Annotated in this window: 64 protein-coding genes and 1 pseudogene (2 of these 65 running past the window's edge); 40 read left to right on the forward strand and 25 right to left on the reverse strand. The window is 64.3% G+C overall.

Features of this window, described 5'->3' with window-relative positions; genetic code table 11:
- The 4 genes from purH to K1177_RS14760 form a co-directional block, all read left to right on the forward strand.
- Positions 1-1,381 carry the 3' portion of a bifunctional phosphoribosylaminoimidazolecarboxamide formyltransferase/IMP cyclohydrolase gene (purH, locus tag K1177_RS14745; protein WP_224704128.1) on the forward strand. 206 nt of this gene lie to the left of the window's left edge, so the window shows 1,381 of its 1,587 coding nt (coding positions 207-1,587); its start codon lies off the left edge, out of view; it ends in the stop codon at positions 1,379-1,381.
- Between the two features lie 58 nt (positions 1,382-1,439).
- Positions 1,440-2,507 (forward strand): hypothetical protein, encoded by a 1,068-nt coding sequence (locus K1177_RS14750; protein WP_224704129.1) that lies wholly within the window; start codon positions 1,440-1,442, stop codon positions 2,505-2,507.
- 2 nt (positions 2,508-2,509) lie between these two features.
- The gene (locus tag K1177_RS14755; RefSeq protein WP_224704130.1) at positions 2,510-3,550 is read left to right on the forward strand and encodes an endonuclease/exonuclease/phosphatase family protein; all 1,041 of its coding nucleotides are present in this window, start codon (positions 2,510-2,512) and stop codon (positions 3,548-3,550) included.
- A gap of 116 nt (positions 3,551-3,666) precedes the next feature.
- A complete protein-coding gene (locus K1177_RS14760; protein ID WP_224704131.1) occupies positions 3,667-5,013 on the forward strand; it encodes an oligosaccharide flippase family protein in 1,347 nt (448 codons plus the stop codon).
- 24 nt (positions 5,014-5,037) lie between these two features.
- Here the strand turns inward: K1177_RS14760 and K1177_RS14765 are convergent, their stop codons facing one another.
- Complete coding sequence (locus K1177_RS14765) at positions 5,038-6,063, reverse strand: GNAT family N-acetyltransferase (protein ID WP_224704132.1); 1,026 nt, start codon at positions 6,061-6,063, stop codon at positions 5,038-5,040.
- A 197-nt stretch (positions 6,064-6,260) separates the two neighbouring features.
- Here K1177_RS14765 and leuC point away from each other — a divergent pair, with 197 nt between their 5' ends.
- Positions 6,261-7,667 carry a 3-isopropylmalate dehydratase large subunit gene (gene leuC / locus K1177_RS14770; protein ID WP_224704133.1) on the forward strand — a complete coding sequence of 469 codons (1,407 nt, stop codon included), beginning with the start codon at positions 6,261-6,263 and terminating at the stop codon, positions 7,665-7,667.
- A complete protein-coding gene (locus K1177_RS14775; RefSeq protein ID WP_224704134.1) occupies positions 7,658-8,089 on the forward strand; it encodes a metallopeptidase family protein in 432 nt (143 codons plus the stop codon). Before leuC ends, K1177_RS14775 begins: the two co-directional genes overlap by 10 nt.
- A gap of 24 nt (positions 8,090-8,113) precedes the next feature.
- Here the strand turns inward: K1177_RS14775 and K1177_RS14780 are convergent, their stop codons facing one another.
- Entirely contained in the window at positions 8,114-8,413 is a 300-nt protein-coding gene (locus K1177_RS14780; protein WP_224704135.1) for a hypothetical protein, read from the reverse strand.
- 112 nt (positions 8,414-8,525) lie between these two features.
- Between K1177_RS14780 and rimM the strand changes: the two genes are divergently transcribed.
- The 5 genes from rimM (at position 8,526) to K1177_RS14805 (ending at position 12,105) form a co-directional block, all read left to right on the forward strand.
- The gene (gene rimM / locus K1177_RS14785) at positions 8,526-9,062 is read left to right on the forward strand and encodes a ribosome maturation factor RimM (protein WP_224704136.1); all 537 of its coding nucleotides are present in this window, start codon (positions 8,526-8,528) and stop codon (positions 9,060-9,062) included.
- The gene (trmD, locus tag K1177_RS14790; protein ID WP_224704137.1) at positions 9,059-9,751 is read left to right on the forward strand and encodes a tRNA (guanosine(37)-N1)-methyltransferase TrmD; all 693 of its coding nucleotides are present in this window, start codon (positions 9,059-9,061) and stop codon (positions 9,749-9,751) included. Before rimM ends, trmD begins: the two co-directional genes overlap by 4 nt.
- A gap of 189 nt (positions 9,752-9,940) precedes the next feature.
- A complete protein-coding gene (gene rplS, locus K1177_RS14795) occupies positions 9,941-10,492 on the forward strand; it encodes a 50S ribosomal protein L19 (RefSeq protein ID WP_224704138.1) in 552 nt (183 codons plus the stop codon).
- Positions 10,493-10,583: 91 nt separating this feature from the next.
- The gene (locus tag K1177_RS14800) at positions 10,584-11,171 is read left to right on the forward strand and encodes a type 2 periplasmic-binding domain-containing protein (protein ID WP_224704139.1); all 588 of its coding nucleotides are present in this window, start codon (positions 10,584-10,586) and stop codon (positions 11,169-11,171) included.
- Positions 11,172-11,292: 121 nt separating this feature from the next.
- Positions 11,293-12,105: an exodeoxyribonuclease III gene (locus K1177_RS14805; protein WP_224704140.1), complete on the forward strand. Its 813-nt coding sequence runs from the start codon at positions 11,293-11,295 to the stop codon at positions 12,103-12,105.
- On the opposite strand, the gene K1177_RS14810 is transcribed toward K1177_RS14805, so the two are convergent.
- The 4 genes from K1177_RS14810 to K1177_RS14825 form a co-directional block, all read right to left on the reverse strand.
- A complete protein-coding gene (locus K1177_RS14810; protein WP_224704141.1) occupies positions 12,102-12,818 on the reverse strand; it encodes a DUF930 domain-containing protein in 717 nt (238 codons plus the stop codon). The two genes, K1177_RS14805 and K1177_RS14810, sit on opposite strands and share 4 nt — an antisense overlap.
- A gap of 68 nt (positions 12,819-12,886) precedes the next feature.
- Positions 12,887-13,357, reverse strand: coding sequence for a Crp/Fnr family transcriptional regulator (locus K1177_RS14815; protein ID WP_224704142.1), 471 nt, complete (start codon positions 13,355-13,357; stop codon positions 12,887-12,889).
- A gap of 113 nt (positions 13,358-13,470) precedes the next feature.
- A complete protein-coding gene (locus tag K1177_RS14820; protein ID WP_224704143.1) occupies positions 13,471-14,154 on the reverse strand; it encodes a response regulator transcription factor in 684 nt (227 codons plus the stop codon).
- Positions 14,155-14,319: 165 nt separating this feature from the next.
- Positions 14,320-15,006 carry a YggS family pyridoxal phosphate-dependent enzyme gene (locus K1177_RS14825; protein ID WP_224704144.1) on the reverse strand — a complete coding sequence of 229 codons (687 nt, stop codon included), beginning with the start codon at positions 15,004-15,006 and terminating at the stop codon, positions 14,320-14,322.
- Between the two features lie 130 nt (positions 15,007-15,136).
- On the opposite strand from K1177_RS14825, the gene leuS reads away from it, so the two are divergent.
- The 3 genes from leuS to holA are packed head-to-tail and all read left to right on the forward strand — an operon-like array spanning position 15,137 to position 19,270.
- Entirely contained in the window at positions 15,137-17,755 is a 2,619-nt protein-coding gene (gene leuS / locus K1177_RS14830; RefSeq protein ID WP_224704145.1) for a leucine--tRNA ligase, read from the forward strand.
- Positions 17,742-18,251 (forward strand): LPS assembly lipoprotein LptE, encoded by a 510-nt coding sequence (lptE, locus tag K1177_RS14835; protein WP_224704146.1) that lies wholly within the window; start codon positions 17,742-17,744, stop codon positions 18,249-18,251. The genes leuS and lptE overlap by 14 nt, the downstream gene beginning before the upstream one ends.
- Positions 18,248-19,270 carry a DNA polymerase III subunit delta gene (holA, locus tag K1177_RS14840; protein WP_224704147.1) on the forward strand — a complete coding sequence of 341 codons (1,023 nt, stop codon included), beginning with the start codon at positions 18,248-18,250 and terminating at the stop codon, positions 19,268-19,270. The genes lptE and holA overlap by 4 nt, the downstream gene beginning before the upstream one ends.
- A gap of 82 nt (positions 19,271-19,352) precedes the next feature.
- On the opposite strand, the gene K1177_RS14845 is transcribed toward holA, so the two are convergent.
- The 8 genes from K1177_RS14845 to hemE all read right to left on the reverse strand — a co-directional run bounded on the left by K1177_RS14845 (position 19,353) and on the right by hemE (position 27,926).
- On the reverse strand, positions 19,353-20,228 hold the full coding sequence (locus tag K1177_RS14845) for a ParB/RepB/Spo0J family partition protein (protein WP_224704148.1): 876 nt from the start codon (positions 20,226-20,228) through the stop codon (positions 19,353-19,355).
- Between the two features lie 10 nt (positions 20,229-20,238).
- Positions 20,239-21,039 (reverse strand): ParA family protein, encoded by an 801-nt coding sequence (locus K1177_RS14850; RefSeq protein WP_224704149.1) that lies wholly within the window; start codon positions 21,037-21,039, stop codon positions 20,239-20,241.
- 24 nt (positions 21,040-21,063) lie between these two features.
- Entirely contained in the window at positions 21,064-21,711 is a 648-nt protein-coding gene (gene rsmG, locus K1177_RS14855) for a 16S rRNA (guanine(527)-N(7))-methyltransferase RsmG (RefSeq protein ID WP_224704150.1), read from the reverse strand.
- 1 nt (position 21,712) lies between these two features.
- Complete coding sequence (mnmG, locus tag K1177_RS14860) at positions 21,713-23,575, reverse strand: tRNA uridine-5-carboxymethylaminomethyl(34) synthesis enzyme MnmG (RefSeq protein WP_224704151.1); 1,863 nt, start codon at positions 23,573-23,575, stop codon at positions 21,713-21,715.
- Positions 23,576-23,657: 82 nt separating this feature from the next.
- The gene (mnmE, locus tag K1177_RS14865) at positions 23,658-24,950 is read right to left on the reverse strand and encodes a tRNA uridine-5-carboxymethylaminomethyl(34) synthesis GTPase MnmE (RefSeq protein WP_224704152.1); all 1,293 of its coding nucleotides are present in this window, start codon (positions 24,948-24,950) and stop codon (positions 23,658-23,660) included.
- A gap of 51 nt (positions 24,951-25,001) precedes the next feature.
- On the reverse strand, positions 25,002-26,267 hold the full coding sequence (gene rho, locus K1177_RS14870; RefSeq protein WP_224704153.1) for a transcription termination factor Rho: 1,266 nt from the start codon (positions 26,265-26,267) through the stop codon (positions 25,002-25,004).
- A 180-nt stretch (positions 26,268-26,447) separates the two neighbouring features.
- Positions 26,448-26,873: a protoporphyrinogen oxidase HemJ gene (gene hemJ, locus K1177_RS14875; RefSeq protein WP_224704154.1), complete on the reverse strand. Its 426-nt coding sequence runs from the start codon at positions 26,871-26,873 to the stop codon at positions 26,448-26,450.
- 27 nt (positions 26,874-26,900) lie between these two features.
- On the reverse strand, positions 26,901-27,926 hold the full coding sequence (gene hemE, locus K1177_RS14880) for a uroporphyrinogen decarboxylase (protein WP_224704155.1): 1,026 nt from the start codon (positions 27,924-27,926) through the stop codon (positions 26,901-26,903).
- Positions 27,927-28,368: 442 nt separating this feature from the next.
- Here hemE and K1177_RS14885 point away from each other — a divergent pair, with 442 nt between their 5' ends.
- The 4 genes from K1177_RS14885 to dnaQ are packed head-to-tail and all read left to right on the forward strand — an operon-like array spanning position 28,369 to position 31,077.
- On the forward strand, positions 28,369-28,962 hold the full coding sequence (locus K1177_RS14885; RefSeq protein ID WP_224704156.1) for a Maf family protein: 594 nt from the start codon (positions 28,369-28,371) through the stop codon (positions 28,960-28,962).
- On the forward strand, positions 28,959-29,786 hold the full coding sequence (locus K1177_RS14890; protein ID WP_224704157.1) for a shikimate dehydrogenase: 828 nt from the start codon (positions 28,959-28,961) through the stop codon (positions 29,784-29,786). Before K1177_RS14885 ends, K1177_RS14890 begins: the two co-directional genes overlap by 4 nt.
- A gap of 2 nt (positions 29,787-29,788) precedes the next feature.
- Positions 29,789-30,385 (forward strand): dephospho-CoA kinase, encoded by a 597-nt coding sequence (gene coaE / locus K1177_RS14895; protein WP_224704158.1) that lies wholly within the window; start codon positions 29,789-29,791, stop codon positions 30,383-30,385.
- Entirely contained in the window at positions 30,382-31,077 is a 696-nt protein-coding gene (gene dnaQ / locus K1177_RS14900) for a DNA polymerase III subunit epsilon (protein WP_224704159.1), read from the forward strand. Before coaE ends, dnaQ begins: the two co-directional genes overlap by 4 nt.
- A gap of 78 nt (positions 31,078-31,155) precedes the next feature.
- On the opposite strand, the gene secB is transcribed toward dnaQ, so the two are convergent.
- Together secB and K1177_RS14910 are read right to left on the reverse strand one after the other, a co-directional pair.
- A complete protein-coding gene (secB, locus tag K1177_RS14905) occupies positions 31,156-31,659 on the reverse strand; it encodes a protein-export chaperone SecB (RefSeq protein WP_224704160.1) in 504 nt (167 codons plus the stop codon).
- Positions 31,660-31,756: 97 nt separating this feature from the next.
- Positions 31,757-32,221, reverse strand: coding sequence for an FxsA family protein (locus tag K1177_RS14910; protein WP_224704161.1), 465 nt, complete (start codon positions 32,219-32,221; stop codon positions 31,757-31,759).
- Positions 32,222-32,379: 158 nt separating this feature from the next.
- On the opposite strand from K1177_RS14910, the gene K1177_RS14915 reads away from it, so the two are divergent.
- From K1177_RS14915 to K1177_RS14925, 3 genes are read left to right on the forward strand one after another with little or no spacing between them, the layout of a single operon-like run.
- The gene (locus tag K1177_RS14915; RefSeq protein WP_224704162.1) at positions 32,380-33,093 is read left to right on the forward strand and encodes a Tim44/TimA family putative adaptor protein; all 714 of its coding nucleotides are present in this window, start codon (positions 32,380-32,382) and stop codon (positions 33,091-33,093) included.
- A 31-nt stretch (positions 33,094-33,124) separates the two neighbouring features.
- A complete protein-coding gene (locus tag K1177_RS14920; RefSeq protein ID WP_224704163.1) occupies positions 33,125-33,718 on the forward strand; it encodes a Smr/MutS family protein in 594 nt (197 codons plus the stop codon).
- Positions 33,715-34,083 carry a helix-turn-helix domain-containing protein gene (locus K1177_RS14925; RefSeq protein WP_224704164.1) on the forward strand — a complete coding sequence of 123 codons (369 nt, stop codon included), beginning with the start codon at positions 33,715-33,717 and terminating at the stop codon, positions 34,081-34,083. Before K1177_RS14920 ends, K1177_RS14925 begins: the two co-directional genes overlap by 4 nt.
- A 74-nt stretch (positions 34,084-34,157) precedes the next feature.
- Here the strand turns inward: K1177_RS14925 and hslU are convergent, their stop codons facing one another.
- From hslU to hslV, 3 genes are read right to left on the reverse strand one after another with little or no spacing between them, the layout of a single operon-like run.
- Positions 34,158-35,468, reverse strand: a complete 1,311-nt coding sequence (gene hslU / locus K1177_RS14930; protein WP_224704165.1) for an ATP-dependent protease ATPase subunit HslU — start codon at positions 35,466-35,468, stop codon at positions 34,158-34,160.
- Positions 35,461-35,985: a GNAT family N-acetyltransferase gene (locus tag K1177_RS14935; RefSeq protein ID WP_224704166.1), complete on the reverse strand. Its 525-nt coding sequence runs from the start codon at positions 35,983-35,985 to the stop codon at positions 35,461-35,463. The genes hslU and K1177_RS14935 overlap by 8 nt, the downstream gene beginning before the upstream one ends.
- Positions 35,982-36,542, reverse strand: coding sequence for an ATP-dependent protease subunit HslV (gene hslV, locus K1177_RS14940; RefSeq protein WP_224704167.1), 561 nt, complete (start codon positions 36,540-36,542; stop codon positions 35,982-35,984). Before hslV ends, K1177_RS14935 begins: the two co-directional genes overlap by 4 nt.
- Positions 36,543-37,133: 591 nt before the next feature.
- On the opposite strand from hslV, the gene hisB reads away from it, so the two are divergent.
- The 9 genes from hisB to coaA all read left to right on the forward strand — a co-directional run bounded on the left by hisB (position 37,134) and on the right by coaA (position 42,407).
- Complete coding sequence (hisB, locus tag K1177_RS14945; RefSeq protein ID WP_224704168.1) at positions 37,134-37,721, forward strand: imidazoleglycerol-phosphate dehydratase HisB; 588 nt, start codon at positions 37,134-37,136, stop codon at positions 37,719-37,721.
- 189 nt (positions 37,722-37,910) lie between these two features.
- Positions 37,911-38,258 carry a DUF2628 domain-containing protein gene (locus K1177_RS14950; protein WP_224704169.1) on the forward strand — a complete coding sequence of 116 codons (348 nt, stop codon included), beginning with the start codon at positions 37,911-37,913 and terminating at the stop codon, positions 38,256-38,258.
- The gene (gene hisH, locus K1177_RS14955; RefSeq protein ID WP_224704170.1) at positions 38,255-38,905 is read left to right on the forward strand and encodes an imidazole glycerol phosphate synthase subunit HisH; all 651 of its coding nucleotides are present in this window, start codon (positions 38,255-38,257) and stop codon (positions 38,903-38,905) included. The genes K1177_RS14950 and hisH overlap by 4 nt, the downstream gene beginning before the upstream one ends.
- Positions 38,902-39,633 carry a 1-(5-phosphoribosyl)-5-[(5-phosphoribosylamino)methylideneamino]imidazole-4-carboxamide isomerase gene (gene hisA / locus K1177_RS14960; protein ID WP_224704171.1) on the forward strand — a complete coding sequence of 244 codons (732 nt, stop codon included), beginning with the start codon at positions 38,902-38,904 and terminating at the stop codon, positions 39,631-39,633. The genes hisH and hisA overlap by 4 nt, the downstream gene beginning before the upstream one ends.
- Positions 39,630-39,965 (forward strand): hypothetical protein, encoded by a 336-nt coding sequence (locus tag K1177_RS14965; RefSeq protein ID WP_224704172.1) that lies wholly within the window; start codon positions 39,630-39,632, stop codon positions 39,963-39,965. Before hisA ends, K1177_RS14965 begins: the two co-directional genes overlap by 4 nt.
- The gene (locus K1177_RS14970) at positions 39,965-40,195 is read left to right on the forward strand and encodes a hypothetical protein (RefSeq protein WP_224704173.1); all 231 of its coding nucleotides are present in this window, start codon (positions 39,965-39,967) and stop codon (positions 40,193-40,195) included. Before K1177_RS14965 ends, K1177_RS14970 begins: the two co-directional genes overlap by 1 nt.
- The gene (gene hisF / locus K1177_RS14975) at positions 40,192-40,989 is read left to right on the forward strand and encodes an imidazole glycerol phosphate synthase subunit HisF (protein WP_224704174.1); all 798 of its coding nucleotides are present in this window, start codon (positions 40,192-40,194) and stop codon (positions 40,987-40,989) included. The genes K1177_RS14970 and hisF overlap by 4 nt, the downstream gene beginning before the upstream one ends.
- A gap of 141 nt (positions 40,990-41,130) precedes the next feature.
- Positions 41,131-41,457 (forward strand): phosphoribosyl-ATP diphosphatase, encoded by a 327-nt coding sequence (locus K1177_RS14980; RefSeq protein WP_224704175.1) that lies wholly within the window; start codon positions 41,131-41,133, stop codon positions 41,455-41,457.
- The gene (gene coaA, locus K1177_RS14985; protein ID WP_224704176.1) at positions 41,457-42,407 is read left to right on the forward strand and encodes a type I pantothenate kinase; all 951 of its coding nucleotides are present in this window, start codon (positions 41,457-41,459) and stop codon (positions 42,405-42,407) included. The genes K1177_RS14980 and coaA overlap by 1 nt, the downstream gene beginning before the upstream one ends.
- A gap of 10 nt (positions 42,408-42,417) precedes the next feature.
- Here the strand turns inward: coaA and K1177_RS14990 are convergent, their stop codons facing one another.
- Complete coding sequence (locus K1177_RS14990; protein ID WP_224704177.1) at positions 42,418-42,768, reverse strand: VOC family protein; 351 nt, start codon at positions 42,766-42,768, stop codon at positions 42,418-42,420.
- A 119-nt stretch (positions 42,769-42,887) separates the two neighbouring features.
- Here K1177_RS14990 and dapB point away from each other — a divergent pair, with 119 nt between their 5' ends.
- Both dapB and K1177_RS15000 read left to right on the forward strand, forming a co-directional pair.
- Positions 42,888-43,742, forward strand: coding sequence for a 4-hydroxy-tetrahydrodipicolinate reductase (gene dapB / locus K1177_RS14995; RefSeq protein ID WP_224704180.1), 855 nt, complete (start codon positions 42,888-42,890; stop codon positions 43,740-43,742).
- Positions 43,743-43,745: 3 nt separating this feature from the next.
- Entirely contained in the window at positions 43,746-44,360 is a 615-nt protein-coding gene (locus K1177_RS15000; RefSeq protein WP_224704182.1) for a 2,3-bisphosphoglycerate-dependent phosphoglycerate mutase, read from the forward strand.
- Positions 44,361-44,642: 282 nt separating this feature from the next.
- Here the strand turns inward: K1177_RS15000 and K1177_RS15005 are convergent, their stop codons facing one another.
- Together K1177_RS15005 and K1177_RS15010 are read right to left on the reverse strand one after the other, a co-directional pair.
- Complete coding sequence (locus K1177_RS15005; protein WP_224704184.1) at positions 44,643-45,512, reverse strand: methylated-DNA--[protein]-cysteine S-methyltransferase; 870 nt, start codon at positions 45,510-45,512, stop codon at positions 44,643-44,645.
- 73 nt (positions 45,513-45,585) lie between these two features.
- Entirely contained in the window at positions 45,586-46,071 is a 486-nt protein-coding gene (locus tag K1177_RS15010) for a DUF2244 domain-containing protein (protein WP_224704185.1), read from the reverse strand.
- A 53-nt stretch (positions 46,072-46,124) separates the two neighbouring features.
- Between K1177_RS15010 and nth the strand changes: the two genes are divergently transcribed.
- A complete protein-coding gene (gene nth, locus K1177_RS15015; protein WP_224704187.1) occupies positions 46,125-46,814 on the forward strand; it encodes an endonuclease III in 690 nt (229 codons plus the stop codon).
- 15 nt (positions 46,815-46,829) lie between these two features.
- Here the strand turns inward: nth and K1177_RS15020 are convergent, their stop codons facing one another.
- Complete coding sequence (locus tag K1177_RS15020) at positions 46,830-47,285, reverse strand: DUF2214 family protein (protein WP_224704189.1); 456 nt, start codon at positions 47,283-47,285, stop codon at positions 46,830-46,832.
- A gap of 60 nt (positions 47,286-47,345) precedes the next feature.
- Between K1177_RS15020 and K1177_RS15025 the strand changes: the two genes are divergently transcribed.
- From K1177_RS15025 to K1177_RS15055, 7 genes and pseudogenes are all read left to right on the forward strand, one after another.
- Positions 47,346-47,906, forward strand: coding sequence for a TetR/AcrR family transcriptional regulator (locus K1177_RS15025; protein ID WP_224704191.1), 561 nt, complete (start codon positions 47,346-47,348; stop codon positions 47,904-47,906).
- Positions 47,907-47,976: 70 nt separating this feature from the next.
- On the forward strand, positions 47,977-48,981 hold the full coding sequence (locus K1177_RS15030; RefSeq protein ID WP_224704193.1) for an adenosine kinase: 1,005 nt from the start codon (positions 47,977-47,979) through the stop codon (positions 48,979-48,981).
- A 63-nt stretch (positions 48,982-49,044) separates the two neighbouring features.
- Positions 49,045-49,338, forward strand: a pseudogene (locus K1177_RS18560) (hypothetical protein); the annotation flags it as partial.
- Between the two features lie 155 nt (positions 49,339-49,493).
- Positions 49,494-50,390: a hypothetical protein gene (locus tag K1177_RS15040; RefSeq protein WP_224705870.1), complete on the forward strand. Its 897-nt coding sequence runs from the start codon at positions 49,494-49,496 to the stop codon at positions 50,388-50,390.
- Complete coding sequence (locus tag K1177_RS15045; RefSeq protein WP_224704195.1) at positions 50,387-51,136, forward strand: hypothetical protein; 750 nt, start codon at positions 50,387-50,389, stop codon at positions 51,134-51,136. Before K1177_RS15040 ends, K1177_RS15045 begins: the two co-directional genes overlap by 4 nt.
- Complete coding sequence (locus K1177_RS15050; protein WP_224704197.1) at positions 51,133-51,894, forward strand: hypothetical protein; 762 nt, start codon at positions 51,133-51,135, stop codon at positions 51,892-51,894. The genes K1177_RS15045 and K1177_RS15050 overlap by 4 nt, the downstream gene beginning before the upstream one ends.
- A 138-nt stretch (positions 51,895-52,032) precedes the next feature.
- Positions 52,033-52,782, forward strand: coding sequence for a hypothetical protein (locus K1177_RS15055; RefSeq protein ID WP_224704199.1), 750 nt, complete (start codon positions 52,033-52,035; stop codon positions 52,780-52,782).
- A 4-nt stretch (positions 52,783-52,786) separates the two neighbouring features.
- On the opposite strand, the gene K1177_RS15060 is transcribed toward K1177_RS15055, so the two are convergent.
- Positions 52,787-53,554: a TIM barrel protein gene (locus K1177_RS15060; protein ID WP_224704200.1), complete on the reverse strand. Its 768-nt coding sequence runs from the start codon at positions 53,552-53,554 to the stop codon at positions 52,787-52,789.
- A protein-coding gene (gene pyrF / locus K1177_RS15065; RefSeq protein WP_224704202.1) for an orotidine-5'-phosphate decarboxylase crosses the window boundary here: on the reverse strand, positions 53,551-53,933 show its 3' portion. 316 nt of this gene lie beyond the right edge of the window; only the last 383 of its 699 coding nucleotides appear in the window; the start codon falls outside the window, past its right edge; it ends in the stop codon at positions 53,551-53,553. Before pyrF ends, K1177_RS15060 begins: the two co-directional genes overlap by 4 nt.

A 53,933-nucleotide genomic window follows, 5' to 3' on the forward strand; every position in this document is an offset into this window, starting at 1 on the left:
GACGCTGCATCCCAAGGTGCATGGTGGCCTGCTGGCGGTGCGCGACAAGGCCGACCACGCTGCATCGATGGCCGAACACGAGATCGGCGCCATCGACCTGGTGGCCGTCAACCTCTACCCCTTCGAAAAGACTGTGGCCTCCGGTGCCGGCTATGACGACATCATCGAGAACATCGACATCGGCGGCCCGGCCATGGTGCGCTCCGCCGCCAAGAACCATGCCTATGTGACCGTGGTGGTCGACCCGGCCGATTACCCGGCCATTCTGGCCGCCATTGCCGAGACCGGCGGCGTGCCCTTTGCGATGCGCCAGAAGCTGGCCGCCAAGGCCTATGCCCGCACCGCCGCCTATGACAGCGCCATTTCGACCTGGTTCGCCAAGGCGATCGACTATCCCGAAATTCCCTATCGCAGCTTTGCCGGCACGCTGCGCGAAGTGATGCGCTATGGCGAGAACCCGCACCAGTGGGCGGGCTTTTATGCCAATGGTGACAGCCGCCCCGGCGTGGCCACCGCCACCCAGGTGCAGGGCAAGACGCTGAGCTACAACAATATCAACGACACCGACGCCGCCTTCGAGCTGGTGAGCGAATTCGACGCCGCCGAAGTGGCCGCCGTCGCCATCATCAAGCATGCCAATCCCTGCGGCGTCGCCGTCGCCGGCGACCTGCTGACCGCCTATCAGAACGCCCTGCGCACCGACCCCGTCTCGGCCTTTGGCGGCATTGTCGCCACCAATCGCGAGATCGACGCCGCCACCGCCACCGAGATCGTCAAGGTCTTCACCGAGGTGATCGTCGCCCCGTCGGCCACCCAGGAAGCCCAGGACATTATCGCCGCCAAGAAGAACCTGCGCCTGCTGCTCACCGGCGGCCTCGCCGATGCCAAGGCCGATGGCCTGATCGTCAAGTCGGTGGCGGGGGGCCTCTTGGTCCAGTCGCGCGACAACCGCAATATCGATGATTGCGACCTCAAGGTCGTGACCAAGCGCCAGCCCAGCGACGCCGAAATGGCAGATCTGCGTCTCGCCGCCAAGGTGGCCAAGCACGTCAAGTCCAACGCCATTGTCTACGTCAAGGGCGGCGCCACCGTGGGCATTGGCGCCGGACAGATGTCCAGGGTCGATTCCGCGCTGACCGCCCACCGCAAGTCGATCGACGCCGCCAAGGCGGCCGGCATCGAGGGCGCGCTGACCCAGGGTTCCGTCGCCGCGTCGGACGCCTTCTTCCCCTTTGCCGACGGGCTTGAGGCCCTGGTGGCCGCCGGCGCCACCGCCGTGGTGCAGCCGGGCGGCTCGATGCGCGACGACGAAGTCATCGCCGCCGCCGATGCCGCCGGCATCGCCATGGTGATGACCGGCATGCGCCACTTCCGCCATTGAGGTCTTGTGCACAGCGGCAAATGCGGGTGAACTGACGCCCTGAGCGGGGGAGACAGCATTGGCCAATTTTGGTTGGGACCTGGCCATCATCGCGGCCCTGGGCCTGTTTGGCATTGTATGCTTCAAGCTGGCCTATGGCCTGGGTGCACCCGTTTGGCCCAAGCAGTTTGCCACCCGGCTGCCGACATTGCCCTGGCTGAGCAGCGGCGAGGTTGGCGAATTGGCCAATCTCGGCCTGATCGCCGCCATCTTGCTGGTGCTCCTGGTGCTCACGCCAGACGCAAACCTGCTGGATCTGATCCGCCTGAACTGGGTGGACGCGCTTGCTGTGGTTCTCATCGTCACCGCGGGGGTCACGCTCTACAGCGTGATCGCCGTCCGCAAGGTGCGGCGTGCCAATTTCCGGCCCGGCATCAAGAAGACCGAGCACAATCTGCGTCTGTTGGCGCGCGGCTATCGCTTCTATATCGGCTACGGCGCGGCGATCTCCCTGCTGATCATGGCCATTTTCGGCATCACCGTGCATCAGATCTTCATCGACTACGATCGCTTCCAGCTTGTCAGCACCAAGGTTGATGCCATTCTGCAGGAACTGCGCGGCATGGATGATGCCGCCGGCTCGGCCCTGCAGACCCGCTTTGAGGTGCTGTTCGGCACCCAGCGCGTCGCAGAGGGCTACATTCTCGATCAGGTCAACAGCCTGCTGATGCTGCTGCTCTGCGTCATGCTGGCCTATTCCATCGTCTATGGCACCAGTATTCGCCAGGTCTTCGCCGAGGAGGCGCTGCATGTGCTCAGGATCATCGTGGCCATTCTGGTCGCCGTATGCCTGATCTATGGCTGCGCCATCTTTTTCACCCTGCATATCAACTTCGTCGACAACCTCCTCGGCCAGCTTGGACTCTATGAGTCGCGCATGAACCAGGGACCATGGGACGTGACCCAGCGCTATCATGAGCTCATTGCCGAACTGTCGCGCCAGCGCGGCATCTTCGGTTTCCTTGTGGCGCTGACCACCGGACGGGGTGGCCTGATCCTCGTCACGCCGGTCGCCGGCTACTTCCTGCAAAGCATGCTGTCCGGCAGGGGCAACCAGCAACCGTCGCCCAACACCGGAACCAAGTGACTTTGAAAAGACCAATTCGTAGCGTTCTGCTGGCCTCAGCAGCCGTTCTGGCGGCCTATCTCGTCGGAGTCTATGTGATCAATTCCACCCAAAAGCCCGTTGCCGAAAGCACTACGCCCCCCGCACTGGCGACCCTGCCCTCGGCCATTGGCGACCAGATCACCCTCACCACGTGGAATCTGGGCTATGCCGGCCTTGGCGCCCAGTCCAACTTCATAGCGGACGGGGGCAGCGCGCTGCTACCGCCATCGCGCGCGACAGTGGATGACAATCTGGCAGGCATCGTTCGCACCATCGGCGAGGACAGCTCCGACATTCGCCTGTTCCAGGAAGTCTCCAACAAGAGCCCTCTCAGCTATTGGGCGCCGGTACGCGACGCGGTGGCGGGCCAATTTGCCGACTGGCAGACATTCTATCGCCCCGATGTGGCGACGCGTTTCATTCCCTTCCCGCTGGCGCTCGACCATGGCACGTTCCTCGCAGCGCGCTACAATCCGCTGAGCGTGGAGACTCTTCCCCTACCCTCCGAGCCGGGCGCCATGCTGGGGTTTCTCAAGCGGCGCTATGCCATTCAGATCGCCCGTTTCGCCTTGCAGGATCGCCCGGGGCAGCTGGTCGTGGGCAATATTCACCTGTCAGCCTTCGACGATGGCGGCTCCACACGCCAGGCCCAGATCAGTGCCGTATTGGCCTTTGCCGAGGCGGAGTTCGCCAAGGGCAACCACGTCATTATCGGCGGCGACTGGAACATGGTGCTGGCCGATCCGGCATGGCCCGACAATACCGACCAGAAATACCTGTTCTGGATCTATCCTTTCCCGCGCGAGGCGCTGCCAGCGGGATGGACCATTGCTGCAGATGCCACCACGCCCAGCGTGCGTACGCTCTACAAGCCCTATGTCGCTGACGAGAACTACACCACCAGCATCGATGGCTTCCTTGTGTCGCCCAACGTCTCAGTGGTGTCGGTGTCCACACGCGACCTGGGGTTTGCACCCTCTGACCACCAGCCGGTCACCAGCGTGTTCAATCTGGCGCGGTAACCAATCGCTTTGAATTAACAAACCGTAATACTCCTCGCTCTGGAGCTTATGCGTTTTTGCAGGTAGCCATGGGATAGTGCATGTCGGGGCCAGTGCCCCGATTCCGAGACATATCCATGCGGCTTGGACTCCCTCCCGAAGTCACCCAATTGCTCAGCTCGGGCCTGGCGCGCTCCGCCGGGTCGCTGGGCATCAAGGTGGCAACGGCAGGCCTCACCTACATCACCTATGTGGTGCTCTCGCGCACCATGACGCAGAGCGAATACGGCCATTTCGCCTTTGGCCTGGCGCTTGCGACCGTGCTGGCTATCGCTGCCGCCGTCGGCCAGCCCACCGCCATTCTGCGCTTCTGGCCCGAGGCCCTGGTCGCCGGCCGACGCGACGCGGCCCTGCGCGCCATCCGTTCGGGCACGACGCTGATCATCATTGCCTCGCTGGCCATTATCGCGGTGCTGGCAGCGCTGGTCTTTGTCGTCACCAACACGGTGACGCTGGATGACACCACCAATCATTTCTATGGCGCCGCCTTTCTGGTGCTGCCCATGGCCCTGGCCGAATTCAACTCGGCGGCCCTGCGCGCACAAGGCTCGCTGTGGACCGCGCTTCTGCCGCGCGACATCATCTGGCGCCTGTCCCTGCCCATTGCCGTGATCGCGCTCTATGCCATGGGCATCGTGCTCAGCGGGCCCGATGCGCTGGTGCTGTCGGCGGCGCTGCTGATCGGCGCCCTGGGTGTGCAATACTGGTCCGCCATGCGGCAAAACCTGGAGCTGCGCCTGCAATGGGCCGGCACCCGCGACTATTGGGTGGAGAACGGCGCCGTCAGCCGCTGGCTGCTGCTTGGCGCGCTGATCGAAACGGCCGCGCTCAACATCGACATCATTCTGGTTGGCCTGATGGACAGCCTGGAAGACTCTGCCCTCTATTTCAACGCCTTCCGCACCGCCGGGCTGATGACGCTGATCAGCTATGCCATCGTCCTGGTCATCGCGCCCATGATTACCCGCGCCTTCTATGCCCGGGAAATGCGCAAGGCCCAGCTTCTGGCCACGGCCAGCGTCTGGGTCGGCTTCAGCTTCGCCCTGGTGGTCTTCCTGGCATTTCTGCTGTTTGGCGGTCCCATCCTGTCGCTGTTTGGCCCGGCCTATGATGATGGCCAGCTCGTGCTGGTGCTGCTGGCCATTGGCCTGTTGGCCGACGCCGCCACCGGCCCGTCGCGCACGCTGATGATGACCACCGGCCATGAGCGCACCTATGTCTATGGCCTAGGCGCCATCACCCTGATCGGCTTTGTCGTGCAGGTGCTGGTGCTGCCCTATTACGGCATGGTCGGCCTGGCGCTGGTCAACATGATCACCCGGCTGGTCTCGCAGGCCTTCATGGCCATCTGGTGCATCGTCCACATCAGGATCGATCCCACCATCTTTGGCGTGCTGCGGCTGCGCCGGCCACTGGCCGCCTGAGGTAATCCCGGCGAGCGCGCCGCCTCACGCGAAGTCGAAATCGACGCCCTGGTAGCGGCTGAAGACCACGCTGTCGTCCGGATTGACCAGATCGCGCAGATCCAGCGTCATCGGCGATGGCCGCAGCCGATCCGGCAGGGCAAAGCCCGGCAGCGCCGGCATGATCGAATCATGCCCGATATAGATGCCCAGCCGCGCCTTCTGCATGTCGCAGGCGGCGCGCATGGCATTGCGGACATCGCTGGCCACCGGCGCCGCGTCCCGGGCCGGAAACAATGCGCACAGCAGGGTGAAGTCCACGCCCTTGCGCTCGCGCCGCGTCGACACGGCCAGCAACCGGTCATTGTAGTGGATGGCGTAATCCTGCGTGCCGGTCAGGCGCGAGAACAGGCCCTGCGCCGTCCACGCCACGGCATTGTCGGGCGCCAGGTCAAAGCGCTCGAACAGGGCAATGGCGTCGCCATGATCGACATCCTTCATCTGGCGCGAGACCATGTCGCCCGTGCCCAGGAAGGGCAGGCGCCAGCTCGCCCGGATATCGAGCTTGAGATAGGGGATCATCTTGAGAAAGTGATCATTGATCGAGCGCGCCGAGGTATTGGGCATGCCCAGGATGAAGCGCACCCCGCGGGCCTGGCAGTTCTCGAGCACCTGGGCAAACAGATCCACCAGCACCTGCCGGGATCGATATTTTTCCAGGATGAACAGATCGGTCAGCAGCACGGCCTGCTCGGCCTTGCCCCGGACGTCGATGAACTGGTGGATCAAGGCGATCTGCCCGACCTTGCGGCCATCGGCATGAGCCGCCAGCACCGTGGTGCCATGCGAGAAGCTGTCATTGTAGAGCCAGCGCATCTGGTCGGCGGTGAACACCTTGCCGCGCGCCGAGAAAGCCTCGGTCGCGATCTGCGCCGTTTCCTCGAAATTGACCACCGATTCGCGGCGCACCGCCGGCAGGCTGGCTGCCATTGCCAGACCCAGGCCGAGCTTGAGCGCAGACCCGAGCATAAGCACGCCCTTGCCGACAACGGCCGCACCGACGACAAGCATGAAAGTTCAACCTCTTACGACTAACGGCATGATACTACTGCCGTTGACCTTTGGCGAAGCCGACACGTTGGTGTCGTTAACGCTTTGCCGCTGGCACGATCTGGCCGGATGAACCGTACCGGTGAGTACGGTATTGCTTGACCCCTGCGGCACTCCGGCTTAGAACCGATCCAAACTTTCCCCGCCGGAATACCGCCATGACCAAGGCTCGCACGCTTTACGACAAGATCTGGGACGACCATCTGGTCCAGAACAATGCAGATGGCACCTCGCTCATCTACATCGACCGCCACCTGGTGCATGAAGTGACCAGCCCGCAGGCCTTCGAAGGCCTGCGCATGAGCAAGCGCAGCGTGCGCCACCCCGAGCGGACCCTGGCCGTTGTCGACCACAACGTGCCCACCACCGACCGGTCCCTGCCCAATCCCGACCCCGAGAGCGCGATCCAGATCGCGGCCCTGGCCGAGAACACCAAGGACTTCGGCATCGAATATTTCGACCCCTTCGACAAGCGTCAGGGCATTGTGCACATCGTTGGCCCCGAGCAGGGCTTCACCCTGCCCGGCATGACCATTGTGTGCGGCGACAGCCATACCTCCACCCACGGCGCCTTCGGTGCCCTGGCCCATGGCATCGGTACCTCCGAAGTCGAGCATGTGCTGGCCACCCAGACGCTGATCCAGCAGAAGGCCAAGAACATGCTGGTGCGCGTGGACGGCAAGCTCCCGCCCCATGTCACCGCCAAGGATATCATCCTCGCCATCATCGGCGAGATCGGCACCGCTGGCGGCAATGGCCATGTGATCGAATTTGCCGGCGAAGCCATCCAGTCGCTGTCCATGGAAGGCCGCATGACGGTCTGCAACATGACCATCGAGGGCGGCGCCCGCGCCGGCCTGATCGCCCCCGATCAGACCACCTTTGACTACGTCAAGGGCCGCAACCGCGCCCCGACCGGCAAGGCCTGGGACATGGCGCTCGACTACTGGAAGACGCTCTACACCGATGAGGGCGCCGTCTATGACAAGGTTGTGATCCTGGACGCGGCCAATCTGCCGCCGATCGTCTCCTGGGGCTCTTCGCCCGAGGACGTCATCTCGGTGCAGGGCCAGGTGCCCAATCCCGACGACATCGCCGACGAGAACAAGCGCGCCTCCAAGTGGCGGGCGCTCGAATACATGGGCCTCGAGCCCGGCACGCCGATCACCGACATCGCCGTCGATCGCGTGTTCATCGGCTCGTGCACCAATGGCCGTATTGAGGATCTGCGCGCCGCTGCCGCCGTGATCCAGGGCCGTACGGTTGCCGCCACGGTCAACGCCATGGTCGTGCCTGGCTCGGGCCTAGTCAAGGATCAGGCAGAAGCCGAAGGCCTCGACAAAATCTTCAAGGATGCCGGCTTTGAGTGGCGCGAGCCCGGCTGCTCGATGTGCCTGGCCATGAACCCCGACAAGCTCAAGCCGCATGAGCGTTGCGCCTCGACCTCAAACCGCAATTTCGAGGGCCGCCAGGGCTTCAAGGGCCGCACCCATCTGGTATCGCCCGCCATGGCCGCTGCGGCCGCCATCGCCGGCCACTTCGTCGACATCCGGCAGTGGCAGTAAGCCAGGCCGACTGGGGGGCGCGCTACGCGCCCACCCTTGACGACATCGAGGCCCTGGCCAGCCAGGCCCTCAAGGAACTGCCCGAGCCTTTCCGCTCCTTGGCGGCCGACGTCACCTGTTCGGTGGCTGACTATGCCGAGGACGATGTGCTCGAAGGCTTCGGCATGGAGAGCCCCTTCGAGCTGATGGGGCTGTTCGTGGGCATCGGCATGACCGAGGACGGCGCCGTGCCCCAGACCGGGCAACTGCCCAATACGGTGTTTCTCTATCGCCGCGCCATTCTCGACTACTGGGCCGAGAATGACGACAACACCCTGGGCGAAGTGGTGACCCATGTGCTCATCCATGAGCTGGGCCACCATTTCGGTTTTTCCGACGAAGACATGGAAGCCATCGAGGCCGCCGCTGACAGCAGCGACTGACCCCGCACCGGCGGCACCCGTCCGTCAGTCGCGCTGCACGAACTCGAACTCGGCCTCATTGCCGCCCGATGGATCGTCCGACACGCGCACGGCCAGATTGTTGGCATCAAGCGCATCGAACCACTCGTCCCAGCTCACCAGCTGGAAGCCGCCGATGCGGTCGGGTCCTTCATTGCCATCGGTATTGAGTTCATACTGGCCAAAGGTCAGCTGCAGCAGCGTGCGCGAGCCGGCGCCATCGGGCGTTTCCATCAGCATCGGGTTGCCGGCGCGGGCCGCGGCCCACTGGCGAATGTCTTCTCGTTTGGTCAAAATCTTGGCCATGCTGTGCACTCCTGCTTTGGCAATCCCGAAACGGGCACCCTGCCCGTTCGGCCTGGCAATTCCCAATATGGGTATTGCCTGCTAAGAGCACCATAGACTCCCCGGAGCTGTCATGACCACCAAGACCAATTCCATCCTGCTTGGCCAGATCGGCGCCGCCCATGGCATCAAGGGCGCCGTGCGCATCACTGCCCACACCCAGGATCCCCTGGCCATCGGCGACTATGGCCCGCTGGCCACCGACCGACCGGGCCTGACCGTGACCATAACCAAATTGCGCCTGCACAAGAATGTTGTCGTTGCTCACATCAAGGGAATCGATGATCGCAACGCCGCCGAGGCGCTCAATGGCGTGAGCCTCTTCGTCGACCGCGATCGCCTGCCCGATCCCGAAGACGAGGACGATTTCTACCACACCGACCTGATCGGCCTTGAGGCGCGCATCACCTCGGGCGTGGTCATCGGCAAAGTCGTGGCCGTGCCCAATTTCGGCGCCGGTGACCTCATCGAAATCCGCGATGAGCAGAGCGGGGACACCTTCCTGTTCCCCTTCACCAAGGCCGTGGTCCCCTCCATCCACCTGGCCGAGGGCTATCTGGTGATCGAAGTGCCGCTCGATGCCGAAGAGGGCGAGGAAGAGCCCGATTGAGCTTTTCCGCTGACATCATCACCCTGTTTCCCGAGCTTTTTCCCGGGCCGCTGGGCGCCTCGGTGCTCGGACGGGGCCTGACCGACGGCCTGTGGTCGCTCAATGCCACCCAATTGCGCAGCTTTGCCACCGACCGCCACCACACCGTGGACGACACACCCTCGGGTGGCGGCGCCGGCATGGTGCTCAAGCCCGATATCCTGGCCGGCGCCATCGACGCCGTCGCGCCGGCGGGAGACCCGCGTCCGCGCATCCTGATGTCCCCGCGCGGCACGCCGCTGACGCAGAAGCGCGCCCGCGAGCTGGCCCTGGGACCCGGCGCCGTCATTATCTGCGGCCGCTTCGAGGGCATCGACCAGCGCGTCATTGATGCCCGGGCGCTCGAGGAAATCTCGATTGGCGACTATGTGCTGGCCGGCGGCGAAGTGGCGGCCATGGTGCTGCTCGAGGCCGTGGTGCGGCTCATTCCCGGCGTACTGGGCGGCGCCGACAGCCATGCCGACGAGAGCTTTGAGAACGGCCAGCTCGAATACCCGCAGTACACAAGGCCACAGACCTTCGAGGGCATGCCCATCCCGGCTGTGCTCACCTCGGGCGACCATGGCAAGATCGCCCGCTGGCGCGCCGAACAGAGCCTGGCGCTCACCCGGGCACGGCGGCCAGACCTGCTGGACCGCGACAAGTCATAAAACTGTCCGAAACACTGGACTCTGCGCCCGTTTTCCCCTATAGCCGCGCCACTATCCGCAGGCCGGGCTAATCGGACCCGACCTGCACCAATAAAAAGACGACAACCCTCCGTTACCAACCAAGACCGGGCGGTCGGGCCGCAAGACCCGAACAACGCTCCTTTGAAAAGATTCAGAACGGAATCATCGATGTCCAATATCATTCAGCAGCTCGAAGCCGAGCAGATGCAGGCTGTCGCCGAGAAGCGCCAGCTCCCCGAATTCACCCATGGTGACACCGTCAAGGTGTGGGTCCGCATCACCGAAGGCAGCAAGGAACGCCTGCAGGCCTATGAAGGCGTTGTGATCGCCATCAACGGCGGCGGCCTGATGGAAAGCTTCACCGTGCGCAAGATTTCGTACGGCGAAGGTGTCGAGCGCGTGTTCCCGCTCTATTCGCCCAATATCGCCAGCATCGAAGTGCTCAAGCGCGGCAAGGTGCGTCGCGCCAAGCTCTACTACCTGCGCGATCGTCGCGGCAAATCGGCTCGTATTTTCGAATCGACCAACTCGCGTACCAAGAAGATCGAGGCCACCGAGCGTGAAAACGCCCAGGCTGCCCGTGAAGCCCGCGAAGCTGAGAAGATCGCCGCTGCCGAGGCCTTTGCCGCCGAACAGGCTGCCAAGGACGCTGAAGCCGCAGCTGCTGCCAAGGCAGCCGAGGCTGCTGCAGCCGCCGAAGGCGAAGCCAAGAGCGAATAAGACAGGGCGACATAACCGCCCTTGCCTGATCACGAGATTGGAGCCCGGCCCCGCAAGGAGCCGGGCTTTTTCTATTGGGGAGACCACAACGATGCAGACAGAGGGAACACTCAAGCAGCGTGCAGAGGCGATCCTGCGCGATACCGGCTGGCTGGACATGTTGATCGGGCGTTTTGGCGCCTGCGCGGTGACCGGCAGCGTGCGTTACGACCTGATGGTCTGGCCCGACATCGACATCCATATGCCGGTGCCGGCCAGCGCCCGCCTCGCCTGGGCGAGGCTGCTTGGCGACCTCAATGACGGGCTGGAGCGGGCCGGTTTGCGCCTGCACAAGGCCCAGATGCTCGATGACTATGTTGATCCCCACCCACTTGGCGCGGGGCTCTATTGGGGCGTCCAGTTTGTCGCCGGGGACGGCACGGCCTGGAAGGCCGATTTATGGGGTTGGGAGCCCGACGATTACGCGCGACGCCAGCAATCGGACGCCCGGCTGATTGCAGCGCTCGACACCGCCGACCGCGCGCTGATTCTGCGCCTCAAGACCCAGGCCCGGACGCGGAAGGACTATTATGGGGTTATTGTGAGCAGCTGGGACATCTACCAGTTCGTCCTGGCCGGGGCCGGAACCACACTGGACGAAATCGAGGCCTGGAAGGCGCGCGCGACGGCAAAGCCCTGACCGGTCGCGACAGCGATTCACGTGAAACCATGCCAGGGCACGGCCCATCATTGGCGAATTCCGGCTTGTCCTTGGCGCTCGGCTTGGCGATAACTAGGCCCCCGCCAGCCAAAGGCCCGTCATGCCCGTCTCCGTCGTTACCTGGAACATCAATTCGGTCCGCCTGCGCCTGCCCATGGTGCTCGACTTCATCGCGCAGTATCGCCCCGACGTGCTGATGCTGCAGGAAATCAAATGCACCAATGACCAGTTCCCGACCAATGCCTTTGCCGAAGCGGGCTATCCCTACCAGGCCGTGCATGGCCAGAAGGGCTACCATGGCGTGGCCATCGTTTCGAAGTTTCCGCTGACCGACATTTCGAGCCGCGTCTTCTGTGAAATTCCCGAATCACGCCATGTCTCGGCCGTGCTCGACCTCGGCCATGGTCCGCTGACGGTGCATAATTTCTATATTCCGGCCGGCGGCGACGAGCCGGACGTGACCATCAACCCCAAGTTCAAGCACAAGCTCGATTTCCTCAGCGAGCTGACCAGCTGGTTCAGCGAGCCCATGTTCGCCAGGGGGCACCTGATTGCGGGCGATTTCAACATTGCCCCGCACGAGAACGACGTCTGGAACCACAAGCAGCTGCTCAAGGTGGTGAGCCACACGCCCATCGAGACCGAGGCGCTCAACGCCATCCTCAATGGCGGCCATGGCTGGACCGACCTGGTGCGCAAGCACGTGCCGCATGACACCAAGCTCTATTCCTGGTGGAGCTATCGCGGTCAGGACTGGAACGCCTCCGATCGCGGCCGGCGGCTTGACCACATCTGGGCCACCGGCGATGTCGCCGCCCATTGCATTGCCGCCGAGATCATCCGCCCGGCCCGCGGCTGGACCGACAAGCCCAGCGACCACGTTCCCGTCATCGCCACCTTTGCCGGCATCTAGAACGCGGGCTCGAGCCCGTCGTCATCGGCATTGAGGAAGTGCTCTTCCCATTCGTTTTCCGGCACGATGGCGCCCGGGGTGAAGGCAAAATCGGTCACCGCTGACAGGTCCGGCGCGGCCGTGCAGTCATAGTTGACATGGTACCATTGCTGCCCCTGCCGAAACGCCCCGCCGGGGGCGCCAAGGTGGTTGCCGGCAATGTCCATGTCGCCAAAGGCATAGCCCACGACCGTGTTGGGCTTCGGTTCGCCCAGCGTCTGGCCCAATTGCTCCAGCGCCTCGATGTTGCAAAGCTGGATCAACTGCTCGCCACTGCCCAGAAGCCCGAAATTGCGCTGCAACTCCCTGTTGCGCGGATCGTTCAATATGCCGGCGGCATAGAACTGCGTGGCCCGCTGCGGGCTAGGACGATCGGCCTCAACTGGCGGGGCGTCTTGTGCGCCAACGGATTCGGCATCTCCCTCACCGGGCGCGTCCACAGACCGGGCTATTGGCTCGGTCTGCGACGCTGCCGGCTGTTGCGCGACCGCTGCAGACGCTTTTGCCGGCGGCGGTGGCACGAGATCGACATTGACCACGCTGAGAAGCGGCGGAGCGAGCGCGTGTGAGAGATAGACATGCGCCAAAGCCGCCAGCAGCAGGCCATGGGCCAGCAGCGACAGCACGACGCCATTGGCCCCGACAGGGTTCTGGATATGTGGGAGCTTGACCATGCCCTGCCCGCTTGCCGTTGAGCAGGCGTGGCGCGAGTTTGTGGCCAATATGCGGATGTGAGAAGGGTTTAGCTGACGCTGTCGCGCGGCTTCATCTTGCGGCCAACCGGCTCGAGCGCGCCCAGATAGCTGCCCAGGTCGCGCTCAATACGCGCGACCGCCTTCTGCGCCAGCTCGGGCGACTGCTGCACCAGCTTCATGAAGGCATGGCGGGGCACGAACAGCGTCGTGCACTCGGTCACCGCGGAGATGGTGACCGGCCGCGGCTTGGACAGGATCAGCGCCATGGTCAGCACCACGCTGCCAGGCTCGGAAATGGCATAGGGCTTGCCGGGTATCTCGCCTTCCGGCTTGGCCTTGAGCGTGCCCGAAATCAGCACATGCGCGCCATCGGGCACGTCGCCGGCCTGATAGAGCACGGCGTCGGGCTCATGCTGGCGGCGATCGCCAGCAAACGCCAGCAGCTGGCGCTGCTGGTCGTCGCAGATATCGAAGAATTCGGCCCGTGCCAGCGCATCGGCCGCATCGTCGCTGATCATGTGCCCCTATCCGGATGCGCCTTGGCCCCGCACTGCGGGGCCACTGCATCCTATAGGGCAATTCGCGCGGATTTGTACCGGATTTTGTGTTTCCGGCACGCCGTCCACGGCTTTCAGGGCACCAGGCGATAGCCACCTTCTTCGGTGACCAGCAAACGGGCATTGGAGGGATCCCGCTCGATCTTCTGGCGCAGGCGGTAGATGTGGGTCTCCAGCGTGTGCGTGGTCACCCGATTGTTGTAGCCCCAGACTTCCTTGAGCAGGATGTCGCGGCTGATCGTCTTGGGGCCCTGGCGATAGAGAAACTTCAGGATCGAGGTTTCCTTGTCCGTCAGGCGGACCTTGCTGCCTTCATTGGTCTCGAGCACCTTGGCCGACGGCTGGAAGCTGTAGTGGCCAATGGTGAAGACCACGTCCTCGCTCTGGTCGTGCTGGCGCAGGGCCGCATTGATGCGGGCCAGCAGCACGGGGAAGCGGAACGGCTTGGTCAGATAGTCATTGGCCCCCGAATCGAGGCCACGGATCTCATCGGCTTCACTGTCGTGTCCGGTCAGCATGAGGATGGGGCTGTTGTAGCCCTCTTCGCGCAGAACCTTGACGGCTTCCCGGCCATCCATGTCGGGCAGGCCGACGTCCAGGATCATCAGGTCGATATTGTGGTCGCGCGTCGCTTTGAGGGCATCATTTGCCGTTTCAGCCTGAACAATCTCGAATTCAGGAAGGGTCTCGAGCTGTTCGACCAGGTTCTGGCGCAGATCCGCATCATCGTCTACGAGCAAGATGCGTCGCTTGTTCATTGTTATCTCCGGTCTTTTTGCCTCTGCCCGCCCGTGGTCACTTTATTGCGACCCGATTCGGGCCAGCCAATCACATCGGCGTTATGGGAGGAGGAACGAAGACTTAACCGGACAAGTTGCAGGCAATAAGGCAGAGCTTGGGGCCGAAGTAGACCCAAACAAGTCTCAGTCGCCGCTGCGAAGGGCCGGGCGCGCGCCAAACAACGCCGAGCCAACGCGAACATGTGTGGCGCCCATGGCGACGGCGACCGGGAAATCCGAACTCATGCCCATCGACAGCTGCGCGACGCCGGCGGCTTTGGCCAGGCCCACCATCTGCGCGAAATAGGGCCCGGGCGGCACGCCCTCGGGCGGAATGCACATCAGCCCGACGATATCGAGCCCATGCACATCGCGGCAGCGGGCGACGAACTCGACGGTCTCGGCCGGGGCAATGCCGGCCTTTTGCGGCTCGAGCCCGATGTTGACCTGCACCAGGCAAGGGAGCCGGCGACCGGCGCGCGCCATCTCCTCGGCCAGCACGCCGGCCAGCTTGTCGCGATCAACCGTCTCGATGACATCGAACAGCGCCACGGCATCGCGCGCCTTGTTGGTCTGCAGCGGCCCGATCAGATGCAGGCTGACGCCGGCAAAACGCTCGCGCAGGCCGGGCCATTTTTCCTTGGCCTCCTGCACCCGGTTCTCCCCGAACACACGTTGCCCGGCCTCGAGAAACGGCACGATGGCCTCGGCTGCAAAGGTCTTGGACACGGCCACCAGCGTCACCTGCTCGGGCGGCGGCCCGAAGCGCAGGCGGGCGGCCTCGATCTGGGCGGTGATGTCGGCAAGCTTCTCGGCGGCACTGGCATCCATGCTTTCGCCCTGTTCCTGTTGACCTTGCGGGGGATTTCTGGTGATGGTCCGGTAGACAAAATCCCCCATAAACGCAAGCCGGACCCAAGCTTCCCTCAGGCATTGCGGCACATTCCCAAGGACGACACAAGTGAGCGGCGAACGCTACAATCCGCGTGAAATGGAACCCAAGTGGCAGAAGGTCTGGAACGACGCCCAGAGCTTTGTCACCTCCAATGACGATCCGCGTGAGCCCTACTATGTGCTCGAGATGTTCCCCTATCCCTCGGGGCGCATCCACATGGGCCATGTGCGCAACTATTCCATGGGCGATGTGGTGGCCCGCTACCAGCGTGCCCGCGGCAAGAATGTGCTGCATCCCATGGGCTGGGACGCTTTCGGCCTGCCGGCGGAAAATGCCGCCATCGAGCGCAAGACCCACCCGGGCACCTGGACCCGGCAGAACATCGCCTCGATGAAGGCGCAGTTGCAGTCGATGGGCCTGGCCATCGACTGGACGCGCGAAATCGCCACCTGCGAACCCGAATATTACCAGCACCAGCAGGCCATGTTCATCGACATGATGGCGGCCGGCCTGGTCACCCGCAAGCAGAGCAAGGTCAACTGGGACCCGGTCGACATGACCGTGCTGGCCAATGAGCAGGTGATCGACGGCAAGGGCTGGCGCTCGGGCGCCCCGGTGGAGCAGCGCGAGCTGACCCAGTGGTTCTTCAAGATCTCCGACTATGCCGAGGACCTGCTGGCAGGCCTGGATACCCTGACCGAATGGCCGGAAAAAGTGCGCATCATGCAGCGCAACTGGATCGGCAAGTCCGAGGGCCTGCGCCTGCATTTCGAACTGCTGGCCGACAATGCCACCAGCGCCCGCACCATCGAGGTGTTCACCACCCGGCCCGACACCATTTTCGGCGCCTCGTTCATTGCCCTGTCGGCCGACCACCCGCTGACCAGCCAGTTGGCGGCGAACAATGCCGAGCTGGCCGCCTTTGTCGCTGAATGTCATCGCCAGGGCACGGCCACCGAAACGCTGGAAAAGGCCGAGAAGAAAGGCGTCTTCACCGGGTTGCGCGTCAAGCATCCGGTGATCGAGGGCGCGACCCTGCCCGTCTATGTCGCCAATTTCGTGCTGATGGATTATGGCACCGGCGCCATTTTCGGCTGCCCGGCGCATGACCAGCGCGATCTCGACTTCGCCCGCAAGTATGACCTGCCCGTCAAGGCCGTGGTGCTGCCCGCCGGCGCCGACGCCCAGAGCTTTGCCGTCGATGATGTCGCCTATACCGACGCCGGCACCATCTTCAATTCCGGGTTCCTGGACGGCATGAGCATCGAGGCGGCCAAGACGGCAGCCGCCGAGCACTTTGCCGCCCGCACCCTGGATGGCCATCCCCAGGGCAAGGTCGAGGTCAACTATCGCCTGCGCGACTGGGGCGTGTCGCGCCAGCGCTATTGGGGCTGCCCCATCCCGGTGATCCATTGCGAGGTCTGCGGCACCCTGCCGGTGCCCAAGAAGGACCTGCCGGTGGTGCTGCCCGAGGATGTGACCTTCGACAAGCCCGGCAATGCGCTGGACCACCACCCCACCTGGAAGCATGTGAACTGCCCGCAATGCGGCGCGCCGGCCCGGCGCGAGACCGACACCATGGACACGTTCGTGGATTCCTCGTGGTATTTCGCCCGCTTTACCGCCCCCCAGGCGGCGACGCCGACCGAGCCCACCGTTGCCAACCGCTGGCTGCCGGTGGACCAGTATATCGGCGGCGTGGAACACGCGATCCTGCACCTGCTCTATTCGCGCTACTTCACCCGCGCCATGAAGGCCACCGGCCACGTCGGGCTCGACGAGCCGTTCAAGGGCCTGTTCACCCAGGGCATGGTGACCCACGAGACCTATAAGGGCCCCGCCGGCGAATGGGTTGCCCCGGTTGACGTGGTCATCGAGACCTTCGGCGAGGGCCGCCGCGCCAAGCATCTGCGCTCGGGCGAAGCGGTGTCGATCGGCTCCATCGAGAAGATGAGCAAGTCCAAGAAGAACGTCATCGACCCCGACGAGATCGTCGCCACCTATGGCGCCGATACCGCCCGTTGGTTCATGCTGTCGGACTCCCCGCCGGAGCGCGATGTGCAATGGACCGAGGCGGGCGTCGAAGGCGCCAGCCGCTTCCAGCAGCGCATCTGGCGCCTGGTGAGCGAAACGATCGAGATCGTGAAACAGTCTTCGGACGTTGTTCGCAGTTCTGACGACGATGAGGGCCTGGGCCTGCGCAAGATCGTGCACCGCGCCGTGCACAATGTCGGCAACGACATCGAGGGCCTGCGCTTCAACCGCGCTGTAGCCCAGATCTATGAGCTGACCAATGCCCTGGTGCGCCAGGCCGGCATCTGCTCAGCCGCCCCCGCCGGGCGCCTCGACGCGCTGGAACAGGGCGTCAGCCATCTGATCCAGCTGATCGCGCCAATGATGCCGCATCTGGCCGAGACCTGCTGGGAAGCCCTGGGCAAGCAGGGCCTCGTCGCCGATGCCCCCTGGCCGACGGTGGACACAGCGCTGCTGGTCGACGACACGGTGACCGTGCCGATCCAGATCAATGGCAAGCGCCGCGGCGAAATCGCGGTGGCCAAGGGCACGCCGGCGGCGGAAGTGGAGAAACTGGTCTTGTCTCTGGACGAGATTGTCCGCATTCTCGACGGCAAGGCACCCAAGAAGATCGTCATCGTCCCGGACAGGATCGTCAATGTCGTGGTCTAAGGCTCTGCGTGCATCGCTGTTGACTGGAATGCTGCTGGGCACGGGCGCCTTTCTGGGCGCCTGCAGCTTCAGCCCGGTCTATAGCGGCACGCTGGCCAGCCAGCCGTCGCTGAACTTGGCCTATGCTAAGCCCACCACGCGGCTGGAGCAGATCGTCTATCAGGAACTCTCGTTCCGCCTGGGTGAATCGACCGCCGAAACGGCACCACTGGCCAGCGTGACGGTCTCGAGCAGCGCCGGCGACATGATGGCCACGGCCACAGCCAATCCGGCCAAGGCCGTGCGCGTCACGGTGACAGCCAAGCTCACCATCACCCCGCGGGACGGCAAGGACGCCACGCCAATGGTGTTTTCCCGCACCGCCACGGCGCAATATACCCGCAATGGCCAGGTGCTGGCGGACAATGCCGCTGCCGACGAAGCCGCCGAGCGCGCCGCCAGGAGCGCTGCCGAATCGCTGCGCCTGGCCGTGCTGGCCTCGCTCAGCCGGACATGACCGCACTCAAGGCGCATGAGGTCGCGCGCTTTCTGGCGCGACCCGATATAGCGAGCGGCATTTTCCTCGCCTATGGGCCCGACGCGGGCCTGGTGCGGGAGACAGCGCAGCGCCTGATCCGCCAACTGAGCGGCAATGACCCCGAATCGGCCAGCCTTGTGGTGCTCGACGGCAGCGAAGTGGACGCCGACCCCTCCATTCTGGCGGTGGAAGCACGCAGCGTGTCGTTGTTTGGCGGCAAGCGCATCGTCCGCGTGCGCGGCGCCGGCAAGTCCCTGGTGATGACCCTCACCGAGTTGCGCGATGATATCGGCGACGCCGCCATCGTGCTCGAAGCCGGCAATCTGACCCCCAGGGATGCCCTCAGAGCCCTCGTGGAGGCCGCAAAGAATGGCCGTGCCCTCCCCTGCTTCCCCGACAGCGACGAGGCCCTGCAGGCCCTGATTCGCGAGACATTCAACCAGCAGGGCATTCGGGTCGACGCCGATGTGATTGCCACGCTGCGCGAAATCCTTGGCAATGACCGCGAGATCACCCGGCGCGAACTGGAAAAGCTCTGCCTCTATGCGGCCCAGAGCAAGGTGCTGACCCGCGAGGACGTCCTTTTGCTGTGCGCCGACAACGGCATGCTGGTGATCGACGCCATTCTGGACGCCACCGGCGGCGGCCATGCCGAAAAGCTCGAGCTGGCGCTCAACCGGGCGCTGTCCTCGGCTGTTGATCCGCAACGCCTCCTGGCCATGAGCAATATCCACTTTGCCAATCTGCGACGCTGGCGCACCGAGGTCGACGCTGGCAAGCCACCGCGGGCCGTGCTCGAAGGCCAGCGGCCCAAGCCGCACTTCTCCCGCATTGGCGCGCTGGAACAGCAATTGCGCTTGTGGTCTGACAGCGCCCTGGCCACAGCCTCCGGCCGCATCCTACAGGCAACAGCTGATTCGCGCCGCCGCCCGGCCTTGGCCGAGACCACGCTGCGCCGCGCCCTGCTGGCCATCTGCATGATGGCCGCCACCCACTAGACGGACCACCAGGCACGAAAAAGCCCGGCTCCAGAGACCCGGTGCCGGGCTTGTGTTACTTCTGTGGCCGTTTCACGTGAAACTAATTGGCATATCCGGTGAGCTTGACGCAGAGCCCGTCGAGCTGTTCGAGCGTCTTGTAGCGGATCTCCAGCTTGCCGCCGCGTTCGCTATGCGCCAGCGACACCGAAAGCCCCAGGGCATCGGACAGGCGGCGCTCCAGCGCCACCGTATCGGCATCGCGCTCCTGCGCCGAAGCGCTGGGCTTCTTTGTGCCGGCAATGTCGCGCTGCTGGCTGAGGGCTTCGGCTTCGCGCACCGACAGGCCGCCGCTGACGATCTGCCGCGCCAGGGTGGCCGGATCCTCGGCGGTGATCAGCGTACGGGCGTGGCCGGCGGTCAGCGAGCCGCTGGAGACCATTTCACGCACATCTTCGGGCAGGCGCAGCAGACGCAGCGTATTGGCCACATGCGAGCGGCTCTTGCCGATCACCTGCGCCAGATCCTGCTGGGTATAGTCGAACTGCTCGATCAGCTGGCCATAGCCCATGGCCTCTTCCAGCGGATTGAGATCGGCACGCTGCACGTTTTCGATGATGGCCAGCTCGAGCGCTTCCTTGTCATCGACATCGCGGACGATCACCGGCACGTCATGCAGGCCAGCGCGCTGCGCGGCGCGCCAGCGGCGCTCACCAGCGATCAGCTCGAAGATATTGGGATCATTGCTCGGCCGGACCAGCAGCGGCTGCATCACGCCCTTTTCGCGAATCGAATTGGTCAGCTCTTCGAGCTGTTCGCTGTCGAAGGTGCGGCGCGGATTGGCGCGGTTGGCAATGATGAAATCGACCGGCAGGCGCTTCACACCACCCGATTCGGTGACCCTGGCGCCCTCGACAGTGGCCATATCGCCAATCAGGGCAGCCAGCCCGCGGCCAAGACGTGTGGGTTTATCGTTCATGGACGGGCTCCTATGCCGCGTTGAGCTGCCGCTCGCGGCGGATCACTTCGGTGGCCAGGCGCAGATAAGCCTGGCTACCGGCACATTTCAAATCATACAGCAGCGCGGGCTTGCCATAGGAGGGCGCCTCCGACAAGCGCACATTGCGCGGGATGACCGTGTCATAGACCAGGTCGCCCATTTCGCTGCGCACGTCATGCAGCACCTGTTCGCTCAGATTATTGCGCTTGTCGAACATGGTCATCACCACGCCCTGGATGGAGAGGCGCGGATTGAGCGTCGAACGGATCTGTTCGATCGTCTGCAGCAGCTGGCTGAGACCTTCGAGCGCAAAGAACTCGCACTGCAGCGGCACCAGCACAGCATCGGCCGCCACCAGCGAATTGACGGTGAGCAGGTTCAGAGACGGCGGACAATCGATCAGGATATAGCTGACCGGCTTGTCATTGATGCTGAGCTCATTGAGCTGCTTGAACGCGTTGCGCAGCTTGAAGGCGCGATCGGCATGACCGGCAATGGTCAGCTCGACGCCCAACAGGTCCATCGTCGAGGGGACGATGGCCACATTGGGCACGCTGGTCATGATCGCCGCCTGCGCCACGCTGGCCTCGCCAACCATCAGGTCATAGGAGGAGACTTCACGATCCGTGCGGGAAATGCCCAGACCCGTCGAGGCATTGCCCTGGGGATCGAGGTCAACAATCAGCACGCGTTCGCCGATAGCCGCCAGGGCCGTGGCGAGATTGATGGCGGTTGTGGTCTTGCCCACGCCGCCCTTCTGATTGGCCAGTGTCAGGATACGGGGTGCCACTATCGGCCTCCAGCTCGTTCGCCGCTAACTAACTGATTTCTCTCGCAAATTGCTTAGCGTGAGAAGGACACCGCTTCGATCGGTGTCGCTAGGGCTTATTAGCACGTCATAGTCCCAGCGCGTAGCGCTTTCGGCGATTTCTTCAACATGTTCCCGCCCTTTGTGCAGGATTGCCCGGGTTTTCGGCGTCATGAAAGGCGCCATCCAGCTGCACAATTGCGGCAGGCTGGCCAGCGCACGGGAGGTGATGACGTCGGCCGGTGGTGTTTCACGTGAATCAATCTGGTCGGTTCGCCGCCCTTCTACAGTGACCATCAACCCCAGTTCACGCGCCACGGTGCGCAGGAAGCTGACCTTGCGGCCATTGGGCTCCATCAGGGTGAAGTGGCGATTCGTCCCCTTGAGGGCAATGGCCAGGGGCAAAGCCGGCAGCCCGCCACCGCTGCCCATGTCGATGAAGCTCTTGTCGGCCTCGGTCAGCAGGTTGAGAACCTGCAGGCTGTCGGCAAAATGCCGTGTCCAAACCTCGTTCAGTGTTTCACGTGAAACAAGATTCTGTATCGACTGCCACTTGCGCATCAGGACAGCATAGGATTCCAGATCGGCGGCAACGGCCTCGATCGGTCGCGCCAAGTGGCGCTCATAGGGCGCGATTGCGGATAGATCGGCCATGTCAGCTCGCCTTGCGCAGTTCGCCGCGCCGAATCACGGCCAGCAGCAGCGTCACGGCGGCTGGCGTCATGCCATCCATGGCCTGGGCCTGGGCAATGGTCTGCGGCCGCATCTGCTTGAGCTTCTGCCGCAGTTCCATGGAAAGGCCCGGAATGGCGTCATAGTCCATGGCTTCGGGGATCGCCTTCTGCTCGTCGCGCCGGACCGTTTCGATGTCGTCGCGCTGACGGTCGAGATAGACCGCATACTGGGCGTCCACCACCAGCTGGTCGAGAACCGCCGGAGCAATACCGGCAATTTCGGGCCATAGCCGCGTGGCATCGGCGGGCGTCACGTCGGGGTAGGACAGCAGGTCAAAGGCGGACCGAAGCTTGCCATCCTCATTGACGGCAATCCCCGCCTTGCGGGCCACGCTGGGGGTTGCACTGAGCTGATGCAATAGGGCGCGGCCCGTGGCGAGGGCCTCGGCCTTCTCCAGATAGAGCTCGGAGCGCTGTTCACCGACCAGGCCAGTGGCCATGGCCAGCGGCGTCAGCCGCTGGTCCGCATTGTCTGCCCGCAAGTGCAAGCGGAATTCGGCGCGCGAGGTGAACATGCGATAGGGCTCGGAAACGCCGCGCGTCACCAGATCATCGACCATGACGCCGAGATAGCTTTGCGTGCGCGACAATACCAGCGGCTCACGGCCCGAACTGGCCAGAGCAGCGTTGGCGCCGGCCAGCAGGCCCTGGGCGCCGGCCTCTTCATAGCCCGTGGTGCCATTGATCTGGCCAGCCAGATAGAGCCCGGGCTGGCGCTTGACCTCCAGCGTCGACCGCAGCTCGCGCGGATCGACATAGTCATATTCTATGGCATAGCCCGGTCGCACGATGCGCACGTTTTCGAGCCCCGGCATGGAGCGCAGGAAGGCCTCCTGCACATCGGCGGGCAGCGAGGTGGACAGGCCGTTGGGGTAGATGGTCGTATCGTCAAGCCCTTCGGGCTCCAGGAAAATCTGGTGGCTGTCGCGGTCCGCGAAGCGGACGATCTTGTCTTCGATCGATGGGCAGTAGCGGGGGCCGCGGCTCTGGATGCGGCCAGAATACATGGCCGAGCGATGCAGATTATCGGCAATGATCCGGTGCGTTTCCTGCGTGGTGCGGGTGATATGGCAGGCAATCTGCGGCGTGGTGATCGCCGTGGTCAGTGCCGAGAACGGCTCGGGCTGTTCATCGCCTGGCTGGGCTTCGAGCACCGAGAAATCAATACTGCTGCCATCGAGCCGCGCCGGCGTACCCGTCTTGAGACGCCCCAGTGCCAGACCCAAAGCCTCGAGGCGCGTGGAGAGGCCCAGCACCGGCGCCTCGCCCACCCGACCGGCTGGGACAGTTTCCTCGCCGCGATGGATGAGCCCGCGCAGGAACGTCCCCGTGGTGAGGACAACAGAGCGGGTGCCGAAGGCACGGCCATCCAGCAGGCGAACGCCGGTGATGGTGCCGGCATCGACGACGATGTCATCAACCTCGCCCTCAATCACCGTGAGGTTCGGCTGTGCCGTCATGGCCGCCTGCATGGCCAGTCGATAGAGCTTGCGGTCGGCCTGGGCGCGGGGGCCGCGCACGGCCGGGCCCTTGCGGCGATTGAGCACGCGGAACTGGATGCCGGCGGCGTCGGCGACGCGACCCATTAACCCGTCCATGGCGTCGATCTCGCGCACCAGATGGCCCTTGCCCAGACCACCGATGGCGGGGTTGCAGCTCATTTCACCAATGGTGGCGAACTTGTGCGTGATCAGCGCCGTTGGGACACCCAGACGCGCAGAAGCAGCCGCGGCTTCACACCCGGCATGGCCGCCCCCGACGACGATAACTGCAAAATCGCTCATGGCTGTGCACTCCAGGCGCGCTCAATAGGGCAATGTTTCACGTGAATCAAATCTCGCCTCATCACCAAATGTTTCACGTGAGTCATTTTCCGATGCAGAAGCTGGCGAAGAGCCGGTCCAGAACACGTTCGGCATCTATCCGGCCGATCAGTCTTTCCAGCGCCTGCGATGCCAGGCGCAGGCTCTCTGCGGCGAGTTCAGGCTGGCCGAGCTGCGCCGATGCCTGGGACAAGGCTGCAATCGCAGATGTCAGCGCCAGCCTATCACGTTCGCGACTGAGAAGCATCGACCCCGTGCCGATGAGATCACGACCGATGGCGTCGATGGCCGCGAGCAGCGCGCCGATGCCGTCGCCCGTCGTCGCCGATACGGCAATGCCATCGCCCTGGCCCTTTGCCAGATCGCTCTTGGTCGCAACGATGATGTCGGCCCGCTTGGCCAGGTCGTCTTCGGCGTCGGTAATATCGGGCGCCTGCAGCCACAGGACAATATCGGCCTGTTCAATGGCAAGGCGCGCCCGACGCACGCCTTCAGCCTCGGCCTTGCTGTCGGTGTCGCGCAGCCCAGCCAGGTCGAGCAACACATAGAGCTGGCCATTGATGTCGAGCGGCACTTCGCGCACATCGCGGGTGGTGCCGGCCTCGTCGGTGACAATGGCAATATCGGACTTGGCCAGGGCATTGAGCAGGCTGGATTTTCCGGCATTGGGTGCACCGGCCAGCGCCACGCGTATGCCCTCGCGGACGATCCGGCCATGCTCGATGGACTTGAGGGCCTCATCCATTTCAGACCGCAGACTGGCCAGATCCAAACCGAAGTTGGGCGGCAAGCTGTCGCCGACATCGCCTTCATCGGAAAAATCGAGATTGGCTTCGATTTCGGCGCGCAGATCCAGCAATTGGTTGCGCCAGCCATCAATGCGCTGGCTGAGCCCGCCCTCAAAGCGGGCCAGCGCCTGGCGGCGCTGATTCTCCGTCTCTGCCTCGAGCAGATCGCCCAGGCCCTCGATTTCGACGAGGTCAAGCTTGCCATTCTCAAAGGCGCGGCGGGTGAACTCGCCGGCTTCAGCCAGGCGCGCGCCTTTTGATGTCAGGAGCTTGAGGATGGCCCGGACGCCGGCGGGTGACCCATGCACCTGCAACTCGGCGCAATCCTCGCCAGTGAAGCTGGCTGGGCCCGGAAACCAGGCCACAAGGCCGCGATCGAGGAGGGACTCGGCCCCGATGGGCCGGAGCGTCAGTTTACGCGGTTCCGGCAAGGGTCCGGCAATGTCGCGCAGGATCGGTGCAACATCGGGCCCCGACAGGCGCAGGACCGCAACACCGGACGGCGTTGCCCCGGAGGACAACGCCACAATTGTATCGCCCGACCGCATGCGGTCAGGTCCGACCGGGGGCAGCGCCGTATGACGTCGCGCCCATGGTTGTCAGGTGTTCATTGAATCGAAGAAGTCGGAATTCGTCTTGGTCTGGCGAACCTTGTCCATGAGGAATTCCATGGCGTCGATCGTCCCCATCGGATTGAGGATGCGGCGCAGCACATACATCTTCTTGAGAATATCGGGCTCGATGAGCAGCTCTTCCTTGCGGGTACCCGACTTGGTGATGTCGATGGCCGGGAAGATGCGCTTGTCGGCGACCTTGCGGTCGAGAATGATTTCGGAGTTGCCGGTGCCCTTGAACTCTTCAAAGATCACTTCGTCCATGCGGCTGCCGGTATCGATCAGCGCCGTGGAGATGATGGTCAGCGAACCGCCATCCTCGATATTGCGGGCGGCGCCGAAGAAGCGCTTGGGGCGCTGCAGCGCATTGGCATCCACACCACCGGTCAGCACCTTGCCAGAGCTCGGCACGACAGTGTTGTAGGCCCGGCCCAGGCGGGTGATCGAATCGAGCAGGATCACCACGTCGCGCTTGTGTTCGACCAGGCGCTTGGCCTTTTCGATGACCATCTCGGCGACCTGGACGTGGCGGCTGGCCGGCTCGTCAAAGGTCGAAGAGATCACCTCGCCGCGCACAGAGCGCTGCATATCGGTCACTTCCTCGGGGCGCTCGTCGATGAGCAGCACGATCAGATAGCACTCAGGGTGATTGGTGGCGATAGATTGTGCAATATTCTGCAACAATACTGTCTTACCGGTACGCGGCGGCGCAACAATCAGAGCGCGCTGCCCCTTGCCCAGCGGGGCAACCAGATCCAGCATGCGGGCCGAGCGATCCTTGAGCGTCGGATCGGGCATTTCCATGCGCAGGCGCTCTTCGGGATAGAGCGGGGTGAGATTGTCGAAATTGACCTTGTGGCGAACCGCCTCGGGGTCTTCGAAATTGATGGTATTGACCTTGAGCAGCGCGAAATAGCGCTCGCCATCCTTGGGAGACCGGATCTGGCCTTCGACCGTATCGCCGGTCCGCAGGCCAAAGCGGCGGATCTGGCTGGGGCTGACGTAGATATCATCGGGGCCCGGAAGATAGTTCGCGTCCGGGGAGCGCAGGAAACCGAAACCGTCTGGGAGAATTTCGACCACACCTTCACCGGTGATGTCGACTTCCTGGGCGGCCAGTTCCTTGAGAATGGCAAACATCAATTCCTGTTTGCGCATGGTCGAAGCGTTTTCGACCTCGTGTTCTTCGGCGAACACCAACAGTTCGGCCGGGGATTTGGCCTTGAGCTCACTGAGCTTCATATTCTGCATGTAGCGGATAAACCCTTGAGGGAAATCTGGACGGCTGGTCGTTTTGGGAGGGTAGGCACCGCGCAGCGACCGTGGCCGGTCAGCTCATTTTTGGGATGCGTTGAAACCCATGTAAACCGATCCGCCGCCAGTTTCAAGGTTGAAACCGTGGGCGGACCGGCCGATTCACGTGAAACAGGCCTAGAACGGCTTCACGATCACCGCGATCACAATAACAGCTGCGATCACGAAGGGGATTTCGTTGATGGAGCGGTAGAACTTGTGGCTGCGCGTATTGCGATCCCCGGCAAAGGCCCGCAGCAGCGAGCCGTAGAAGCCGTGCATGCCGCTCAAGGCGATCACCATCACCGCCTTGAGCCACATCCAGCCCTGCGAGAAATCGACCAGACCATAGCCGAAGGCCAACCAGAGCCCGAAGATCCAGGTGGCGATCATCGCCGGCGTCATGATGCCGCGATAGAGCCGGCGCTCCATCACCTTGAGCGTCTCGGAGAGCTCAGACCCCACCGTGGCGCTGGCGTGATAGACAAACAGCCGCGGCAAATAGAGCAGCGCCGCCATCCAGGCGATCACTGAAAGCACATGCAGTGCCTTGACCCATTCCATCGTGCAAATCCCCTAAAGCGCCGTCCCTTAGCCGTTCTTGACCCGATCGATCAAGCGCGCCACGTGCTCGATGGGCGTCTCGGGCACAATGCCATGGCCGAGATTAAAGATATGCGGCCGGTCGGCGAAGGCGGCAATGATCGCATCAACCCGTTCGTCCATCTGTGCCCCGCCAGCCACCAGGCGCAGCGGATCGAGATTGCCTTGCACAGCCAGACCAGCCGGCAGGTGTCCGGCGGCAAAATCGAGCGGCGTTGCATAGTCGAGGCCCAGCGCATTGACCCCCGTGCCGGCCGCATAGCGCGCCAGATTGCCGGCGGCGCCGCGCGGAAAGCCGATGATCGGCGCATTGGGAATGCGGGCCCGCACGCCCTCAACGATCCGGCGATTGGGCGCGATCACCTGCGTTTCAAACGCCGCGTCGTCCAGATTGAGCGCCCAGCTCTCGAACAGCTGCACCACATCGGCGCCCGCCTCGAACTGCCCGACCAGATAGTCGATGCTGGTTTCGACCAGGATATCGATGAGCTGCGCAAAGGCCTCGGGATGGCGCAGGGCAAACAGCCGTGCGGCTGCCTGGTCGGTCGAGCCGCGGCCACCGATCATATAGGTCGCCACTGTCCAGGGTGAGCCGCAGAACCCAATGAGAGTCTTGTCGGCAGCCAGTTCGGCGCGAAGCCGCGACAGCGTCTCGAACATCGGCGCCAGATGACCCAGCGCGCGCTCGGGCTTGAGCGCTCCAATGGTCTCGGCAGTCACCGCCTCAAGGATGGGACCTTCGCCCTGTTCGAAGCGGACTTGCTGTCCCAGGGCATCGGGAATGACCAGGATGTCCGAGAACATGATGGCCGCATCCAGATCAAACCGGCGCAGCGGCTGCAGCGACACTTCCACAGCCAGATCCGGCGTGTAGCAGAGATCAAGGAAGTCACGGGCCAGGGCACGGGTCTGGCGGTATTCGGGCAGATAGCGCCCGGCCTGGCGCATGATCCACACCGGTGGCCGCGTCTGACGTTCGCCCAGAACCGTGGCGAGCAAAGGCTTATGGCTCACGTCAAACTTCCCTTCCCAAAAACCCCAAAGAGTCTTTCTGACTTAGTATTTGCATTATCATGGCGGTGTTTTGAGCCAATTCATTGCTCTCCACAATCGCGACGGTGGCGGCACAAGCGCGCAGGCTCATGGTTAATGCCCTGTTAACAGAGTCTGGCGCCGCGCTCATCAACCACGTCGTCACAACTGTTAACGAAAGCTTAACGCGGCGACTCCGGAGTCAATGATTCGCTTTGCCATGTGCAAAACCCCTTGGCGTCGCCCACTGACCCGAAAGCAGTTTTCCCCAGAGCTCTCCACCGGCCTGCTGGACCCTCCCCGGCAGTCGGGGTGTTAACACTTTGGTAACCAACGGGGACAAGTTTGGCGTCCTGGCAAAACCATGAGTCATTGTCACAGCTTGGGCTTGAGCTGTGCATGACAGTGTGGAAAACATGGTCCCATGTTGATCCTTGCATCCCGCAGCGCGACCCGCAAAGCCTTGTTGCAGCAGGCCGGATTGCGCTTTACCGCCGTTCCGGCCGAGGTCGACGAACGTGCACTTGAAGCCGATGCCGTTGCGGCCGGTGGCGATGGGCGAGACGTGGCAATCATCCTGGCGCAGCGCAAGGCAGAAGCTGTTTCTGCGCTTCATCCCGGCGCCATTGTGATCGGTGCCGACCAGACGCTGAGCCTGGGCAGCGAACTTTTGCACAAGCCGACCAGCCGCAGCGATGCCGCCAGCCAGCTCGATCATCTGCGGGGCAAGACGCACCGACTGCATGCCGCCGTGAGCCTGGTGCGAGACCGCGCCGTCATCTGGTCCGATATCCAGACCGCCGAGCTGACGATGCGCGACTTCACCCCCCAGGAGCGCGACGATGTGCTGGACCGTGAAGGCGAGGCGGCGCTGACATCAGTCGGCGGCTATCGCCTGGAAGGGCCGTCCATTCGCCTGTTCGAAACGGTCACCGGCGACTATTTCACCATTCTGGGCCTGCCGCTCCTGCCGCTGCTGGCCGCCCTGCGCAGCTTTGCGCCCGAGACATTGCAGTGACCATCAAGGCTTTTGTGATCGGCCATCCGATCAACCATTCGCGTTCGCCGCTGATCCATGGCACCTGGCTGGCCGAGCACGGCATCGACGGCAGCTATGAGGCGATCGATGTTGCCCCGGCTGACCTGCCGCAGTTTTTCGGGCGCCTGCGGACGGGTGAATTTGCCGGCGGCAATGTCACCATTCCGCACAAGGAAGCCGTCTTTGCCCTGTGCGACAGCATTGATCCGCTGGCCCGCACCATTGGCGCGGTCAATACGCTTGTGGTCACCGATGGCCATATCGCCGGCAGCAATACCGACTATCTCGGCTTTCTGGGCAATCTCGATGCCGGCGCAGCCGGCTGGGACAAGGGCACGGGCCCGGCCATGGTGCTGGGGGCCGGCGGCGCGGCGCGGGCCATCCTTGTGGCGCTGCAGAGCCGGGACATTCCGGTGATCCTGCTCAACCGCACAGTGGCGACGGCCGAAAAGCTGGCGCGGGAGCTGGGCGGCGCCATCACGCCCGGTGCACTGGCCGACTTCAATGCTCTCGCCGGCGATGCCCGCCTTGTGGTCAACACATCCTCGGTGGGCATGCACGGCAGCCGCTTTGAGGATCTTGATCTCAATCGCCTGCCGTCCACGGCGCTGGTGACCGATATTGTCTATGTGCCGCGCACCACCCCGCTGCTGGCCGACGCGGCAGCGCGGGGTCTGCGCACAGTCGATGGCCTGGGCATGCTGCTGCACCAGGCCGTGCCGGGCTTTGCGGCCTGGTTCGGCACGCGGCCAATTGTGACCCCCGAACTGCGCGCCGCCATCGAGGCGACACTGGAGCATTGAGCATGTGGCGCATTGGCTTGACCGGCTCGATTGCCACCGGCAAATCCACGGTTCTCAAGGCCTTTGCCGATCTGGGCGTTCCGGTGCTCTCGGCCGATGACGTCGTGGCCGAGCTCTACGCCGGCGCCGCCGTGGCCCCGGTGGCCGCTGTCTTCCCCGGCGTGGAGCGCGACGGCAAGATCGACCGCGCCGCGCTGTCGGCCCGGCTGGCGGCCGACCCCACGGGCTTTGCCGTGCTGGAAGCCATTGTGCATCCCATGGTGCGCGCCGGTATCGCTGATTTTCTGGCCAAGGCCGAGCAAGCGGGCGAAGCCCTGGCGGTGGTTGAAGTGCCGCTGCTGTTCGAGAGCGGGCACGACTATGGCTTTGACGCCATTGGCGTCACCTGGGTCGATCCGGCCATCCAGCGCCAGCGGGCGCTCGCCCGACCGGCAATGAGCGGGGAAAAGCTCGACACCATCCTTGCCCGCCAGATGCCACAGGACGACAAGAAGGCGCGGGCCACCTATCTGTTCGATACCGGCCTGCCGATCGACAAGACCCGTGAACAGGTGGCCGCCCTGGTGGCCGCCATCCGGGCCAGGAAGGCCACGCCATGACGCGCGAAATCGTGCTCGACACCGAAACCACCGGCCTGTCGCCCGCTGCCGGCGACCGTCTGGTGGAAATCGGCTGCGTCGAGCTGATCAACCACATCCCGACCGGCCAGCACTACCACGTCTATATCAACCCGCAGCGCTCGATGCCCGAAGAGGCCTTCCGCGTGCATGGGCTGAGCGAGGAATTCCTGGCCGACAAGCCGTTGTTTGCCGATGTGGTGGACGATTTCCGCGCCTTCATCGGCGACGCCACGCTGATCATCCACAACGCCGCCTTCGATATCGGCTTTCTCAATGCCGAGCTGGAAAAGGCCGGCCAGCGCCCGCTGGCCAATAGTGTGATCGACACCGTGCATCTGGCCCGCCAGAAGCACCCCGGTGCCCGGGTGAGCCTGGATGCCCTGTGCAAGACCTATGGCATCGACAACTCCCGCCGCACCCTGCACGGCGCCCTGCTCGACAGCGAGATCCTGGCCGAAGTCTATCTCGAGCTGATCGGCGGCAAGCAGGTGAGCCTGGCGCTGATCGCCGAAAGCAATGTTTCGGGCGCCGATGCCATTGCCGGGCGGACCGTTGCCCTGCCCCGCCCCACGGCGCTGCCCCCGCGCATCAGCCAGGCCGAGCGCGATGCCCATGCCGCCTTTGTCGCGGGGCTGGGGCCCGAAGCGCTCTGGGCAAGCTACGATAAATAACCCGGCTTTGACGCCCCGGGGATAACAAAACCCCCGGATTGCTCCGGGGGTTTGCAAGGCTTTGCGCTTGGGCGAAAATCAGTTCGGCTTGTCGGCGGCCGGCTGGGGCGTGCCCTGCTGGGCGGCCAGCTTGGCCAGATTCTGCCGATAGATGGCAGCGAAGTCGACCGGCTCCATCATCAGCGGCGGGAAGCCGCCCTGCTGGGTGATGCTGGCCAGGACCTGGCGGGCAAACGGGAAGATTAGCCGCGGGCACTCGATCATCAGCAACTGGCTGAGCGTGGCCTCGGGCACATTCTTGAGACGGAACACGCCGCCATAGATCAGCTCGACATTGAACAGGATGGTCTGTTCGCGATTGGCCTTGGCGTTGAGCGTCAGCTCGACCGCATAGATCTCGTCGGTCTGCTTCTTGACCGCCACCGAAATGGAAACGTTGAAGGCCGGATTGCCGCCGCCGGCCATGATCGAGGCGGGCGCGCCCGGATTCTCGAACGACAGGTCGCGGATATACTGGCCCACCATGTTCATCGAGGGCATGTTGGCCTGGGCTGTTGCGTCGCCCTGGGTCTCGTCGGACATTGACGGTTCCTTTGTCGAAAAACGTTGAAGCTGGCTACCACCTTTGCCGGGCCGTCACAAGCATGTGCGCCATGGAAGGGTTACCGGCGGCGGGCCTTTACTTGGGGCGGTATTGGTCATCGTCCAGATCGATGACATCGGGCCCGTCAACGCGGCGATCCTGCGGCGGCACACCGGCGCCATAGCCGCTGTAGCTGCTCGCGCTGACGACGGTGATGCGGCGGGCCAGGGCGTCATAGATGAGCCCGCGAACCGGCGGCAGCAGCAGGGCCAGGGCGACGATGTCGCTGAGAAACCCCGGCAGCACCAGCAGCAGCGCCGCCATGCCGATCATCATCGCATCAGCGATGTCGCGGGCCGGCAGCCGCCCGCTGGACATGTTGCTGCGCATCTGGCCGACGATTTGCAGACCCTGCAGGCGCAGCAGCAGCATGCCGGCGACCCCTGCGCCGATCACCAGCGCCAGGGTTGGCCACAGGCCGATGGCCTGCCCCACCTTGATGAACAGGGCAATTTCGATGATGGGCAGGGCCAAGAACCCCAGGGCAAAAAATCGCAGCACGTCAGGTTTCCTTCCCGCATCGGCGCGGCAAATCAGCGTTCGCCCCATCGTGAACTGGTTTTGGGGTGAGGCTTTCCCTATATATAGGTCAATTCCTGCGCTCAGCGAGCGTTCCCGCGTCATTTCTTGGCGCAACTGTCGGTAAGGTGCATTGCCCAATGGACGAATTCTTCGATCTGCCCACTCTCATTGTGATCGCCATCGCGGTTTTCGTGCTGTTCCGCCTGCGCTCCGTGCTGGGCACGCGCACCGGCACCGAGCGCCCGCCGGTCGAACGCCGCAAGCCGGCTGACCCGGTGGCCAAGGACGATGTGGTGGTGCCCATGCAGCCCCGCGGCACCGCCGCCCCCGAACTCGACGACGAGCGTCGCAGCCGCAAGCTCGAAGCCGAGATCGAGCAATATTCCCATGGCGATGCCGAACTGGCCAATGGCTTCCGCGCCGTGGCCGAGGCCGACCCCACCTTTACGCCCAAGAGCTTCCTCGAAGGCGCCAAGCAGGCCTATGAGATGATCGTGACCGCCTATGCATCGGGCGACCGCACCACGCTCAAGAACCTGCTCGAAAAGGACGTGTTCGACGGCTTCCAGGGCGCCATCGCCGAGCGCGAAGCCGCCGGCCAGACGGTGGACTTCACCTTTGTGGGCCTGCCCAAGGTGGAATTCTCCGACGCCGAATATGACCGCAAGAATGTGCTGGTGACCGTGCGCTTCCACGCCGAAGTGGTCTCGGCCACGCGCGACAAGGCCGGCACGCTCGTTGAGGGCAATGCCGACCAGGTGCAGACCATCGCCGACGAATGGACCTTCCAGCGCAATCCGAAGTCGCGCGACCCCAACTGGAAAGTGGTCACCACCAGCCAGCTCGACTGAGGACCAGGCCAAAGCCGGGCGGCTCACTTCCATGTCCAAGCGCGACAACAAGCGCCTGCCGCATGACTTCCATCTGTGGACGGCCGTGGCCGCTACGGTCGATCCCCTGCGTCGCAAGGGATTGCTCAAGCTGGGCACCGGCCCGCTGCCACTGCCTGAGCCCGAATCACCGGCCCCGGCGGCCGGAACGGCGCCACCCCCGCCCAAGCGGCAGCCGCCCAGGCGGGCCTTCTTGCCGCCATACCAGGCGCCGGCGCCACAAGCCAATCTGCCCGACAAGGCCGTCGACCCGGCCATCCGCAAGAAGGTCGGCCGCGGTCGCATCGAGATCGATGGCCGCATCGACCTGCACGGCATGACGCAGAATGAAGCCCGCAGCGCCCTGCATGGCTTCATCCACGCCCGCTTTTCGCGCGGCGACCGCACGGTGCTGGTGATTACCGGCAAGGGGCTCAAGACCGACAATGACTATATCGCTGCCATGACCGAGCGCGGCGTGCTGCGCACCATGCTGCCGATCTGGCTGAATGAACCATCGCTGTCGCCCATGGTCTCGGGCTGGAGCGTCGCCGCGCGCGGCCATGGTGGGGAGGGCGCCTGGTATGTGCGCCTGCGCCGCGCATGACCCCGCTGGGCGCCCGCATCCGCCAGCTGCGCGAGGAGCGCGGCATCTCGCTCAAGGATATGGCTGCCGCCCTCAATGTCTCGAGCGCCTATCTCTCGGCCCTCGAACACGGCAAGCGCGGCAGGCCCACCGGTTTTCTGCTGCATCGCATCATTGCCTTCTTCAACGTCATCTGGGACGAGGCCGAGGAGCTGCAACGCCTGGCCGAAGTCAGCGACCCAAAAGTCACCATCGACACCGGCGGTATGCTGCCCGAGGCCACCGAGCTGACCAATCGGTTGCGCGATGATATCGGCAAGCTCGAGAGCGAGGATTTGCGGTTCTTGCGGGATGAGCTGGTGAAGCGCGCAGGGCGGAAGCGCTAAGCGCCTTGAGGGGGGCCGAACCCCTCACCCGACCCTGCGGGTCGACCTCTCCCCAGAGGGGAGAGGTAAGGGCGTCACAACACGAACTTGCTGAGGTCGGTGTCCTTGGCCAGCAGGCCCACCTTGTCGCGCACGAAGGCGGCATCGATGGCGATGGTCTGGCCCTGCTTGTCGGGGGCCTCGAAGCTGATGTCTTCGACCAGCCGTTCCATCACCGTCTGCAGCCGGCGGGCGCCGATGTTCTCGACCGAGTTGTTGACCAGCACGGCCGCATCGGCGATGGCCTCGATGGCGTCCTGGCTGAAGGCCAGCGTCACGCCCTCGGTGCCCATCAGCGCCACATATTGCTTGATCAGGCTCGCCTCGGTGTCGTTGAGGATGCGGATGAAATCCTCGCGGGTCAGCGCCTTGAGCTCGACCCGGATCGGCAGGCGACCCTGGAGTTCGGGCAGCAGATCACTGGGCTTGCTGACATGGAAGGCGCCCGAGGCGATGAACAGGATATGGTCGGTGTTGACCGGGCCATATTTGGTCGAGACCGTGGTGCCTTCGATCAGCGGCAACAGATCGCGCTGTACGCCTTCGCGCGACGGACCGCCCTGGGCGCCACCCTCGCGATGGGCCACCTTGTCGATCTCGTCGATGAAGACGATGCCATGGTTTTCCACCAGTGCAATGGCCTCGGTCTTGAGCTGGTCCTGATCGAGCAGCTTGTCGGCCTCTTCTGATATCAGCGGCTCATAGGCATCTTTGACCTTGATCTTGCGCTTGACGCCCCGCCCGCCCATGGCCGACTTGAACATGTCGGAGAGGTTGATCATGCCGATGCCGCCATTGGGCATGCCCGGGATCTCGAAGCCGCCGGTATTGGGCGCCGGGGTCATCTCGATCTCGATTTCGCTGTCATCGAGCTCATTGTTGCGCAGCTTCTTGCGGAAGCTGTCACGGGTCGAGGGCGCGGCCGACTGGCCGACCAGCGCATCGAGCACGCGGTTTTCCGCATTTTGATGCGCCTGGGCCTGCACATCGGCGCGGCGCTTGTCGCGCAGCACGGCAATGCCGGCTTCCACCAGGTCACGGATGATCTGTTCGACGTCGCGGCCGACATAGCCCACTTCGGTGAACTTGGTGGCTTCCACCTTGATGAAGGGCGCCTGCGCCAGACGCGCCAGGCGGCGCGAAATCTCGGTCTTGCCGACGCCGGTGGGGCCGATCATCAGGATATTCTTCGGGCTCACCTCGCGGCGCAGCTCGGGCGGCAGCTGCTGACGGCGCCAGCGATTGCGCAGGGCCACGGCCACGGCGCGCTTGGCGTCGTTCTGGCCCACGATATGGCGGTCCAGCTCGGATACGATCTCGCGGGGGGAGAAATTGGTCTCAGTCATTTTGGTCTCCAGGTGCCTTGTCTAGGAAGCGCACCATCAGGTGTTCGTCGCAGTAGCGACCGTTCACGAAGAGATAGCGGGGCTCGGTGGCATAGGTTTCAAAGCCCAGCTTCTGGTAGAGGCGGAGGGCCGCTGCGTTTTCGGTCCAGACGCCCAAATGGAGTTGCAGCATGCCCCAGTCACGGGCGCTTGCGATGGCGGTCTCGATCAGCCTTTGGGCCATGCCGGTGCCGCGCAGCGCGGGCCGCGCATAGACCTGGATCAGCCAACCGCGGTGCTTTTCCTTGGGATTATCACTGCGGCTGAGCCCGACGATGGCATCGACCCCGCCGTCCGGCGTCACGGCGGCAAACACCGCCATGCTGTCGAGCATGGCGCCGACATTGTCGTCGTCCCGTCCGGCAAAGCCCTCGGGGGTTTCGACAAAGGCTTCCGGATGGGCGATGAGCGCTTCCGCGCGGATCGCCCGATAGGCAGCCAGATCGGCCGAGGTCAGGCGGCGGATGACATGGGTCACTGGCCCAGCTCGATGCTTTCAACCGTCACATTGCCATTGGTATAGACGCAGATTTCCTCGGCAATCTTCATGGCGCGGCGGGCAATGTCCTCGGCGTCGAGCTCGGTGGCCTGATGCAGGGCCAGCGCGGCCGAATGGGCATAATTGCCGCCCGAGCCGATGGCGATGACGCCATGGTCGGGGGTGAGCACATCGCCATTGCCGGTCAGCACCAGCGTATCGCTCTTGTCGGCCACGATCATCATGGCTTCGAGCTTGCGCAGATAGCGATCAGTGCGCCAGTCCTTGGCCAGTTCGACCGCGGCGCGCATCAACTGGTCGGGATATTGCTCGAGCTTGGCTTCGAGGCGCTCGAACAGGGTGAAGGCGTCGGCAGTGGAACCGGCAAAGCCGCCGATCACCTTGCCGCCGGCGAGGCGCCGCACCTTCTTGGCGCCGTGCTTCATCACGGTCTGGCCCATGGACACCTGGCCATCGCCGGCGACCACGACCTTGTTGCCCTTGCGCACGGACACGATTGTCGTCCCGTGCCAGCCGGGGAATGCTGAATCACTCATGGTGGGAGATACTCCGAATTGTTGAGTGATATTTAGGAGCCCCCGAACGGAATGCAACCGACACGCGTCAGCGCAGCCCGGCACCGCACCCCGCGGGTTCGGTGTGCAAGGGCGCCCGCGCGAGCGCCCCGGCAGCGCCAGGGCGCCCGGGGGGACACGGTATGAAGCGGCTTTCGCCCCGGACGGCTTGCGCCGCCAGTTTGAATTGTTGAAGGGGCGAAAGCCGCTTCACACGAGCTGGTATTCCTGCGCACGCATCGAGCGGCCGCCCTTTCGGGTTGGACCTGCCGGCGTAGGGCGGGGCACCCAGCCCCTCTCTCCCCATGCCCAGCGTCCGGCCGGTGGTCAGCATACACGCATCGGCCTGGGCGACCCCATGCAGCCAGCCTCCCCGCCCGATGCTTCGTCGGCACCGCGTGAGCGGCGGGAACGGCGCCATGATAGTCCTGGCGGCGCGGGCGGGGACAAGTTTTGCGCGGGCCCCCTGCCAAATTGCGCAGCGCAGGCGCCAGACCGCTCGGCAGCCCTCAACCCAATCTTCACGCCATCATGCCTATCTGCTAGAGAGCCGCCGTATTCCGGAGACCATCCATGCGCACAGCCACCATCGCCCGCAAGACCAACGAGACCGAGATTGCCGTCTCGATCAACCTCGACGGCACGGGCGCCCATGCCATGGCGACCGGGGTGGGTTTTTTCGATCACATGCTCGATCAGCTCAGCCGCCACTCGCTGATCGACATGGATGTCTCCTGCAAGGGCGATCTGCACATCGACTTCCACCACACCGTGGAAGACGTCGGCATTGCGCTGGGCCAGGCCATTGCCCAGGCGCTGGGCGACAAGAAGGGCATCCGCCGTTATGCCAGCGCCGACCTGCCCATGGACGGCACGCTGACCCGCGCCGCGCTCGACGTCTCGGGTCGGCCCTTCCTGGTGTTCCGCGCCGAGTTCACCCGCGACAAGGTGGGCGAGATCGACACCGAACTGTTCCGCGAGTTCTTCCAGGCCTTCGCCATGAATGCCGGCATCACGCTGCACATCGAGAACTTCTACGCCGACAACAACCATCATCTGGCCGAGTCCATGTTCAAGGCCGTGGCCCGCGCCCTGCGCGAGGCGATCGAGATCGATCCGCGTCAGGCTGACCGCGTGCCCAGCACCAAGGGCACGCTCTAGGCCCCAGTGCCACTCACGCGAGTGGTGGCAACGCGGGCTTTCGTTTGCGGCCCTTTTGCACTAAGTCCAAAACCATCGCGGTGACGCCCCGGCCAAGGCCGGGGGCCATGCTGAGATTTCGATAGGTCTTCCGGTTTCTGCCGGCAGGCCATCGGGCTTGATGGACGGCGCCGCACGGGAAGCGATGTCATGACCCTCTACGCCATTTTCGACCCCAAGCCCGGCAGCAAGGATTTGCCGATCGCCGTGCCAGAGCAATTCTCCTGGCTGGCCGCGCTGCTGCCGCCGGTGTTCCTGATCAGCCACGGGCTCTGGCTGGAGCTGGTGGCCTTTGTGCTCAAGCTGGTCGCGCTCGTGGTACTGGCCGACTATATCGGTGGCGACGCGGCCTTTGCGCTCTATCTGCTGGCGGTGATCTGGCTCGGCTTTGCCGCGCCGGGCCTGCGCCGCCATGCCCTAGCCTGGCACGGCTGGACCCATCGCGGCACCCGCATCGCCATCACAGCCGAGATGGCGCAACTGGAGGCATTGGCATGAGCCTTGTGACCATTATCGATTATGGCGCCGGCAATCTGCACTCGGCCGCCAAGGCCTTTGAGCGCATGGCCGATGGCCTGGGCGGCATCACCGTCGAGGTCACCTCTGACCCCGAGCGCGTGCGCCGGGCCGACCGCATCATGCTGCCCGGCGTCGGCGCCTTTGCCGACTGCAAGGCCGGGCTCGATGCCGTGACTGGCATGACCGACGTGCTGACCGAGCGGGTCATCACCGGCGGCGTACCGTTCCTGGGCGTCTGCGTCGGCATGCAATTGCTGGCCAGCGAAGGCCGCGAAAAGACCGTGACCCCGGGCCTGGGCTGGATCCCCGGCGCGGTGCAGCTCATCAGGCCGACGGACCCGGCGCTCAAGGTGCCGCATATGGGCTGGAACACCATCACGGTCACCCGCCCGCACGCGCTACTGGACGGCATCGCCACCGGGCCCGATGGGCTGCATGCCTATTTCGTGCACTCCTATCACCTGGTGACCGAGAGCCCCGATACGCTTTTGGCCACCACCGACTATGGCGGGCCGCTGACCGCCTGCGTCGGCCGCGACAATATCTTTGGCACCCAGTTCCATCCCGAAAAGAGCCAGGCACTGGGGCTCAAGCTCATCGAAAACTTCCTGAGGTGGACGCCATGATCCTGTTTCCTGCCATCGACCTCAAGGACGGCCAATGCGTGCGGCTCAAGCTGGGCGACATGGACCAGGCAACCGTCTTCAATGACGATCCCGCCGCCCAGGCCAGGAGCTTTGAGGACCAGGGCTTTGAATATCTGCACGTCGTTGATCTCAACGGCGCCTTTGCCGGCGAGAGCGTCAATGGCGCGGCGGTCGAGGCGATCCTCAAAGCCGTGGACTTTCCGGTGCAGCTCGGCGGCGGCATCCGCACCCTGGCCCATATCGAAAGCTGGCTCGACAAGGGCCTGGCCCGGGTGATCCTCGGCACCGTTGCGGTGCGCGATCCGGCGCTGGTCAAGGCTGCGGCGCAGAAATGGCCCGGCCAGGTGGCCGTCGGAATTGATGCGCGCAAGGGCATGGTGGCGGTGGAAGGCTGGGCGGAAACCTCCGAGCTCTCCATCATCGAGCTGGCCAAGCGCTTCGAGGGCGCGGGCGTCGCCGCCATCATCTATACCGATATCGACCGCGACGGCGTGCTGGCCGGGATCAACTGGGACTCAACGCTCGAGCTGGCCCGGGCCACCTCCATTCCGGTGATTGCCTCGGGTGGTCTGGCCTCCATGGCCGATATCGAGCGGCTGACCCGGCCCGATGCCGCGGTGCTCGAAGGCGCCATCTCGGGCCGTGCGCTCTATGATGGTCGCATTGATTCACGTGAAGCACTGGCCTTGCTGAAGGCGGCGGCATGAGCACCCCGGCGGCAGGACGTCCGCGGCGCTTTCCCTGGGGCATCTATGGCCTGATCAGCCTGGGCATTGCCCTGCTCGCCGCCCTGCCCCTGTTCTCGGTGCTGTTCACCGCCTATGTCGCTGACGCCAATGGTTGCCAGGTCGACGAAGGCAGCGTCCACCCCTGCATGGTCATGGGCCAGGACTGGGGCGAGACGCTCTATTTCACCGGCATGATGGGCTGGCTGATGCTGGCCACGCTGCCGCTGGGCACCATGGGCCTGGTCGCCATCATGGCCATTGCCATCATCCACCGCCTCATCTGGGGCCGCCGGCAGAAGGAGACGCGCTGATGGCCAATCCGCCCCGCCCGATCCTGATCACCTCCATCAACTTCCTCTGGTACCTGCTGGCGCCGATCCCCATATTGGCGCTGGGCTATGCGGCGCTGGTCAACTGGCTGCCCGGCTGGTTCCTGCTCATCGCGCTTTTCGCTTTCTTCATGTGGCTGTTCTCGCTGGCATTCGCGGCCTATGCCGTGCTGCGCCGGCGCGGCGGCCAACACAAGGATCCCCGACAGTGACGCTCAAGACCCGCCTCATTCCCTGCCTCGACGTCATGGGCGGCCGTGTCGTCAAAGGGGTCAACTTCGTTGACCTGCGCGACGCCGGCGACCCGGTGGAGGCCGCCATGGCCTATGACGCGGCCGGCGCCGATGAACTGACCTTTCTCGACATCACCGCCAGCCACGAGGGCCGCGACACGATTTTCGACGTCGTCGCCCGCACGGCCGAGCACTGCTTCATGCCGGTGACCGTCGGTGGCGGCGTGCGGACCATCGAGGATATCCGCAAGCTGCTGCTGGCCGGCGCCGACAAGGTGGCGATCAATTCGGCCGCCGTCAGCGACCCCGATTTCATCGCCCGCGCCGCCGACAAATTCGGCAACCAGTGCATCGTCGTCTCGGTCGATGCCAAGCAGCGCCTGAGCCAGACCGTGGGTGGCGACAACCGCAGCGAGTGGGAAATTTTCACCCATGGCGGGCGCAAGCCCACCGGCCTCGATGCCGTGGAATTTGCTGCCCGCATGGTCGAGCGCGGCGCCGGCGAACTGCTGGTGACCTCGATGGACCGCGACGGCACCAAATCGGGCTTTGACCTCAAGCTGACCCGCGCCATTGCCGACGAAGTCCCGGTGCCGGTGATCGCCTCGGGCGGCGTCGGTTCGCTGCAGGACCTGGTCGATGGCGTGGTCGAAGGCCATGCAAATGCGGTGCTCGCCGCCTCGATCTTCCACTTCGGCACCTTCACCATTCCCCAGGCCAAGCGCTATCTGGCCGACCATGGCGTGGCGGTGCGCCTGGACGGCGCCGCCTGAGCCAGAGGTCGCAGATGACGCGGCGGCAATAATTTGCTCTAAGCCAGACCAACACGGTGTTCCCGGCCAAGGCGGGGGACCATCCCCCGATCTCAAGATGGCGCCCGACACCGATGGGACGCCAATCGCGGATGAGGAGCCTTGACGACAATGACCCTCGACGACCTCGACGCCCGCATTGCCAGCCGCGCGGCGGCCTCCCCCGATGAGAGCTACACCGCCAAGCTGATCAGCCGCGGCATGGAAAAATGCGCGCAAAAGCTGGGCGAGGAAGCGACGGAAGCCGTGATCGCGGCGGTGACCGGCAATGGCCCCGAACTGGTCAAGGAAAGCGCTGACGTGCTCTTCCACCTGCTGGTGGTGCTGCGCGCCGCCAATGTGCCGCTGTCGGCGGTGATGGCCGAACTCGATGCCCGTACCGCCCAGTCGGGCCTGGCCGAGAAGGCCGCCCGCAAGGACCAGGCATAATGAGCAAGCGCAAGCCGGTATTGGCGCCCTATCATCAGTTCACCAAGGCGCAGTGGAGTGCCCTGCGTGCCGACGAGCCCATGACGCTGACGGGGGAGGACATCGCCCGGCTGCGCACGCTCAGCGACCCCATTTCGCTCGAAGAGGCCGAGCAGACCTATCTGCCGCTGACCCGCCTGCTCTCGTTTTATGTCGAGGCCATCCAGAACCTGCATTCGGTTTCGACGCGCTTCCTCGAAACCGCCGACCAGAAGGTGCCCTTCATCATCGGCGTCGCCGGCTCGGTGGCGGTGGGGAAATCCACCACCGCGCGTATCCTCCAGGCGCTGCTGCAGCGCTGGCCGACCAGCCCCAAGGTGGACCTGGTCACCACCGACGGCTTTCTCTACCCCAATGCGGTGCTCGAAGAGCGCGGCATCATGGCCCGCAAGGGCTTTCCCGAAAGCTATGACCGCACCCGCTTCGTGCAGTTCCTGGCCGATATCAAATCGGGCAAGAGCGACGTCAAGGTGCCGGTCTATTCGCACCTGGTCTATGACGTGGTGCCCGGCAGCGAGGTGGTGATCGACCGCCCCGACATCCTGATCGTGGAAGGGCTCAATATCCTGCAGCCCGGCGAGCTGCCCAAGACCGGCAAGCCGATCCTGTTCGCCTCCGACTTCATCGACTTCTCGATCTATATCGACGCCGACAATGCCGATCTCGAAGACTGGTTCATGGAGCGCTTCTTCCGCCTGCGCGAAACCGCCTTCAAGGACCCGACCTCCTTCTTCCGCCGCTTTGCCGAGATGAACGAGGCCGAGGCCGGCGAATTCGGCCGCATGGTGTGGCGCACCATCAACCTGCCCAACCTGCTCGACAATGTGCTGCCCACGCGCGGCCGGGCCGACCTGGTGCTGAAAAAGGGCAAGGACCACCTGATCGAGATGGTGCAGCTGCGCCGCGTCTAGCGATCCTGCCTCAATAGGTGCCGTGCTGGGGCTGGCTCATGATGATCTGGTTGCCATCGGGATCGCGGAACTTGGCGGTCTTGAAGAAATCGCCCATCGATTTGGCCACCGGCGTCAGACCCTGCAGGCTCAGCCTCCCGAGATCTTCGGAGAGATCGTCCACGATCAGCGTGAGCAGGCTCGCCCCGGCCCGGTCGGCATCGGCAGTCACCTGCACCCAGCCGCCGCCGGGCAGCTTCCATTCGGCGACATCGCTGATCGGGCGGGCATCGGGCGGGCGCCCGAACAGACGTTCGTAAAAATCGAGGGCCTCTGTCAGATCGTCCACCGCGATACCGGCCAGCGCGTTGGTGATGGTCAATTCAGCGTCCTTGGTTTTGGCATCATCACAACCCTATCATGTTGACGGCAATGGGGCACCGGTGTTGGCGTTTGGCCATGGCGCTGCTATAGGCGAAGCCCGATCAAGGAGTTGGACCATTGGCTGATCTCAAGGTGGTTGTGGCGGGCGCCGGCGGGCGCATGGGCGTGGCCAATATCCGCGCCGTGGCCGAACGCAGCGGCATGAGCCTGCATGGCGCGCTAGCCAACCGCCTGTCGCTGCATGCGGCGCTGGATCGGCCGGGCAGCCCGGCCATCGGCCAGGACGCCGGTCTCTATGCCGGCATTGGCGCCTTGGGCGTGGCCATCACCGACGATATCGACGCCGCGCTCGCGGGCGCCGATGCGATCATCGACTTCACCGCTCCGGCTGCCAGCGTGGCGCTGGCCGCCAAGGCCGCAGCCCTGGGCCTCACCCATGTGATCGGCACCACGGGCTGTTCCGAGGACGACGAGGCCGCCATCGCGACCGCCGCCAGCCAGGGCGCCGTGATCATCAAGTCCGGCAATTTCTCGATGGGCATGGTGGTGCTGGCCAATCTGGTCGAAAAGGCCGCGGCGGCGCTGGCCGACTACGACATCGAAATCCTTGAAATGCACCACAACAAGAAGGTCGATGCCCCCTCAGGCACCGCCCTGATGCTGGGCGAGGCGGCGGCCAAGGGCCGCGACATCAGCCTCAAGGACCATTCAGTGCGCGTGCGCGACGGCCACACCGGCCCGCGCGAGGCCGGCACCATCGGCTTTGCCACGCTGCGCGGCGGCAATGTGATCGGCGATCACCTGGTGATCCTGGCCGGTGCCTCCGAGCGCATCGAACTCAACCACCGCGCGCAGGACCGCACCATCTATGCCAATGGCGCCACCCAGGCCGTGCTCTGGGCCGCCGGCAAGGCGCCGGGCCTCTATTCCATGGTCGACGTGCTCGGCCTCAACGACACCAAAAGGACCTGACACATGACCGGAACGCTGATCCTCGTCCGCCACGGGCAGAGCGAGTGGAATCTGAAAAACCTCTTCACCGGCTGGCGCAATCCGGACCTGACCGAGAAGGGTCAGGGCGAGGCCCGGGCCACCGGCAAGGCGCTCAAGGCCAAGGGCATCGTGCCCGACCTCTACTATACGTCCGCCCTGCGCCGCGCCCAGCACACGCTGGACCTGATGCTCGAGGAGATGGACATTCTAAATGTCACCATCACCCGCAATATCGCGCTCAACGAACGCGACTATGGCGATTTGAGCGGCCTCAACAAGGACGACGCCCGCGAGAAATGGGGCGAGGAACAGGTGCATATCTGGCGCCGCAGCTTTGACGTGCCCCCGCCGGGCGGCGAGAGCCTGAAAGACACCGCAGCCCGCACCCTGCCCTATTACGAAGCCGAAATCCTGCCCCAGCTCAAGGCCGGCAAGACCGTGCTGATCGCCGCGCATGGCAATTCGCTGCGCGCGCTGGTGATGGCCATCGAGGGTCTGACGCCCGATGAAATCCTCGCGCGCGAGATCGGCACGGGCGAACCCACCGTCTATCGCATCGGGCCGGACGGCAAGCTGGTCGAGCGCGTGGTGCTCTAAGACGTTTCTGGATTTGCGGCGCCTTTGCCTCCCTTCCCCCTTGAGGGGAGGGACCGAGGGTGGGGGCCATCGGTGGACCTCAGAACCACCCCCTCCCCAGCCCTCCCCTCAAGGGGGAGGGGGCGATAGAACCAAGTCCACTTGAACTTTAAACGGTCTAGCAATCCAGGGGCGGCGCAGGGCGCCCATGGATTCACGTGAAACGTGGACCCGGCCGATCGGCCCATTCGCTACAGTGGAGCGATTGGCGGCGAGACGGCCATGAGAGTTCTGCTCGAATGGCTAGTGGGCGGCGGAGATCACACCTGCCTCCCAACCCAGGATGGCGCGCTTGCGCGGCACGCCCCAATGATAGCCGGTCAGCGCGCCCGAGGTGCCCACCACGCGGTGGCAGGGCACCACAAAGCTGATCGGGTTCTTGCCCACGGCTGCCCCCACCGCCCGCGAGGCCGTGGGGCGGCCGATGTGGTTGGCGACGGCTGAATAGGTGGTGGCCTGGCCCACCGGGATCTTGAGCAGCGTCTCCCACACCTTGACCTCGAAATCGGTGCCGATCAGCACCACCCGAACCGGGCGGTCAGCCGACCACAGGCCGGGATCGAAGGCCTGCGCCACCATGGGCGCGATACGGGCATCGTCGCGGGTGAAGCGCGCATTGGGCCAGCGATTGGCCAGATCGGCAAAGGCCTGCTCGACGCTGGTGTCGGCATCGGCAAAGCCCAGACCCGACATGCCATAGGAGGTGGCCGTGACCACGGCGAGGCCAAAGGGCGAGGGCGCGGCGCCCCAGATCATGTCGAGGCCCGCGCCGCCGGCGCGGAACATGCCGGGCGGCATAGCCTCATAGGTCACGAACAGATCATGCAGCCGCGAGGTGGAGCTGAGGCCCACCGCATAGGTGGTGTCGAGCACGCTCTCCTGCGCCCGCAACAGGCTCTTGGCATGGTCAAGCGCCACGGCCTGGGCAAAGCTCTTGGGGCTGAGGCCACACCAGCGGCGGAAGAGATCGGTCAATTGCCGCTCGGTCAGCCCCAGGGCGCGGGCGAAGCGGCCGAGATCGACCACATCGGGCCCGTTCTCGCTGAGATAGCGGATGGCGGCCTGGATGCGCTCATAGTCGCTGGCCGAATCGATGGCGACAATCTGGTTCATTGGGGCACCCGGTGATGCTGGACAGTCAGGGGTGTCGGTCTAGCGCGCCGCATCCTGCGCGGCGACCCGGTTTTTACCGGCTCTGCGTGCGGGCCCGGCGCAGCGCCGTGCCCAGCGCCCGCCCGAAGCTCGAGCGATCCTCAAGGCTGAGGAAGGCCCCGACCTCGACCACATCCTTGCCATGGCGCAATTGCACGGCGGTGGTCTTCTCATCGGCATCGCGGGTGAGCAGCAGGCGCACCCCGGATGGCTGGAAACGCTTGAGCGTGCGCAACCCGCGCTCGTCGGTGGACAGCAGCTCCACCTGATCGGCCCAGACGGTGATGTGTTCGCGGCGTCGGCTGTTACCGCGCCGCGCCAGGGTGACAATGATTCCCAGCCCGGCCAGAGCCATCACGCCGGCGACCACCGGCAGTGCGTCCGCCAAAAGCAACAGCCAGGGCGCAATGAACAGCACCAGCGACAGCCCGCCCAGCATCCAGCCGTCACCCCGCGTCAGGCCGCGATGGGGCGTGAGTTCGGCCGCGAACAGCGGCGTTGTCGTGGTCTTGGTATGCATTGGCGTGGCGCTCTCTGGACATTAACTATAGCGCCAGAATCGGAGCCATGAGAATGCCCACCAGCAAAAAAGTGAAGCCCCTGCCCAAGGCCGATGTCGCCGCCATTTTCGAGCGCTTCCACGCCATCGACCCCGAGCCCAAGGGGGAGCTGGACTATAGCAATGCCTTTACCCTCCTGGTGGCGGTGGTGCTGTCGGCGCAGGCGACGGACATTGGAGTCAACAAGGCGACCAAGCGGCTGTTCGAGCTGGCACCCGATCCGGCCGCCATGGTGGCGCTGGGCCAGGCGGCGATCGAAGAGCATATCCGCACCATTGGCCTGTTCCGCACCAAGGCCAAAAACGTCTTCCTGCTCAGCCAGCAATTGCTCGAACACCATGGCGGCGCGGTGCCATCCGACCGCGCCGCGCTCGAGGCCCTGCCCGGCGTCGGCCGCAAGACGGCCAATGTGGTGCTCAACATCTTCTTCCAGCAGCCCACCATCGCGGTGGACACCCATCTGTTCCGCGTCGGCAACCGCACCGGCATGGCGGTGGCGGCAACGCCGCTGGCGGTGGAACAGATCCTGCTCAAGACCATCCCGGCGCAGTATATGCTGCATGCCCATCACTGGCTGATCCTGCACGGGCGCTATATCTGCAAGGCCCGCACGCCCGAATGCTGGCGCTGCCCGATTGCCCAGTGGTGCCGCTATTCACCCAAGACGCCGCCGCCCAACAAGCCGCTGCCGCCCCATGTCTAGGGCAGTGTCCAGGCGCTAGACGGCGCCATAGCCGCGCGCCATGGCGGCGGCAAACAGGGGAATGAGCGCCAGGCCCATGACTTGGAGATGGATGAAGCGCCGGCTGCGGGCCACGGCGGCATCGGGCACCACATAGCCCGGATCAGCCTTGAGCTGCCGGGCCCAGGCCAGGAACGCCACGGTTGGCTGAATCGAGAGCAGGCCCACGATCAGGAACAGGCCCATCTTGCCCCAGAAGACGTGATTGGTGAGGTAATACTCGGCGCCGCTGCGCCCCAGGAACACCCGCCCGATGCCCGCGGCCAGCACCAAGACGGCGACCAGGCCATAGGCGCGGTCGATGGCGGCGAGCTGGCGCAGCCGGGCGCCGGACAGGCCCGGGCGCAGCAGGGCGAACTCGGCGGCAATGATGCCGACAACAGCAAACACCGCCAGATGGTGCGCCATGGCCAGCACCAGATCGATATCCATTTGCGGTTCTCCGCCTCAAGATGTAAACAGTGCATACATACAAGCAGACACATGTGAGCAATGTCAACATCAAGCAATGCCCCCTATCACCATGGCGACCTGCGCAACGCGCTGCTCACGGCAGCGCTGGTCATTCTCGAGCGGGAGGGCGAAGCAGGCCTGGGCCTGCGTGACCTGGCGCGGGCGGTGGGCGTCTCGCCGGCGGCCCCCTATCGCCATTTTGACAGCCGCGCCGGCCTGCTCGAGGCGCTGGCGGTGACGGGCTTCCAGAAATTCAGCGCCGAGATGCGCGCCGTGTCGGAGGCGCATCCCGCCGATCCGCTGGCGGCCATGGGCCGCACCTATCTGCGCTTTGCGCTGGACAACCGTGCGCTGTTCCGCCTGATGTTTTCGCCCCAGCTCAAGCGCGACAACCGCCCCGGCCTGCGCATCGCCGCCGAGGCGGCCTTTGACACGCTGCGCAAGGTCAGTGGCGGCTATACCACGGCGGGGCGCATCGCCGCGCTCGCCGCCTGGTCCAAGGTGCATGGCCTGGCGGTGCTGCTGCTGGACGAGCAGATCGCGCTGCGGCCCGGCGAAACCGTGGACCAGCTGATCGCCCAGGTGATCGATCAGCGCTGATCCCCGGCGTTGCACCCCGCGCCATCATGCTCTAAACCGGCTGTCGGCCTGTTTCCCACTGGATAGCTGCATGACCCAGACCCGCTTTGACGTCCTCACCATCGGCAATGCAATCGTCGACATCATTGTTCCGGTGGATGAGAGCTTCATCATCGAAGAGGGCATGAACAAGGGCATCATGCACCTGATCGACACCGATCGGGCCGAGGACCTCTATGGCAAGATGCCGCTCAACCGCCAGCAGATCTCGGGCGGCAGCGCCGCCAATACCGCTGCCGGCGTGGCCTCGCTGGGCGGCCGCGCGGCCTTTGTCGGCAAGGTGGCCGATGACGGGCTGGGCGATGATTTCGAGACCGATTTCAACGAGATGGGCGTGCACTATGCCACTACCCGCCTCAAGAATGGCGCGCTGACCGGCCGCTGCATGATCTTCGTCACCGAAGACGGCGAGCGCACCATGAACACCTATCTGGGCGCCTGCCAGCAGCTTACCGAGCAGGATATCCGCCCCGATGACATCGGCGGCGCCGCCATCACCTATATGGAAGGCTTTCTGTGGGACCCGGTGGAGGCCAAGAAGGCCTTCGTGCTGGCCGCCCACTATGCGCACAAGAACGAGCGCGCCACCGCCTTCACCCTCAGCGATCCCTTCTGCGTCGATCGCTATCGCGCCGAATTCCTCGACCTGATGCGGTCCAAAACCATCGATTATGTCTTTGCCAATATCCATGAGCTGAAATCGCTCTATCAGACCGATGATCTGGGCGCCGCCGTGCGCGAGATCGCCAAGGATGCCGAACTGGCCGCCATCACCATGGGCGCCGATGGCGCCATGGTGATCTACAATGGCGAAGTCACCTCCGTGCCCGCCTTCCCCATCGACAAGGTGGTCGATGCCACCGGCGCCGGCGATCTCTTTGCTTCCGGCTTCCTGCTCGGCATGGCCCGCGGCCAGACGCTGGAAACCGCGCTCAAGACCGGGTGCCTGGCGGCCAGCGAAGTCATCTCCCACATCGGCGCCCGCCCCCTGGTGGCGCTCGACGGTCTGGTCGAAAAGCACGGGCTGGCCGGCTAGCCCGCTTATCCCCTGCCCCTGAGGCCATGAGACATTTGCTCCGGACACGATCCGGGGCGAAGCATGGTGTCGACCAATTCTGAGAACAGCCAGCCGCTGATCGGCCTGGCCCGGCGCCGGGCCTTTGAGCTCTATCTGCGCACCGGGCGCAAGCCGGACGCCCCACGCTTGGCTGAGCGCAAGTACACCGGGTCCGCGCAGGCTGCTGCAGCCGCCGACCGCGGCACATCCACAAGCCACTATGTCTGGCGGACCATGCTGGACGACAGGGTCCGCAGGCGGCACCTAGAGCGCGAGGGGCATGTATTTGCCCGCGCCGAGCCACCCTCCGGTGGTCCGCCCGGTACGGAGCCCAATTGCCGTTGCTGGGCCGAGCCCTACTACGGCGATCCCGCCGTACCGGATGCGTTGCAGCCACTCGCCCACGCCTATCACACCGATCCGACGGGTTCTGCACCCTGGGCGAGCATCGAGACCTTACGCGGTCCGATGGCAGCATCGCGCAGAGCATCGTGCTCGCGCGGGACGGCACGCAAATCCGCTCCGCCTTCAGCGGAACATTGGTCTCGCGGCAGATCACGCTGCCAACGGGCGATGTCGTGCGGGTCAATACCAGCGGCGGCGTGCTGTCGATCTCCCTCGGCGATGACCCCCGGCTTCTGTTGCAGTCAGCCTGGACGGCGCGCGGTCCGCGGGTTATCCGCGCCCGGCAGCACCTGGCCTTTCTGGGTGATGAGCAGACCATCATTGATCCCGAGGTCGGGGCTGGTCCTGGGACGTCGGCGCGTGGGCCTAACGTCATTACGGTGCTGCCCAATCTGGGGGCCCTTATCGCCCTGGCGCTGGTCTCGCTCCACTCGATGCTGCGGGCGGCGCCTGCAAGCCAGGGATTGGGCGAGAAGGATCGACCGATCCTGGTACCCAAGGCATGGGCCTGGGAGGGCGACAACGGGGTCGTGCCAATTATGGTCGACGCACTGCCGGCGGACCGCGTTCGGCAGGCCTGCAAATACTTGCCTGATGTTCAGCAATGGACCGATTCCGCCGCACTGCGGTTAGCCCCACAAAGGCCAACCATGACAGCTCGGCAAGGGGGCACAAAGGTGCACTACGCCGTAAAGCAAACAGTGGAAGCGGCCAGGGCAGCATCTCCATTGGCGCGAGCAATATTACACGCAGAGCTGAGCTTCACGGCTGAAGCTGGCATCGTCCGCTATGGGACCCTAGGCAGTACGCGATTGGACGTCTTTGAGGACAGCCGCAACGATATGGGCGCTATATGCGTCTATGATATCAAGACGGGGCAACGGGGAATTGGGGCAGATCAGCTCAGGGCAATCGCGGACGTGATCAAAGCTCGCTATAATGGTGCGCCCTTCTATATTTTGGAGGTACGACCAATCCCATGACCACGGTGGCTGAAGTCAAGCGCTGGACGCGGCCGATACTGGCCGAGCATCCCGATCTTGTCCTTGAGAAGCGCGATCTTTATCTCAAGCCGCTCCGTCACATTTACAGGGCGATCGAGTTTCTCGGTTCTTCGCAGCGAACCTTTCCTACACCAACGGCGCGATTCGGCGTCTTGTTTGCGCCTCCGTCAGTGCAGATGAGTCATTCCATGGGGCTCGACTTGCCCGTTGGCTATTCGACCGATCCGCATTTCCAGGCGCTGCTGGAGAGCGAAACCCGCAAGGCCCTGGACGGAACATTGCGCCGCCTCGATACCATCGAGGCCTTCTATGAACTGACCCGGGAAGACAATCTGATCTGGCGCGTGTTGTGCACGGGGCTCTCCTGGTCACCCATGCTGCAGGCGGCCGTGCTGGTGGCATTGGGGAAGTTCCCCGAGGCCCGTCAGGTGACAACGGCCTATATCGAGCAGGCCAACGAGCCCGCTCTGCGCGCCGCGCTCGCCTCCGGTCAGGCGCTCCTAGCCAAACGGTCCAGGAGCAGCGACGCAAAATATCGCATCAGCGACGCGACCACTTTTCTCAAGCGCCTGAGCGATGTCCGGCTGCTCGACGCGGGTGCCCAGGCCAATGACCGCAGTGGCCTTGCGGCGCTGCTGCGGATCTGGGAGCAGGAGCGCGTGCGGCGTCTCGGCATTGAGCATCTCTGGGAACCGACGCCATTTCCGCTCGAGCGGAGCCCATGACCACAGCAGCGCAGGTCAATCGTTGGCTGAGGCCCGTTCTCCAGCAGCGCAGTGACCTTATCTTGCGTAAGCGCATGCTGGTGGTGCGGCCGGTGCGCCACGTCCTGCGCTGGATTTATTTCAACGGTGCCTCTTGGGACAAAAACCACCCCAAGCCTTACTGGTATATCGACTTTCTGCCATCGCCGCCCTTTTGGCGCGGGCGTCCCTGGTTCGACGAGATATGGGTTGGCTATACGAGCGATATCAACTTCGAGACCAGCTTGAACGCCAGTGTCTCGCAGACCATTACGCGCAGACTCGACCAAGTTCCGTCCATAGAGGCGCTTCTCGACAAGACGCAGGGCAGCACTGGGTTCGGCGACGTGGCCGGTCTCACGCGGCTAGACGGCCTTGTCGCCTACCACGGTCCCGTACTGGCGGCGGCAGGGCGGATGGCCGAAGCGGCGAAAGTCATCGATGATTGGGTCGGCCGGACTGAGGCTGGCTATCTGAACGAGCTGGCTGAAGGCCGGCGGTTGCTCGCCAAACGGCCCAATAGCCGCCTGGGACAAGTAACTTTGCGCCTGGCCACGGAGTATCTGGACTTGCTTGGTGCGCTCAAAGCACTCGCAGCGCTGTGCAAGTCAGGGGATCGCGCGGAAATTGGAGCCCAGCTACGACAATGGGAGGCCCACAACATCACCCGTCTCGGCCTGCTCGACCTCTGGGAGCCCTCCCCCTATCCAGTTGAACTGGGCTGCGGAGATCAGGCCTAGTCGCCTATCCCTGCCCCCGACGCCGCAAGATACTGTCCCGCGCATATGCGGGCAGAGCATGGCGTGCGACATTGCTCCGGCCCTGACGTCTCGATACCGTTAGGTGGCACTCTACATCATCGAGGTGCGCCCAAGGCCATGACGACGATTGCTGAGGTGAAGCGTTGGACGCGGCCGATACTGGCCGAGCATGCTGATTTGGCCCTGAAGCCCCGCATGCTTTACCTTCGTCCGGTCCATCATATCCATCGGCGCATTCGTTTTCTTGGTTCTTCGGACAGGACCTTTTCCAAGCCCCTGGCAGAATTTCTCATACTGTTCGGCCCGCCGACGGGACGGTTGAGCGATAATTGGAGCCGTGAGTTGATCGTCGGCTGGTCGACTGACGCTGGTTTTCAGGACACCCTGGCGGCGCATGTGAGGCGGACGCTAGATTACCCCTTCCGGCCCCTGGCGCAGATAGAGGACCTCTACCGCCTGATGCAGGAAAGCCGGCTGCACTGGCAGCATCAGGCCGAACTGCCTTTGGCGCATGACGCCTTCCTCCACGCCTCCGTCCTCGCCGCCCTTGGCCGCTTGCCGGAGGCCTGCGCTGTGGCACAGGCCTATATCGACAAGGAGGAGGGGAGCTGGCGGGAGATCAGGGCGGAGGCCGAAATCCTGCTCGACAAGCCGAGAAAGCGATCCGAGGGACAATCGCGCATAAGGCTGGCAGACCATTTTCTCAAGCCGATGGACGACATGCGGCAGCTCATCGCCCGCGCCAGCATCAACGACCGGCGCGGAGTAGCAGACCTGCTGCATGACTGGGAAAAGCAGAATGCCCGGCGCCTTGAGATAGAAGACGATTGGGAGCCGACGCCGTTCCCGCTCGAACGGGACCTTTAGGACGTTAGCCCAAACTCCCCCGCATCATCGCCAGTGCATCGGCTGTGCTGCCCGTTGGCTTGAACTCCAGCCCGACGGGGCCGGCATAGCCCTGGGCTTCGAGCCAGGCGAGTTTCTGCTTGAGCGGGAGCGTGCCGCTGCCGGGTTGGTTGCGGCCGGGGTGATCGGCGATGTGGACGTGAAAGACATGCTCGAGCCCACCGGCGAGGACCGTTTCGGGGTCTTCGCCCATCACCATGGAATGGTACATGTCATAGGTCAGCCCGATCTCGGGCCGGTTGACGGCGTCGCAGATGGCCAGGCCCTCGGCGGTGCTGGTGAGATAATAGCCGGGGTGATCGACGCGATCATTGAGCGGTTCGAGCGCCAGGCGCACGCCGCTGCCCTTGAGCACATCGGCAGAGCGGGCCATGGCCTTGGTCAGCGCATCATGCTGGCTGACGCGCTCGACGCCGGCCAGGAAAGGCCCGGACTGGCAGATCAGGATCGGCGCGCCCAGGCGCAGCGCCACGTCGCGGCTTTTTTCGAGACCGGCGAGAAAGCGGTCGTGATCGCCCTCCCGCGTCAGCTCGGCAAAGGGCTCGGCGACGATGCCGGCCAGTTGCACGCCGGTGTCGCCGAGGGCGCGTTCGATGGCGTCCAGATTCTTGTTGGACCACATCCAGAACTCGAAGCGGTCAAAGCCGGCGGCCTTGGCCAGGGCAATGCGCTGGGCAAAATCGTCCGTCTCGGCGACGAACAGCATTTCGATGCAGGCGGAAAAAGTGGTCATGCCAGGCGCGTCCCGCTGTTCATGTTCTCAAGGATGGCGCGCGCAGCGGCGGCCGGATCGGCTGCGGCAATGATGGGCCGCGCCACCACCAGATGGCTGGCGCCATTGCTCAGTGCCTCGCCGGGCGTGGTCACCCGCTTCTGGTCGCCCATGTCACCACCGGGCAGGCGAATGCCCGGGGTGACCACGGCCATGGTCGGCCCGACGATCGAGCGCACCATCTGCGCTTCCTGCGCCGAGGCGACCAGCCCGCCGATGCCGGCGTCGCGCGCCTGCTGCGCCCGCAGCGCCACCAGCCCGGCGGTATCGCGGGCAAAGCCGGCTTCAGCCAGATCGGCATCATCCATCGAGGTCAGCACCGAGACGCCCAGCACGCAGA

It is taken from the genome of Devosia aquimaris (assembly GCF_020169335.1).
GTDB classification, from domain to species: Bacteria; Pseudomonadota; Alphaproteobacteria; order Rhizobiales; family Devosiaceae; genus Devosia; species Devosia aquimaris.

Excerpts from the sequence above, each read along its gene's own strand:
- K1177_RS15000 (WP_224704182.1), top strand. The coding sequence starts at position 43,746 with ATGACCGGAACGCTGATCCTCGTCCGCCACGGGCAGAGCGAGTGGAAT.
- coaE (WP_224704158.1), top strand. The coding sequence starts at position 29,789 with ATGTGGCGCATTGGCTTGACCGGCTCGATTGCCACCGGCAAATCCACG.
- K1177_RS14925 (WP_224704164.1), top strand. The coding sequence starts at position 33,715 with ATGACCCCGCTGGGCGCCCGCATCCGCCAGCTGCGCGAGGAGCGCGGC.
- K1177_RS14815 (WP_224704142.1), bottom strand. The coding sequence starts at position 13,357 with ATGATCAGCGACGATGCGGCCGATGCGCTGGCACGGGCCGAATTCTTC.
- K1177_RS14825 (WP_224704144.1), bottom strand. The coding sequence starts at position 15,006 with ATGGATGCCAGTGCCGCCGAGAAGCTTGCCGACATCACCGCCCAGATC.
- K1177_RS14805 (WP_224704140.1), top strand. The coding sequence starts at position 11,293 with ATGCCCGTCTCCGTCGTTACCTGGAACATCAATTCGGTCCGCCTGCGC.
- K1177_RS14950 (WP_224704169.1), top strand. The coding sequence starts at position 37,911 with ATGACCCTCTACGCCATTTTCGACCCCAAGCCCGGCAGCAAGGATTTG.
- K1177_RS14810 (WP_224704141.1), bottom strand. The coding sequence starts at position 12,818 with ATGGTCAAGCTCCCACATATCCAGAACCCTGTCGGGGCCAATGGCGTC.
- K1177_RS15030 (WP_224704193.1), top strand. The coding sequence starts at position 47,977 with ATGACCCAGACCCGCTTTGACGTCCTCACCATCGGCAATGCAATCGTC.
- K1177_RS15010 (WP_224704185.1), bottom strand. The coding sequence starts at position 46,071 with ATGCATACCAAGACCACGACAACGCCGCTGTTCGCGGCCGAACTCACG.
- K1177_RS14800 (WP_224704139.1), top strand. The coding sequence starts at position 10,584 with ATGCAGACAGAGGGAACACTCAAGCAGCGTGCAGAGGCGATCCTGCGC.
- holA (WP_224704147.1), top strand. The coding sequence starts at position 18,248 with ATGACCGCACTCAAGGCGCATGAGGTCGCGCGCTTTCTGGCGCGACCC.
- K1177_RS14765 (WP_224704132.1), bottom strand. The coding sequence starts at position 6,063 with ATGCTTGTCGTCGGTGCGGCCGTTGTCGGCAAGGGCGTGCTTATGCTC.
- K1177_RS14820 (WP_224704143.1), bottom strand. The coding sequence starts at position 14,154 with ATGAACAAGCGACGCATCTTGCTCGTAGACGATGATGCGGATCTGCGC.
- K1177_RS14965 (WP_224704172.1), top strand. The coding sequence starts at position 39,630 with ATGAGCACCCCGGCGGCAGGACGTCCGCGGCGCTTTCCCTGGGGCATC.
- K1177_RS15055 (WP_224704199.1), top strand. The coding sequence starts at position 52,033 with ATGACGACGATTGCTGAGGTGAAGCGTTGGACGCGGCCGATACTGGCC.
- coaA (WP_224704176.1), top strand. The coding sequence starts at position 41,457 with ATGAGCAAGCGCAAGCCGGTATTGGCGCCCTATCATCAGTTCACCAAG.
- leuC (WP_224704133.1), top strand. The coding sequence starts at position 6,261 with ATGACCAAGGCTCGCACGCTTTACGACAAGATCTGGGACGACCATCTG.
- K1177_RS15025 (WP_224704191.1), top strand. The coding sequence starts at position 47,346 with ATGTCAACATCAAGCAATGCCCCCTATCACCATGGCGACCTGCGCAAC.
- K1177_RS14780 (WP_224704135.1), bottom strand. The coding sequence starts at position 8,413 with ATGGCCAAGATTTTGACCAAACGAGAAGACATTCGCCAGTGGGCCGCG.
- K1177_RS14845 (WP_224704148.1), bottom strand. The coding sequence starts at position 20,228 with ATGAACGATAAACCCACACGTCTTGGCCGCGGGCTGGCTGCCCTGATT.
- K1177_RS14970 (WP_224704173.1), top strand. The coding sequence starts at position 39,965 with ATGGCCAATCCGCCCCGCCCGATCCTGATCACCTCCATCAACTTCCTC.
- rplS (WP_224704138.1), top strand. The coding sequence starts at position 9,941 with ATGTCCAATATCATTCAGCAGCTCGAAGCCGAGCAGATGCAGGCTGTC.
- K1177_RS15060 (WP_224704200.1), bottom strand. The coding sequence starts at position 53,554 with ATGACCACTTTTTCCGCCTGCATCGAAATGCTGTTCGTCGCCGAGACG.
- hisA (WP_224704171.1), top strand. The coding sequence starts at position 38,902 with ATGATCCTGTTTCCTGCCATCGACCTCAAGGACGGCCAATGCGTGCGG.
- K1177_RS14920 (WP_224704163.1), top strand. The coding sequence starts at position 33,125 with ATGTCCAAGCGCGACAACAAGCGCCTGCCGCATGACTTCCATCTGTGG.
- rho (WP_224704153.1), bottom strand. The coding sequence starts at position 26,267 with ATGCAGAATATGAAGCTCAGTGAGCTCAAGGCCAAATCCCCGGCCGAA.
- nth (WP_224704187.1), top strand. The coding sequence starts at position 46,125 with ATGCCCACCAGCAAAAAAGTGAAGCCCCTGCCCAAGGCCGATGTCGCC.
- hslV (WP_224704167.1), bottom strand. The coding sequence starts at position 36,542 with ATGAGTGATTCAGCATTCCCCGGCTGGCACGGGACGACAATCGTGTCC.
- dnaQ (WP_224704159.1), top strand. The coding sequence starts at position 30,382 with ATGACGCGCGAAATCGTGCTCGACACCGAAACCACCGGCCTGTCGCCC.
- K1177_RS14915 (WP_224704162.1), top strand. The coding sequence starts at position 32,380 with ATGGACGAATTCTTCGATCTGCCCACTCTCATTGTGATCGCCATCGCG.
- lptE (WP_224704146.1), top strand. The coding sequence starts at position 17,742 with ATGTCGTGGTCTAAGGCTCTGCGTGCATCGCTGTTGACTGGAATGCTG.
- rsmG (WP_224704150.1), bottom strand. The coding sequence starts at position 21,711 with ATGGCCGATCTATCCGCAATCGCGCCCTATGAGCGCCACTTGGCGCGA.
- K1177_RS15020 (WP_224704189.1), bottom strand. The coding sequence starts at position 47,285 with ATGGATATCGATCTGGTGCTGGCCATGGCGCACCATCTGGCGGTGTTT.
- K1177_RS15050 (WP_224704197.1), top strand. The coding sequence starts at position 51,133 with ATGACCACAGCAGCGCAGGTCAATCGTTGGCTGAGGCCCGTTCTCCAG.
- K1177_RS15045 (WP_224704195.1), top strand. The coding sequence starts at position 50,387 with ATGACCACGGTGGCTGAAGTCAAGCGCTGGACGCGGCCGATACTGGCC.
- K1177_RS15005 (WP_224704184.1), bottom strand. The coding sequence starts at position 45,512 with ATGAACCAGATTGTCGCCATCGATTCGGCCAGCGACTATGAGCGCATC.
- secB (WP_224704160.1), bottom strand. The coding sequence starts at position 31,659 with ATGTCCGACGAGACCCAGGGCGACGCAACAGCCCAGGCCAACATGCCC.
- mnmG (WP_224704151.1), bottom strand. The coding sequence starts at position 23,575 with ATGAGCGATTTTGCAGTTATCGTCGTCGGGGGCGGCCATGCCGGGTGT.
- mnmE (WP_224704152.1), bottom strand. The coding sequence starts at position 24,950 with ATGCGGTCGGGCGATACAATTGTGGCGTTGTCCTCCGGGGCAACGCCG.
- hslU (WP_224704165.1), bottom strand. The coding sequence starts at position 35,468 with ATGACTGAGACCAATTTCTCCCCCCGCGAGATCGTATCCGAGCTGGAC.
- hemJ (WP_224704154.1), bottom strand. The coding sequence starts at position 26,873 with ATGGAATGGGTCAAGGCACTGCATGTGCTTTCAGTGATCGCCTGGATG.
- K1177_RS14885 (WP_224704156.1), top strand. The coding sequence starts at position 28,369 with ATGTTGATCCTTGCATCCCGCAGCGCGACCCGCAAAGCCTTGTTGCAG.
- hisB (WP_224704168.1), top strand. The coding sequence starts at position 37,134 with ATGCGCACAGCCACCATCGCCCGCAAGACCAACGAGACCGAGATTGCC.
- rimM (WP_224704136.1), top strand. The coding sequence starts at position 8,526 with ATGACCACCAAGACCAATTCCATCCTGCTTGGCCAGATCGGCGCCGCC.
- K1177_RS14760 (WP_224704131.1), top strand. The coding sequence starts at position 3,667 with ATGCGGCTTGGACTCCCTCCCGAAGTCACCCAATTGCTCAGCTCGGGC.
- hisH (WP_224704170.1), top strand. The coding sequence starts at position 38,255 with ATGAGCCTTGTGACCATTATCGATTATGGCGCCGGCAATCTGCACTCG.